This is a genomic window from Pseudomonas sp. ASL8 (assembly GCF_056680355.1).
The window spans coordinates 905,001-962,671 of the sequence record NZ_CM155278.1 but is presented as its reverse complement, the minus strand read 5'-3'; the positions used below and the strand labels follow the sequence as shown (position 1 = coordinate 962,671).

Annotated in this window: 49 protein-coding genes (2 of these 49 cut by a window edge); 23 read left to right on the top strand and 26 right to left on the bottom strand. The window is 59.5% G+C overall.

What is annotated here, in order from left to right; translation table 11 throughout:
* A protein-coding gene (locus AC1MEA_RS04415; protein WP_480916913.1) for an ATP-NAD kinase family protein crosses the window boundary here: on the bottom strand, nt 1-1,034 show its 5' portion. It extends 25 nt beyond the left edge of the window; 1,034 of the gene's 1,059 nt are visible here — the first part of the coding sequence; its start codon is at nt 1,032-1,034; its stop codon lies beyond the left edge, outside the window.
* Between the two features lie 279 nt (nt 1,035-1,313).
* Here AC1MEA_RS04415 and AC1MEA_RS04410 point away from each other — a divergent pair, with 279 nt between their 5' ends.
* Nucleotides 1,314-3,212, top strand: a complete 1,899-nt coding sequence (locus tag AC1MEA_RS04410) for a sigma-54-dependent Fis family transcriptional regulator (protein ID WP_480916911.1) — start codon at nt 1,314-1,316, stop codon at nt 3,210-3,212.
* 74 nt (nt 3,213-3,286) lie between these two features.
* On the opposite strand, the gene accC is transcribed toward AC1MEA_RS04410, so the two are convergent.
* The 6 genes from accC to AC1MEA_RS04380 form a co-directional block, all read right to left on the bottom strand.
* Nucleotides 3,287-4,630, bottom strand: a complete 1,344-nt coding sequence (gene accC, locus AC1MEA_RS04405; protein WP_219062522.1) for an acetyl-CoA carboxylase biotin carboxylase subunit — start codon at nt 4,628-4,630, stop codon at nt 3,287-3,289.
* 17 nt (nt 4,631-4,647) lie between these two features.
* On the bottom strand, nt 4,648-5,103 hold the full coding sequence (accB, locus tag AC1MEA_RS04400) for an acetyl-CoA carboxylase biotin carboxyl carrier protein (RefSeq protein ID WP_219062523.1): 456 nt from the start codon (nt 5,101-5,103) through the stop codon (nt 4,648-4,650).
* Nucleotides 5,104-5,127: 24 nt separating this feature from the next.
* Nucleotides 5,128-5,583: a type II 3-dehydroquinate dehydratase gene (aroQ, locus tag AC1MEA_RS04395; protein WP_219062524.1), complete on the bottom strand. Its 456-nt coding sequence runs from the start codon at nt 5,581-5,583 to the stop codon at nt 5,128-5,130.
* Nucleotides 5,584-5,709: 126 nt separating this feature from the next.
* Nucleotides 5,710-7,497: a protein-disulfide reductase DsbD gene (locus AC1MEA_RS04390; protein WP_480916908.1), complete on the bottom strand. Its 1,788-nt coding sequence runs from the start codon at nt 7,495-7,497 to the stop codon at nt 5,710-5,712.
* 98 nt (nt 7,498-7,595) lie between these two features.
* Entirely contained in the window at nt 7,596-9,557 is a 1,962-nt protein-coding gene (locus AC1MEA_RS04385; RefSeq protein ID WP_480916906.1) for a methyl-accepting chemotaxis protein, read from the bottom strand.
* A gap of 52 nt (nt 9,558-9,609) precedes the next feature.
* Nucleotides 9,610-11,277, bottom strand: a complete 1,668-nt coding sequence (locus AC1MEA_RS04380) for a GGDEF domain-containing response regulator (protein WP_480916904.1) — start codon at nt 11,275-11,277, stop codon at nt 9,610-9,612.
* Nucleotides 11,278-11,686: 409 nt separating this feature from the next.
* Between AC1MEA_RS04380 and AC1MEA_RS04375 the strand changes: the two genes are divergently transcribed.
* The 10 genes from AC1MEA_RS04375 to AC1MEA_RS04330 all read left to right on the top strand — a co-directional run bounded on the left by AC1MEA_RS04375 (nt 11,687) and on the right by AC1MEA_RS04330 (nt 21,713).
* The gene (locus tag AC1MEA_RS04375) at nt 11,687-12,847 is read left to right on the top strand and encodes a DUF2515 family protein (protein WP_480916902.1); all 1,161 of its coding nucleotides are present in this window, start codon (nt 11,687-11,689) and stop codon (nt 12,845-12,847) included.
* Nucleotides 12,844-13,497 (top strand): hypothetical protein, encoded by a 654-nt coding sequence (locus AC1MEA_RS04370; protein WP_480916900.1) that lies wholly within the window; start codon nt 12,844-12,846, stop codon nt 13,495-13,497. The genes AC1MEA_RS04375 and AC1MEA_RS04370 overlap by 4 nt, the downstream gene beginning before the upstream one ends.
* Before the next feature lie 59 nt (nt 13,498-13,556).
* Complete coding sequence (locus AC1MEA_RS04365; RefSeq protein ID WP_480916898.1) at nt 13,557-14,060, top strand: Hcp family type VI secretion system effector; 504 nt, start codon at nt 13,557-13,559, stop codon at nt 14,058-14,060.
* A complete protein-coding gene (locus AC1MEA_RS04360; protein WP_480916896.1) occupies nt 14,057-14,548 on the top strand; it encodes a hypothetical protein in 492 nt (163 codons plus the stop codon). Before AC1MEA_RS04365 ends, AC1MEA_RS04360 begins: the two co-directional genes overlap by 4 nt.
* A gap of 220 nt (nt 14,549-14,768) precedes the next feature.
* On the top strand, nt 14,769-15,842 hold the full coding sequence (locus AC1MEA_RS04355; protein ID WP_219062536.1) for a DUF2333 family protein: 1,074 nt from the start codon (nt 14,769-14,771) through the stop codon (nt 15,840-15,842).
* Nucleotides 15,843-15,845: 3 nt separating this feature from the next.
* Nucleotides 15,846-16,385 carry an NUDIX hydrolase gene (locus AC1MEA_RS04350; RefSeq protein WP_449633952.1) on the top strand — a complete coding sequence of 180 codons (540 nt, stop codon included), beginning with the start codon at nt 15,846-15,848 and terminating at the stop codon, nt 16,383-16,385.
* Nucleotides 16,386-16,576: 191 nt separating this feature from the next.
* Nucleotides 16,577-16,948, top strand: a complete 372-nt coding sequence (locus AC1MEA_RS04345; RefSeq protein ID WP_480916893.1) for a translation initiation factor Sui1 — start codon at nt 16,577-16,579, stop codon at nt 16,946-16,948.
* A 153-nt stretch (nt 16,949-17,101) separates the two neighbouring features.
* The gene (speA, locus tag AC1MEA_RS04340; RefSeq protein ID WP_480916891.1) at nt 17,102-19,015 is read left to right on the top strand and encodes an arginine decarboxylase; all 1,914 of its coding nucleotides are present in this window, start codon (nt 17,102-17,104) and stop codon (nt 19,013-19,015) included.
* 188 nt (nt 19,016-19,203) lie between these two features.
* On the top strand, nt 19,204-20,910 hold the full coding sequence (gene vgrG / locus AC1MEA_RS04335) for a type VI secretion system tip protein VgrG (RefSeq protein ID WP_480916889.1): 1,707 nt from the start codon (nt 19,204-19,206) through the stop codon (nt 20,908-20,910).
* Nucleotides 20,907-21,713, top strand: coding sequence for a DUF4123 domain-containing protein (locus AC1MEA_RS04330; RefSeq protein ID WP_480916887.1), 807 nt, complete (start codon nt 20,907-20,909; stop codon nt 21,711-21,713). Before vgrG ends, AC1MEA_RS04330 begins: the two co-directional genes overlap by 4 nt.
* A 31-nt stretch (nt 21,714-21,744) precedes the next feature.
* On the opposite strand, the gene AC1MEA_RS04325 is transcribed toward AC1MEA_RS04330, so the two are convergent.
* Nucleotides 21,745-23,094, bottom strand: a complete 1,350-nt coding sequence (locus AC1MEA_RS04325; protein WP_480916885.1) for an MATE family efflux transporter — start codon at nt 23,092-23,094, stop codon at nt 21,745-21,747.
* 193 nt (nt 23,095-23,287) lie between these two features.
* On the opposite strand from AC1MEA_RS04325, the gene AC1MEA_RS04320 reads away from it, so the two are divergent.
* Complete coding sequence (locus AC1MEA_RS04320) at nt 23,288-28,204, top strand: alpha-2-macroglobulin family protein (protein ID WP_480916883.1); 4,917 nt, start codon at nt 23,288-23,290, stop codon at nt 28,202-28,204.
* 118 nt (nt 28,205-28,322) lie between these two features.
* Here AC1MEA_RS04320 and AC1MEA_RS04315 read toward each other — a convergent pair whose 3' ends face one another.
* Nucleotides 28,323-28,616 carry a hypothetical protein gene (locus AC1MEA_RS04315; RefSeq protein ID WP_322177669.1) on the bottom strand — a complete coding sequence of 98 codons (294 nt, stop codon included), beginning with the start codon at nt 28,614-28,616 and terminating at the stop codon, nt 28,323-28,325.
* 95 nt (nt 28,617-28,711) lie between these two features.
* Here AC1MEA_RS04315 and pbpC point away from each other — a divergent pair, with 95 nt between their 5' ends.
* Nucleotides 28,712-31,042 carry a peptidoglycan glycosyltransferase PbpC gene (pbpC, locus tag AC1MEA_RS04310; protein ID WP_480916881.1) on the top strand — a complete coding sequence of 777 codons (2,331 nt, stop codon included), beginning with the start codon at nt 28,712-28,714 and terminating at the stop codon, nt 31,040-31,042.
* A gap of 65 nt (nt 31,043-31,107) precedes the next feature.
* Here pbpC and AC1MEA_RS04305 read toward each other — a convergent pair whose 3' ends face one another.
* From AC1MEA_RS04305 to AC1MEA_RS04280, 6 genes are all read right to left on the bottom strand, one after another.
* Entirely contained in the window at nt 31,108-31,659 is a 552-nt protein-coding gene (locus AC1MEA_RS04305; RefSeq protein WP_449633945.1) for a DUF4136 domain-containing protein, read from the bottom strand.
* Nucleotides 31,660-31,678: 19 nt separating this feature from the next.
* Nucleotides 31,679-32,308 (bottom strand): DUF4136 domain-containing protein, encoded by a 630-nt coding sequence (locus AC1MEA_RS04300; RefSeq protein WP_480916879.1) that lies wholly within the window; start codon nt 32,306-32,308, stop codon nt 31,679-31,681.
* Between the two features lie 37 nt (nt 32,309-32,345).
* A complete protein-coding gene (locus AC1MEA_RS04295) occupies nt 32,346-33,095 on the bottom strand; it encodes a methyltransferase domain-containing protein (protein ID WP_480916877.1) in 750 nt (249 codons plus the stop codon).
* On the bottom strand, nt 33,092-33,397 hold the full coding sequence (locus tag AC1MEA_RS04290; RefSeq protein WP_219062549.1) for a nucleotide pyrophosphohydrolase: 306 nt from the start codon (nt 33,395-33,397) through the stop codon (nt 33,092-33,094). Before AC1MEA_RS04290 ends, AC1MEA_RS04295 begins: the two co-directional genes overlap by 4 nt.
* 83 nt (nt 33,398-33,480) lie before the next feature.
* Nucleotides 33,481-34,332, bottom strand: a complete 852-nt coding sequence (locus tag AC1MEA_RS04285) for a MaoC family dehydratase (RefSeq protein ID WP_480916875.1) — start codon at nt 34,330-34,332, stop codon at nt 33,481-33,483.
* A 43-nt stretch (nt 34,333-34,375) separates the two neighbouring features.
* Nucleotides 34,376-35,737: a 3-oxoacyl-ACP reductase gene (locus tag AC1MEA_RS04280; RefSeq protein ID WP_480916874.1), complete on the bottom strand. Its 1,362-nt coding sequence runs from the start codon at nt 35,735-35,737 to the stop codon at nt 34,376-34,378.
* Between the two features lie 112 nt (nt 35,738-35,849).
* Between AC1MEA_RS04280 and AC1MEA_RS04275 the strand changes: the two genes are divergently transcribed.
* Complete coding sequence (locus AC1MEA_RS04275) at nt 35,850-37,127, top strand: acetyl-CoA C-acetyltransferase (RefSeq protein ID WP_480916872.1); 1,278 nt, start codon at nt 35,850-35,852, stop codon at nt 37,125-37,127.
* Between the two features lie 30 nt (nt 37,128-37,157).
* Here the strand turns inward: AC1MEA_RS04275 and AC1MEA_RS04270 are convergent, their stop codons facing one another.
* Nucleotides 37,158-38,186 carry a bile acid:sodium symporter family protein gene (locus AC1MEA_RS04270; protein ID WP_480916870.1) on the bottom strand — a complete coding sequence of 343 codons (1,029 nt, stop codon included), beginning with the start codon at nt 38,184-38,186 and terminating at the stop codon, nt 37,158-37,160.
* Nucleotides 38,187-38,315: 129 nt separating this feature from the next.
* On the opposite strand from AC1MEA_RS04270, the gene AC1MEA_RS04265 reads away from it, so the two are divergent.
* On the top strand, nt 38,316-39,122 hold the full coding sequence (locus AC1MEA_RS04265; RefSeq protein ID WP_480918095.1) for an AraC family transcriptional regulator: 807 nt from the start codon (nt 38,316-38,318) through the stop codon (nt 39,120-39,122).
* Nucleotides 39,123-39,388: 266 nt separating this feature from the next.
* Nucleotides 39,389-40,282, top strand: a complete 894-nt coding sequence (locus AC1MEA_RS04260) for a PA4780 family RIO1-like protein kinase (protein ID WP_322278070.1) — start codon at nt 39,389-39,391, stop codon at nt 40,280-40,282.
* A gap of 68 nt (nt 40,283-40,350) precedes the next feature.
* Here the strand turns inward: AC1MEA_RS04260 and cueR are convergent, their stop codons facing one another.
* The 3 genes from cueR to AC1MEA_RS04245 all read right to left on the bottom strand — a co-directional run bounded on the left by cueR (nt 40,351) and on the right by AC1MEA_RS04245 (nt 43,401).
* Nucleotides 40,351-40,752, bottom strand: a complete 402-nt coding sequence (gene cueR / locus AC1MEA_RS04255; protein WP_480916868.1) for a Cu(I)-responsive transcriptional regulator — start codon at nt 40,750-40,752, stop codon at nt 40,351-40,353.
* Nucleotides 40,753-40,761: 9 nt separating this feature from the next.
* Nucleotides 40,762-42,951, bottom strand: a complete 2,190-nt coding sequence (locus AC1MEA_RS04250; protein WP_480916866.1) for a heavy metal translocating P-type ATPase — start codon at nt 42,949-42,951, stop codon at nt 40,762-40,764.
* A gap of 66 nt (nt 42,952-43,017) precedes the next feature.
* Nucleotides 43,018-43,401 carry a hypothetical protein gene (locus tag AC1MEA_RS04245; RefSeq protein WP_449636595.1) on the bottom strand — a complete coding sequence of 128 codons (384 nt, stop codon included), beginning with the start codon at nt 43,399-43,401 and terminating at the stop codon, nt 43,018-43,020.
* 145 nt (nt 43,402-43,546) lie between these two features.
* Between AC1MEA_RS04245 and AC1MEA_RS04240 the strand changes: the two genes are divergently transcribed.
* A complete protein-coding gene (locus AC1MEA_RS04240) occupies nt 43,547-43,744 on the top strand; it encodes a heavy-metal-associated domain-containing protein (RefSeq protein ID WP_480916863.1) in 198 nt (65 codons plus the stop codon).
* A gap of 142 nt (nt 43,745-43,886) precedes the next feature.
* Entirely contained in the window at nt 43,887-45,092 is a 1,206-nt protein-coding gene (locus AC1MEA_RS04235; protein WP_480916861.1) for a multidrug effflux MFS transporter, read from the top strand.
* 29 nt (nt 45,093-45,121) lie between these two features.
* On the opposite strand, the gene AC1MEA_RS04230 is transcribed toward AC1MEA_RS04235, so the two are convergent.
* Together AC1MEA_RS04230 and AC1MEA_RS04225 are read right to left on the bottom strand one after the other, a co-directional pair.
* On the bottom strand, nt 45,122-45,301 hold the full coding sequence (locus AC1MEA_RS04230) for a hypothetical protein (RefSeq protein ID WP_219062561.1): 180 nt from the start codon (nt 45,299-45,301) through the stop codon (nt 45,122-45,124).
* Nucleotides 45,302-45,397: 96 nt separating this feature from the next.
* On the bottom strand, nt 45,398-46,411 hold the full coding sequence (locus AC1MEA_RS04225; protein WP_443692684.1) for a zinc-binding alcohol dehydrogenase family protein: 1,014 nt from the start codon (nt 46,409-46,411) through the stop codon (nt 45,398-45,400).
* A gap of 124 nt (nt 46,412-46,535) precedes the next feature.
* Here AC1MEA_RS04225 and AC1MEA_RS04220 point away from each other — a divergent pair, with 124 nt between their 5' ends.
* Nucleotides 46,536-47,453: a LysR family transcriptional regulator gene (locus AC1MEA_RS04220; protein WP_480916859.1), complete on the top strand. Its 918-nt coding sequence runs from the start codon at nt 46,536-46,538 to the stop codon at nt 47,451-47,453.
* 616 nt (nt 47,454-48,069) lie between these two features.
* Nucleotides 48,070-48,771: an ArsR/SmtB family transcription factor gene (locus AC1MEA_RS04215; RefSeq protein ID WP_449636599.1), complete on the top strand. Its 702-nt coding sequence runs from the start codon at nt 48,070-48,072 to the stop codon at nt 48,769-48,771.
* A gap of 50 nt (nt 48,772-48,821) precedes the next feature.
* Here AC1MEA_RS04215 and AC1MEA_RS04210 read toward each other — a convergent pair whose 3' ends face one another.
* The gene (locus AC1MEA_RS04210; protein WP_480916857.1) at nt 48,822-49,775 is read right to left on the bottom strand and encodes an adenosine deaminase; all 954 of its coding nucleotides are present in this window, start codon (nt 49,773-49,775) and stop codon (nt 48,822-48,824) included.
* Nucleotides 49,776-49,953: 178 nt separating this feature from the next.
* Between AC1MEA_RS04210 and AC1MEA_RS04205 the strand changes: the two genes are divergently transcribed.
* Entirely contained in the window at nt 49,954-51,042 is a 1,089-nt protein-coding gene (locus AC1MEA_RS04205; protein ID WP_480916855.1) for a calcium:cation antiporter, read from the top strand.
* A gap of 91 nt (nt 51,043-51,133) precedes the next feature.
* Here the strand turns inward: AC1MEA_RS04205 and AC1MEA_RS04200 are convergent, their stop codons facing one another.
* From AC1MEA_RS04200 to AC1MEA_RS04185, 4 genes are all read right to left on the bottom strand, one after another.
* Entirely contained in the window at nt 51,134-51,820 is a 687-nt protein-coding gene (locus AC1MEA_RS04200) for an SDR family oxidoreductase (protein WP_219062567.1), read from the bottom strand.
* Nucleotides 51,821-52,324: 504 nt separating this feature from the next.
* On the bottom strand, nt 52,325-52,918 hold the full coding sequence (locus AC1MEA_RS04195; RefSeq protein WP_480916853.1) for an IMPACT family protein: 594 nt from the start codon (nt 52,916-52,918) through the stop codon (nt 52,325-52,327).
* A gap of 53 nt (nt 52,919-52,971) precedes the next feature.
* Nucleotides 52,972-53,637 carry a TetR/AcrR family transcriptional regulator gene (locus tag AC1MEA_RS04190; protein ID WP_480916851.1) on the bottom strand — a complete coding sequence of 222 codons (666 nt, stop codon included), beginning with the start codon at nt 53,635-53,637 and terminating at the stop codon, nt 52,972-52,974.
* Nucleotides 53,638-53,819: 182 nt separating this feature from the next.
* Nucleotides 53,820-54,740: a LysR family transcriptional regulator gene (locus AC1MEA_RS04185; protein ID WP_219062570.1), complete on the bottom strand. Its 921-nt coding sequence runs from the start codon at nt 54,738-54,740 to the stop codon at nt 53,820-53,822.
* A gap of 125 nt (nt 54,741-54,865) precedes the next feature.
* Here AC1MEA_RS04185 and aptA point away from each other — a divergent pair, with 125 nt between their 5' ends.
* Entirely contained in the window at nt 54,866-56,212 is a 1,347-nt protein-coding gene (gene aptA / locus AC1MEA_RS04180) for an omega-aminotransferase AptA (protein ID WP_480916849.1), read from the top strand.
* Nucleotides 56,213-56,279: 67 nt separating this feature from the next.
* Nucleotides 56,280-57,671 carry the 5' portion of a CoA-acylating methylmalonate-semialdehyde dehydrogenase gene (locus tag AC1MEA_RS04175; protein ID WP_322177693.1) on the top strand. It continues 102 nt past the right edge of the window, so only the first 1,392 of its 1,494 coding nucleotides appear in the window; it begins with the start codon at nt 56,280-56,282; the stop codon falls past the right edge of the window.

Sequence of the window (57,671 nt, the reverse complement as noted above, 5' to 3'; positions counted from 1 at the left end):
TGCGGGTGCTCGCGACCTATCGCCAGCAGGCGATGGAGCGCGGCGTAGGCCAAAACGGCTTCGACATCGATGCTGATCGGGCCGTAAGGGTCGAGGGTGACGGTGGGGTGGTCGTGGGCGCTGAACTCGATTTCACGTTCGCCGTCCAGGGCCAGGGTGCCGCTGGCCCGGCTGAGTGAATAAGCCACTCCAGGTTGCATCGAGCCGCTGGCACTGATGGCGCAGCCCTGGAGCAAACCTGGCGCCAGCGGCACCAGCACGGCATTGTCGGCGTTAGGGTCCAGGCGGACCCAGGCGCCCAGCGGTGATTGGCGCGAGACTGGGCACCACAATCCGCAGAGTGCCGAAAGGCCAATGGCATGGGGCTCGGCAAACGTCACGAAGACTTCCGCCAAGTCTTCGGCGTGGCAGAGCGCACGGGCACCGATGAAGGGTTGCGACGAGACCGCGACATCGACCAACGCCCATTCACAAATGCCCCGAGCTTGCTCGCGAACCAGCAAACGTTTGTTGCGCCGCAGGCCGATCCCGGCAGGAATACGTCCGCTTGCGCAGAGCCCTCCGGCCAGCCCGGCACTGGTGGCTTCACGCGGTTCAGGGAAGGCGTTGTTGGTACCGGTCGAGAGTGTCAGCAGAGGAATGTCACCGACTTCGGCGGCAACTGCCTTGTGCGTTCCGTCGCCGCCCAACACAGCGATCAGTGCGACCCCTTGTTCGGCCATCATTCGTGCGGCCAGGCGTGTGTCTTCGACGGTCTGGCGCAGGGGCATGTCGAGAAAGGTCAGGCGTGGCCAGTGGCTTTCACGGGCGTTACGTCCTTGGCTGGCTTTGAGTACCGCAGCGGCAATGCCTGTCATGTCGGGCGCCAGCAGCACGTGCTGGATGCCGGTGGCGCCGAAAGCACCGAGCAGGCGCTGGACCACGGAGGCCTTCTCGGTACTCGAATAAACGCCGGCATTGGCCGTCAGGCGGCGCACATCGCGACCCGACGCCGGGTTGGCGATGATCCCCACGGTCAGCGCGGGTTCAGTCATGGCACACCTCTGATTATTGTTTGTCTGTGTCAGAGCAAGGCCGGTGCCAACCCGGTTGATAGGGCCGTAGATGGCCGGTTTAGAGCGCTTCGTGCAACAGCGTCGAGTGCTTGTCGGAGGGGCTGATCGAGACGCGTGGTTGCAGATGGTCGGGGGTTTGAGCGAGACGCTGAGACGCTCCGTCTCAACGACGGCCCGCTCGCAGGAAGGGTTGTCGTGTGCAGGCAAACGGCGCTTAATAACGCGCATAACAACAATACGCCCAGAGGTGGACAGGCCATGTTTGCCGCACACTCCAAAGCTCATGTGGACTGCGTCAGCCGCGTGCTGAGGCACGCCGGTCGCCTGCCACAAGCCCCCGTGCCGGATTTGATTCTCGATTCCTGGCGACGCTCGATGGACCAATACCATTTGGACCCTGCCTCGCAGCAAGGTCCGCGCATCCTTTCTCACACTGTCCTCAAGGAATGCCGCGAGCGTGCCGACCTGTTCTTGCGAATTGCCGGCGAGGAAGTCGCGAGGCTGCACGGACGGGTTCGCGAAGCCGATTATTGTGTGCTGCTGACCGATGCGCAGGGCCAGACCATCGACTATCGGGTCGAGTCGGGCATCCGCAACGATTGCCGCAAGGCCGGTTTATACCTGGGAACCTGCTGGTCGGAAGGCGAGGAAGGGACCTGCGGGGTCGCCGCTGTGCTCACGGGCAAGGCGCCGGTGACGGTTCATAAGCGTGATCACTTTCGGGCGGCCTTCATCGGGTTGACCTGCTCCGCCGCGCCGGTGTTCGATCCCCTAGGTGAACTGCTCGGCGTGCTGGACGTTTCGGCGCTGCAATCGCCGGATGATCGGCGCAGCCAGCATTTGATCCGACAGATGGTCGTGCAGAGTGCCCGCGTTATAGAAAATGCGTTCTTCATGCACAGCGCTCAGGGGCATTGGTTATTACGTGCACACAGCGCGCCGGGGTATGTCGACAGTCAGCCCGATTACCTGCTGGCGCTGGATAACGACGGCCGCTTGCTGGCCCTCAACAGCATGGCGCGACAGGCGTTGCGTCAGCGTTTTGGTCGTCTGCCAGAGCACATCAACGAGGTATTCGGCCCTGATGCTTTGCAGGCGGTAACGGATGAAACGCCGCAACTGCTGCGCTGGGGAGGCGATGACGGTGAATTGCATGTGCGACTCAGTGCGCCCCGCAGGCAGCACCCGATTCGAGCTGTGCCAACAGAGGAAAGCCCCGCCGCCCAACTCGATCCGCGCATTGCCCAGAGTTTGCAGTTGGCGGTCCGGGTCAAGGATTGCAACTTGCCGGTCCTGATTCAGGGTGAGACCGGCTCAGGCAAAGAGGTGTTTGCCCGGCAGTTGCATGACATCAGCGCCAGGCGCAGCGGGCCGTTTGTCGCCCTCAACTGTGCGGCTATTCCGGAAAGCCTGATCGAGAGCGAGTTGTTCGGCTACGTCGCCGGTGCGTTCACGGGAGCGTCGAGCAAGGGCATGCGCGGGCTGTTGCAGCAGGCTGACGGTGGCACGTTGTTCCTTGATGAGATCGGCGACATGCCCTTGAGTTTGCAGACCCGTCTGCTGCGGGTCATGGCCGAAGGCGAGGTCGCCCCCTTGGGCGGTGCGCGGCGGCAAACGGTGGATATTCAAGTGATCTGTGCAACACACCGCAACCTTGCGGCGATGGTGGCGGATGGCAGCTTTCGCGAGGATTTGTATTTCCGCCTCAGCGGCGCGCGATTCCAGTTGCCGCCTTTGCGCGAGCGCAGCGACCGTCTGGTGTTGCTCAATCGACTGTTCGAAGAAGAAGCGCGTTTGTGCGGCGGGCGGACGGGTTTGAGTACGTCGGCACTGGAATGCCTGCTCAGCTACGCGTGGCCGGGCAATGTCCGCCAATTGCGCTATGTCTTGCGTTACGCCTGTGCGGTGTCCGCAGGCATGACTGTCCAGTTGAGTGATCTGCCGGAAGATGTCCGTGGGGCATCCGGTACCGAGGGTTCGTTGACCCATTCGGTTGAGGAACGCGTCAGCCCGCAACGCCAGCTATTACTGGATGCGCTCATCCGTCATCGCTGGAAACCCGGTGACGCCGCCCGGTCGCTGGGGATATCGCGGGCGACGTTGTACCGGCGGGTGAATCTGCACGGCATTGAGATGCCGGGTAAAAGGCGCATTTAGGGCAAAAAAAAGACCCTTGCCGTGAGGCGAGGGTCTTTTTCAGGTGCTGCGAGTGGCTCGAGTAACGGAGACCGTTATTCGTTCGCCAATTTGTGTTCCAGGTAGTGGATGTTGACTCCGCCTTTGCAGAAGCCTTCATCACGAACCAGGTCACGGTGCAGCGGGATGTTGGTTTTGATTCCGTCTACCACAATCTCGTCCAGAGCATTGCGCATGCGCGCCATGGCTTCGTCACGGGTTGCGCCCCACGTGATCAGCTTGCCGATCAACGAGTCGTAGTTCGGCGGTACTTTGTAGCCACTGTAGAGGTGCGAGTCGACCCGTACGCCATTACCGCCTGGCGCATGGAAATGCTTGACCAGTCCAGGGCTCGGAATGAACGTTTTCGGGTCTTCGGCATTGATCCGGCACTCCAGTGCATGCCCGCGAATGACCACGTCATCCTGGGTATACGAGAGTTTGTTGCCGGCGGCGATGCTGAGCATCTCCTTGACGATGTCGATGCCAGTGACCATTTCCGATACTGGATGCTCTACTTGAACCCGAGTGTTCATCTCGATGAAGTAGAAGTGGCCGTCTTCGTAAAGGAACTCGAACGTGCCGGCACCACGGTAACCGATGTCGATGCAGGCCTTGACGCAGCGCGCTAGAACTTCCTGGCGTGCCTTTTCGTCGATGCCCGGTGCCGGTGCTTCTTCAAGCACCTTCTGGTGCCGACGTTGAAGCGAGCAATCACGGTCGCCCAAGTGGATCGCGTGACCCTGGCCGTCGGACAACACCTGAACTTCCACGTGACGTGGGTTGGTCAGGAATTTTTCCAGATAGACCATCGGGTTGCTGAACCAGGCTGCCGCTTCGGCACGGGTCTGCTTCGCCGCTTCGATCAGGTCTTCTTCGCGGTGCACTTCGCGCATACCACGACCACCGCCGCCGCCAGCGGCTTTGATGATCACGGGGTAACCGACTTCGCGACCGATGCGCAGCGCGGTTTCTTCGTCTTCAGGCAGTGGGCCGTCAGAACCTGGAACCGTTGGCACGCCAGCACGCTTCATGGCGTCCTTGGCAGAAACCTTGTCGCCCATCAGGCGGATGGTTTCGGCGGTAGGGCCAATAAAGGCGAAACCGGATTTCTCCACCTGTTCGGCGAAGTCGGCGTTTTCCGCAAGGAAGCCGTAACCCGGGTGAATCGCCGTGGCGCCGGTCAACTCGGCAGCCGAGATGATGGCCGGAACGTTCAGATACGACAGGTTGGCAGGTCCAGGGCCGATGCAGACGGTTTCGTCTGCCAGGCCCAGGTGCATCAACTCGCGGTCTGCCGTTGAGTGTACGGCGACGGTCTTGATGCCCAGTTCTTTACAGGCACGCAAGATGCGCAGGGCAATTTCGCCGCGGTTGGCGATCAGAACTTTTTCCAACATCGCAGGCTCTCCGTGGTTCAAACGATGGTGAACAGCGGCTGGTCGTACTCAACCGGCTGACCGTTTTCTACCAGGATGGACTCGATCACACCGCTGGTTTCAGCTTCGATGTGGTTCATCATTTTCATCGCTTCAACGATGCAAATGATGTCGCCCTTCTTCACGGTCTGGCCGATTTCGACAAAGGCTGGCGAAGTCGGAGCAGGCGTGCGGTAGAACGTACCGACCATCGGCGAACGAGCGATCGTGCCGTTGAGTTTCGGTGCGGCAGGTGCTTCTGCAACAACGGCAACGGGCGCGGCAGCAACAGGTGCAACCGGCGCAGCCATTGGAGCAGGTGCGTAGTACTGTTGAGCAGGGGTTTTGCTGTGACGGCTGATGCGTACGGACTCTTCACCTTCACGGATCTCGAGCTCGTCGATGCCGGATTCTTCCAGCAGTTCGATCAGTTTCTTAACTTTACGGATATCCATTAATCATCAACTCCCAAGGGTCGGTCAGGGGCGTATAGCTTGTTGTTCAAGCTGTTCCAGGGCGGCCTCCAGGGCCAGTCGGTAACCGCTGGCGCCAAGGCCGCAGATCACTCCCACCGCTACATCCGAGAAGTAAGAGTGATGGCGGAAAGGTTCGCGTTTGTGCACGTTAGAGAGATGCACTTCGATGAATGGGATGCTCACGGCCAGCAGCGCGTCACGTAATGCGACGCTGGTGTGCGTAAAAGCTGCTGGATTGATCACAATGAAGTCCACGCCTTCATCGCGTGCGGCGTGAATGCGATCGATCAGTTCGTACTCGGCATTACTTTGCAGGTACATCAGATGATGGCCACGGTCTCGGGCCTGTTTTTCCAGATCCTGATTGATCTGCGCCAAGGTCACTGCGCCGTAGAGGCCCGGTTCACGTGTGCCGAGCATGTTCAGGTTAGGTCCGTGGAGAACCAGTAAGGTCGCCATCTGTTGTTCCTTATTGTGTATGCGAGCATCGATGCGCAGCGACTATGCCGTAAACCCCTGCGGACTGTCCAGTTAACTGCAATAGCCAGCACGATGAGCGATGTTCGCGCGAAGTTTATGACTCGTTTATTGAATTTGGTCATTTGCCTTGGCGATGCGTGCCGCGAAGGCTGTCGCATTGATTTCGCCGATCACCCGAAGGTCCGCAAGCTCCGCGCCGTTTTTGCCGAAGAACAGCAGCGCAGGCGGGCCGAACAGCTTGTAGCGGTCGAGCAAGGCGCGTTGTTCTGCGTTGCTGTCGGTCATGTCAAAACGAATCAGGCGATAACCGGTGAGCTTGCTCGTCACGCGGGGATCGGGCAGCACGTCATGTTCGATGACTTTGCAGCTGATGCACCAGTCGGCGTACCAATCCAGCAGCAACGGTCGACCGGCATTTTTAGCGTCGCTCAGGGCGCGGTCGAGTTCGGCAGCGGTGCCGATGGTCTGCCATTGGCTGGTGGGTGCCACGGCTTCATTGGCCATCAATGCCGCTTGTGGTCGGCCCAGCGGACGCAAGGGATCGGTTTGGCCGCTCAGTGCGCCGTACCAGCAGGCCACGGCGTAGACCAGCAAAAACAGGCCAAGCAACTGATTAAGGCGCTGCGGACCGGACTTGTAGGTGAACTCCAGTGCGCCAAGAAACAGGGCGACGCCGGCCCCCAGCAAGCCCAGCAGGAGCAGGGTGATCTCACCCGGGATGACCCGGCTGAGCAAGCCGATGGCCACGGCCAGCAGCAAGACACCGATGATATTTTTTACCGAGATCAGCCACTCGCCGCTTTTAGGCAGCCATGCCGCGCCGCCCGTGGCGACCAACAGCAAGGGCGTGCCCATGCCGAGTCCCAGCGCAAACAGCTTCAAGGCCCCACCCAGGGCATCGCCGCTGGCACTGATATAGAGCAGCGCGCCTGCCAGGGGCGCCGAGACACACGGCGAAACCAGCAGGCTGGAGACCACGCCGAGGACCGCGGCGCCCCATAACGATCCGCCTTCAGTACGCCCCGCAACCCGGTGCAGGTGAAAGCTGATGAAGTGCGGCAGGCGCAGCTCGAACAGCCCAAACATGGCAGCAGCGAAAATCATGAAGAACAGCGAAAAAGGCACCAGCACCCAGGCTGATTGCAGGCGCGCCTGTAAATTCAGCTCGGCGCCGAACATGCCCATCAACGCCCCGAGCAGGGAAAAACAGATTGCCATCGGGAGTACATAGGCCAGCGACAAGCTGAACCCGCGCAGCCCGCCGACCTGTCCGCGCAGGACCACGCCGGACAGGATCGGCAGCATCGGCAGTACGCACGGGGTGAATGTCAGGCCGATACCCGCAAGGAAAAATAGCGCCAGTTCCTTCCAGCCCCAGGCGCCCTTGGTTGGCGGTGTGGCGGACAGGCCTGTACTCGCGGTCGCAACGTCGCCGATGTCCAGGCGCTCGGTTTCAGGGGGGTAGCACAACCCCTTGTCGGCACAGCCTTGATAGGTGACGGCCAGAGTGAACGGTCGGTTGTCGCCGGGTGTGCGTGGCAGGTCGACATCGAGAATGCCGTGATAGACCTCTACGTCGCCAAAGTACTCGTCGTGTTTTTGCTCGCCTTGAGGCAGTTGCGCGGTGCCCAGGCCGATATCGGCAGGCTCGGTGCGGAACTGAAAGCGATGGCGGTACAGGTAATAGCCTTCGCTGGCGACGAAACGCAATTTGATCGATTGCGGCGTGGTTTCTATCAGGCTCAGGCGAAAAGCTTCGCGGACCGGCAGGAAGTCAGCGCTGTTGTTCAGCGATGCAGCGCCCAGTGTGGTGCTGGGGCGATTGTCCAGGAGGCTGGCACCGGAGGCGGGCAGGGCGAGGATCAATAACATCAGGCAGAGCAGGCGGTGCATAGCGGTCTCGCATGTCGAAAGTCCGCGCATGATAGCGGACTGCTCCCGGTCTTGCATGACACAGACCTTGTAGGCGCTTGCTCCTACAAAGGGCGGATCTACACCCTGAACGCCTGGACGGCAGTGTTCAATCGCCCGCCAAGTTGTTGCAGGTGTTGGCTCTGGCTGCGGCCTTCGCCGATGCGCAGGAGGTTATCCCCGCCCAATTGGTGGATGCCTTCGCTGTGATCGCGAATTTCGCTGACGGCACCGCTTTGTTGGGCGGTAACGTCGGCGATGCGTTCTGCGGTGTTGGCGATGGTCTGGATTGCGCCGACGATTTCATCCAGCGCGCCATCGGCGGCTTGTGCCTGATTGGCGGTGGCTTTGGCGTGTTCGACTTGGGCGCGCATGCCTTCTACCGACTCGCTCGCCGCTTTTTGCAGGCTGGCAATCAGTACCTGAATCTCGCCCGTGGCCCCGGCTGTGCGCTGAGCCAGGGAGCGTACCTCTTCGGCGACCACCGCAAAACCCCGGCCCATTTCCCCGGCGCGGGCGGCCTCGATGGCGGCGTTGAGGGCCAGCAGATTGGTCTGGTCAGCGATAGAGCGGATCACGGTCAACACGCTGCCAATGGTGGCCGACTCCACGGCCAGGTGTTCGATGGCCTGAGCGTTGTGTTGCACTTCGCCCACCAGGGCGTGCAGCCCGGTCAGGCTCAGGCCGATCACCCGTTGACCCTGTTCTACGGCGCGACCGGCATCGCGGCTGGCCTCTGCGGCCTGGCTGGCGTCCCCGGCCACCTGTTGAATGGTGGCTTCCAGTTCGCCCAACGAGTCGCGAATCAGCGCGGTATCACTGGCCTGCCGTTCTGCGCCGCCATGCAGGCCGGTGCAGAGTTCGGCCAAGGCATGGCTGCTGCCTTCAACCTGCTCGGCGTTCAAGCGGATAGTGCCGACCAGGTCCACGAGGTAGGCCCGCAGGCGATTCAGCGATTCTTCGATGTCGCGCAATTCGCGGTTGGTCGCGCCCAGCTGGATGTCCTTGGCGAAATCCCCCTCGGCCCAGGTCGACAACGCGGGCGCAAGATTGGTCAGAACGCGGGACAGGCGACGTTGCAGGGTGTCGATCAACAGCGCGATCAACAGGATCAGGCCGATCATCAGGCCTTGCATCATCCGCACATCGCCCTGGATAAGTGCGTGCTGTCCGCGCACCTCCGGTTCCAGGCCAGTGATTGCTTTTTGCAGCGTGTCGATTTTGAGTTGAGCGCTGGCGCTGAGTTCTGCGCGGCGCTGAATCTGATCCCGGGTACGGTTCAGCTCGGCAGGGTAACGGTTAAGCAGGCTGCTCAATTCACGTTTGTAGCCTACGCCGCTGTCTTCGGCGACGGCTTTCTCGCTATTGCCCAGGCCCATCATGGCGGAGAAGTCTTCAGTGCTCGACTCGGCACTGGCTGTGACGCCGAGCAATGGCAAGGCATCCAGCGCCTGCGCCTGGGTGCTGATGGCGGCGACTTCGCGTTCGACATCGGCGGCCAGCTCACTGCGGCCGCTGCTGACCAGTTTGTCCCGGGCCAGGCTCAGGCGTGCCAAGTGCTGTGACGCGCTCAGCAGCGGGCCTTGATAGCTGGGCGCCGCAGGGTTGGTATTGCTGGAAGCATAGTGCGTGAGCTGCTCGATCGCGGCGCCCAGTTCGCGTTCGGCCTGTAACAGCAGGCCTTGCGGATCACCCGCCAGCTTGCCCGCCGCCAGCAGGTCGTTGCTGCTGAACTCGCGCAGTTGGGAGAGGCTGGGACGCAGGCTGTCGGCCATCTGTGGCGGCAGTGCATCGAGTTCATGCTGGAGCTTGTCGATGGCCTGAATAGCATCGCTTTGGCGCAGGGCATCGCCGCTGGAGAGGTAATCTTCAATGCTGCGCGCGACGTGATTCTGAAACGCTTGAGACAGGCTCAGGTAACGCTCCATGAGTTGATAGGGGCGTTCCAGTGCCCGCTGTGACCACCAAAGCGTTATTCCTAACGCGACACAAACGGTGACCAGCAGTAACGTATTGAGATTGGTAAGCAGCTTCAGGCGCATGAGGTCTCGACCCGACGACTATGGGTAAGCGCTTGAAGTTATTGCGTTTTGGTTACAGTGTTATGACCGAATCGGGCGATTCATGAATTAAAGTGGCACTTTGCCTCTGGCGGCCTGCGTGCACCTGATTACGTCCCGCATCTTTGGCCTGGTACAGCGCATCATCTGCCAGTGACGCCAGCATCAAGCTGTCGGCGCCTTCGTACAATTCCACAACGCCTGCACTGAAGGTGCACGACAAATCCACCGGTTGCGCCGGGTAATGAATCTCGGCAAAGCGCTGGCGGATCTCGTCCAGGACTCGGTGCGCGTTGTGCAGGTCGGTGTCCGGCATCACGATGGCAAACTCTTCGCCACCGTAACGGCCAATATAGTCGGTCTTGCGCAGACGTTGCTTGAGGAACAGCGCCAGGCTTTTGATCACCCGGTCGCCCATGGGATGGCCATGGCTGTCGTTGACGCGCTTGAAGTGATCGATATCGAGCATGGCAAAGCTCAGCGGCTTGCCTTCGCGGCGGGCGCGGAAGCTGCAGTCTTCAAGCAGTTGCAGGATATGCGTGTGGTTATACAGGCCGGTCAGACTGTCGCGAACCATCCGCGCCTTGAGGCTGCGCGCTCGTGCCGCGCGGTTGCGCACGGTGGTGATCAAATGACGTGGCTTGATCGGCTTGGTCAGGAAGTCATCGCCGCCTTCACTCATGGCGTCGAGTTGCTTGTCCAGATCGTCTTCGGCCGACAGGTAGATGATCGGTACGCTGACATAACGGTCGTTATGGCGGATCACCTTGGCCAGCTCGGTACCGGTGCAGCCCGGCATGTACATGTCGAGGATGATCAGGTCAGGCTGGAACTCCGCGAGTTCGGCCATGGTCTGGATCGGGTCGATCAACGTGCGGGTGATGATTCCGGCACTGTTAAGCAAGCGTTCGGTGTGAGTGGCCTGAGCGCGGGAGTCATCGATGATCAGCACTTTATAGGGCTCGTATTGCGCCACACAGGTGAGGACTTCGATTTTTTCCAGAAGGCTCGAGGCGTCGAGCGTGCCGGTGAGAAACTCCTGACCGCCAGCGCGTACGGCGGCCAGTCGGGTCGGGGTGTCAGTTTCGTTTTGGCTGAAAAATAACAGCGGCAGCTTTTGCTCCAGTCCGTCTTGCACCTTTGCCGCCAGTATCAGGCCTTCACCGGGGCCGCAGAAGTCGACGTCCATCACGATCGCTGCCGGGTAGCGCTCAGCCATGGTGGCGTGGAACGCGGCAATACTGTCCAGCGACAAAGCGCTCAGACCGAAGAATTCAAGTTGTTTGGCCAGTCGCTCTGCGCGCTCATGGTCCTGGAGCATCACGTAGATCGGTTTGCGCAGGGGCGGCAACGAGGTTTGGTCCAGGTGGTCACCGTGGCGCAGGCCTGTGCGTGACAAGCGTTGCATCAACAGGTTGAGTTCGGTGATCAGGCTGCTGCTCAGGCGTCCACGGTTGGCTTCGACCGCATCGAGTGCCCCGCTGATGCTGCGTGCCAGTTGTGCGTGCTCAGCCTGCTCAAAGCGCTCGGCGAAACGCAACAGGCGTAGATTGGAATCCGTGAGCTCCGCCATGTCGGCAGTTGACCATTCACTTTGCTGCAGGCGTTGCCAGACCTCAAGAATTTGACGTGCCTGATGAATTACCCGCTGGGCAAAATGATGCTTGAGACGATCACGACTCGGATCTTCTGGCTCGGTCATATCCTGGCTACTAGTGAGGGTGCAAACGTAGGTAGGCTGGTGGCGCTATGCTAGCACCTCTCGTCATCGTCCAACGTGCCGTAAGTCAATTAGCCCCGAAAGTATTGAGTCCTTTTATGACCATCCGTTTGCGTGGGTGGCACAGAATCACAGGGTTAAATTGGCGTTTTTTTGCAGATATTGCATCCGAAACAGACTATGAGCAGGCAAGCCTGCGGACAGCTGAGAATTGGACGCAACAGGGTGGCGAAAACACCGAGTTAGACAGGTAAGGAAATTCTGATTTTTTGGCTCAGCGCTCTGAATGATTTGTGAGCTATCGCTGTAAGAACATTCTGATTTTTTAGCTCAAGGCTTCTGGCAAGCCTGCGCCTGATAGGGTTTCGACATCCAATCAGGGGGCACCTCAATGACTCAGTGCTTTAAAGATCACGAATGCGACAAACAGGTCTTGAATCAAAACACCAAGCCCATCGCTGAGTGCGCGAGCCACGTCGTCGAACTGTACGGATGCAAAACCAGGGTCACCGAGGTGCCTGTCCTGACCTGTGAGGGTGTCTGGCGCGTTTTTCAGCGCGAGGCCGAAGAGGTTGTAGCCCCCGGCGGCACCCTGATTGCCGATCCCATCGAACGAAACCGCGCCATCAACGCCGCCTACGCCAGGCTGTGGCTGCACGAGCCGCGCTTCCAGTGGGCCGGGCTGGCGGCCTTTGCTTCCAAGCAAGTCGGTTGCGGGTTGTTGCATGCGGCGAGTGCTGTCGACGGCGTCCAGGCGGAGTACGACGCAGGGCAGAGATTGCTGGCCGGTAGTTCGGTCTCAAACTCTGGCATTCCGGGCGTGTACACCATCAGCGATATGGACAAACAGACGCTGCGCGATTACCTGCAAGCGAAGGACAGCAACCCCGTCCCATCCCCCGATATTCGCCGTGAGGGAGAGCCGTTATCCCTGATGCAGCAGCAGTTCCAGCACGTCTACGAAATGCTGGCGCTGGGCAACACCACGTTGTTCCTCGATATCTTTCCGTTGCATGCGTTTTATAAAAAGCGCGGGTTCACGGAATTGAAGACGTGCCTGGAATTGCGCACTAGCATTTATGGCCATCCTAAACTCCCGGTGCTGTGGCCGGTTGGCCAGAAAAAACTTTCTTTTGGAACCGCTCACCTGGAAATCCTGCAAGCCTTTGAGGCAATAGAGGCGGGGGATATTGCCAGGAGCGTGGAGCATTTTGCGTTGCACGAACAGCGGAACATCCTGCAACCGTCAATCTACGAGGACAGGCAACTGATCGCTCTGTTGCACGGCAACCACGCGTCCTATGTCACCGGTCTCCCTTCCGGCGTGGCCCAAGCCATCGAGTTGACCCTCGCCAGCCAATGTCAGCGGGTCGAGGATGGCCGCACCATCGGCTTCGGCAGCAACCCGTTGGCGGACCTGTCTGACATTGAACAGCGGATGGTCTTCGTGCTCAGAGCGGCGGCGCGCTTCGACGAGATGCTGCACGACGACAACCGCAGTGCGCTGGAACAGTCGATCAAGGACATCGCCGCTGGCGAGGGCGTGCGATGAGCGTGCAATCACGCGTCGGTGGCCGGCGTCGGCGACTGGGCGTTGTCCTGCTCGCCCTTTTGGCTGTGGCGCTGTTGCGCTGGGGTTTTCAGGCGCTAGCGGACGAACCGGAAATCGCCTTGGAGATGGGGGGGACTTACGAGGACCTGCGAGAGCGCTCTACGGCGAACTTTAGTCAGCTGATACCAGGGCATGTGTGGTTTGGCATACCCAAGACTGATGCGCGGCTACGGTTTATTGATCCGCAGTATGGGTTCGTGACCCCTCTGGCTCGTTTCTTCACCGTCGGATTTGATGGCAACCTAATTGACGGCATTCGCATGTCCCCGCAAATCGAGCCGCTGCTGCTTGATGACGTCCTGAAGGTTGTTCTGAACTTACAGGATCAATGGCGCCAGAGCGGCTGGATTCCCATCAGACAGAGGAGCGCCCCTCCTTTCGCGGATACCCCCGAATGGCGAGCCCAATTGCGTGACGTGAACAAGGGTGGAACAACCTATTGGCAGGCTGGCGACAAATACCAGGTTTTGCTGCGGGTGCATCTATTCAACGACTACAAACGCCCCGATGAAGAGCGCTACATGATCACCCTCAATCTCGGCAAACCATGGCTGCCCACCCATACCGAACCACCCGTGCTTGCACGCTGAGTGCTCGCCCCACGGCAGTCACCCGAATATGTTTTCTCGCAAAATAATGGAGCATCCGAATGCCAAATCCCGCCTACATGACCATTCACGGAACTCAGCAAGGCCTTATCACTGCCGGTGCGCTCAGCAAGGACTCGGTTGGTAACGCATGGCAGCTGGGCCATGAAGATCAGATTCTGGTGCAGGCATACGACCATGGAATCGTTATTCCTGGCGGAGTAACCGGTCGTCGTATGCACAAGCCGCTGATCATCACCAAGGCGGTCGATAAGTCCTCACCTTTGCTTTTTAATGCAGCAACCAGCGGTGAAGCGATCAAAACGTGCCGATTAGACTTGTATCGCCCCTCTGGCAATGGTGTCCAGGAACACTTTTACACTATTGAATTGAAAGGCGCGGTCATCGTCGCCGTCAATACGACCATGCCCCACTGTCAGAACTTGAGTACTGCCCATTTCACTCAATTGGAAACGGTGCACTTTGCCTATCAGTCCATTGTGTGTCGACACGAAATCGGCAAAACCAGTGGCTATGACGAATGGCAAGCAGGGTCTCAGCCGTGAAGTTGATCAGCGCGTTGTACCCGTCATTGTCGGAGTTGAAACATACCTATCCAGTTGACGAAGCGCTGGATATCGTCAAGCAGCATCTTGAAAGTGGTGCTGATATCGATGGGATGGAGTCGCTTCGTAACGTTCTGATGCTCCCGTTTGACAGCGAGGTGATGAAACAGGTCGAGAATGGCGAATGGTTGTTGGTGAGGGACGAGGCGTATTACTTTGATGGCGGGCAAATAGATAAGTCGGTGGGTGCGAAGTTGCTTGAGCATCGCGTGATGGAGTTGATGAATGCCCCTCCGCCCCAGGAAAAGCATCACCGCCGGATATTCCGCGTCACCGATAGCCAAACAGGAGAGCCGCTTATTAATCGGAGCTACATCGCCACCGTTGAAGGTGAGACGAGTAAGCGACGAACCGACGTTATTGGAATAGCCCATATACCCGCACCGCCAGCGGGCGCGAAGATTTCCCTGCACGTGCTGTTCGGCTAACCCACGTATGTATGTATTGATGTATCGGCGGTGCGTGACGGGTTTGCAAGTCGCACGCAGAGTCACGCGAAGGCCTCCGATCATTCGCAGGCAAGGCTGTTTGCCCACGGAATCCATGCTAGACCTGAGGGTACACGCCCAAAGGCAGGTGCCCACCCAAGGCACCTTGCTGTAAGGTTGTGGTCGAACCATTGAATTTCGTGATTGAAAGGATATAGCCATGCTGGACTGGAAGAACCGCGCGGGCCGCGCACAGGACCGTGTCGATGACTCAGCGGTTGGAACCCGCCCCCGAGGCTACTGGGGTGGTGTTTTTTTTAGCCGTGCTCTAGGTGTTCTGGTCGGACTGTATTTGCTGGTCACGCTAGTGATCGGCTGGTACTGGAGCCAGGAACCGGCGCTGTTTCCGGTTCAGCAAAACGCGCAGTTGGCCGCTGAGAGTCAGGGCAAGCAGATGGTGATCGGCTTCACCACCGTCGAAACCCTGAAGACGGTGGCATCGACGCTGCTCGATAAGAGCGGTGGCTATATTTCAAACGACCGCTTCCCGCCGGGGCTGTGGCTGGACAACATGCCGAGCTGGGAATATGGCGTTTTGGTCCAGGTGCGGGACATGAGCCGCGCCCTGCGTAAGGACTTTGCCCGTTCCCAATCCCAGTCGGCGGAAGACGGCGATTTGGCCCGCGCTGAACCGCGCTTCAACTTCGACAACAGAAGCTGGGTGTTGCCGTCGAGTGAATCCGAATACCGGGAGGGGATCAAATCGCTGACTCGCTATCAGGATCGCCTGTCCGACCCCAGTCAGAAAAGTGCGCTGTTCTATTCGCGCGCCGATAACCTGAACAACTGGTTGGGCGACGTCGCCACCCGACTGGGTTCGCTGTCGCAACGACTGTCTGCCAGTGTGGGCCGGGTCAAGCTCAACAGCAGCCTGAAGACCGAAACGGTCATGCCGGGCCAGGTGCCACAGGTCGATGAAGAAATCGTCGAGACGCCGTGGATGCAGATCGACAATGTGTTCTACGAAGCCCGGGGTCAGGCGTGGGCGTTGTCGCACCTGCTGCGCGCTATCGAAGTAGACTTTGCCGACGTGTTGGCGAAAAAGAACGCCACGGTCAGCGTGCGTCAGATCATTCGTGAGCTGGAAGCTTCTCAGGCAGCGGTCTGGAGCCCAATGATTCTCAATGGCAGCGGCTTCGGTGTGCTGGCTAACCACTCGTTGGTCATGGCCAACTACATTTCCCGGGCCAACGCTGCTGTGATCGACCTGCGCCAACTGCTTTCGCAGGGTTGATCGATGTCGTTTTCCTCACAGGAGGCCGCGCACCGCGCCGCCTCCGACGCCGAACAGATCGCCTGGGTCGATGAGCAGGACACACAGCTGGGTTCTATTGAGCGGGCTCAGTTACGCGAGCGCGGTCTGATTGGACGTGGCACCTATATATTGCTGTTCAACTCTGCCGGGGATTTGTGCGTGCATCGGCGCACCTTGAGCAAGGCTATTTATCCGGGGTATTGGGACGTGGCAGCTGGCGGCATGGTGCTGGCTGACGAAACGTACGCCGAATCGGCAGCCCGCGAACTGGAGGAAGAGTTGGGTGTCAGTGGTGTATCGCTGAGCGTGCATGAGCATTTCTTCTTTGATCAGCCGGGCAATCGCCTGTGGTGCGCGGTGTTCAGTGCCGTCTGGGACGGGCCGCTGACGTTGCAGCCTGAAGAGGTGCTGGAAGCGCGCTTCATTCCGGTTGCCGAGGCCTTGAGTGAAACGCTGCACAAGCCTTACTGCCCGGACTCCCTGGCGGCACTGAAGCGTTATTTGGGGCGGACAGGGTCTTAGGCGCAAAAGATCAAGAAATTGGCGCATATTTGCCCTTAGCATCTGCACTTTTTGCCGTTACACTGCGCGACCTTTTCAAGCTGGGCCATTATTGGCCCAGTAGCGCTGCCCCTGCCTGAGTGGGGCTTCGCGGTCGGTTACCCGCTACGCCGGAACCGACCCATCTTTGTCCTCAAACAAGAGGATTGCTGGTGGCCAAAAAAGCCGCATCCTTCGCCGCCTTGGGCGGTCTGGTATTTTCCACCGACGCAGGACGGCATTGCCCCGATTGTCGTCAGCCCGTGGATGCCTGTATCTGCAAACAAACCGTTATCCCCGATGGAGATGGCATCGCTCGTGTGCGTCGCGAAAGCAAAGGTCGTGGCGGTAAAACGGTGACGACTGTCACGGGGGTGTCGTTGGCCGAAGACCCGCTCAAAGAGCTGGCGACTGCGCTCAAACGGCGTTGCGGAACCGGTGGTGCGCTCAAGGACGGGGTGATCGAGATTCAGGGCGATCACGTCGAACTGCTGTTGGCGGAGCTGGTGAAGCTCGGGTTCAAAGCGAAGAAGTCCGGCGGTTAAGCCTCCACTTCTAAACTCTGTGCCGTGACACGGGTCTACTCTTCAACGCAGACGGGCGCCTGTCGACACAGTGCCAAATCGTCACTTGCATTCTTTACACTGCGCCAGCCCTGTTGCGGCTGACGCTATTTGACTTCTTTATAGGGGACTTCGATGTCCGTACGACGCACACGCAAAGACGATGGCAGCCAATGGACAGTTGCGGACAGCCGCAGTGTTTATGGGATTCGTCATTGGGGAGCCGGTTATTTTGCAATCAACGACGCCGGCCGCGTTGAAGTTCGCCCCAACGGTCCGAGCAGTGCGCCTATCGATCTGTATGAACAGGTCGACGAGCTGCGCAAAAGTGGTCTCTCTCTGCCGTTGCTGGTGCGCTTTCCCGACATCCTGCAAGACCGCGTTCGTCAGTTGACCGGCGCGTTCGACGCCAACATCGAACGCCTGGGCTACCAGAGCAAATACACCGCGCTGTACCCGATCAAGGTCAACCAACAAGAAGCTGTGGTGGAAAGCATCATCGCCACGCAGGACGTCTCCATTGGTCTGGAAGCCGGTTCCAAGCCGGAACTGATGGCCGTGCTGGCCCTGGCGCCCAAAGGCGGGACCATTGTTTGCAACGGCTATAAGGACCGCGAGTTCATCCGTCTGGCATTGATGGGGCAAAAGCTGGGTCACAACGTCTTCATCGTGATCGAGAAAGAATCCGAAGTGGCGCTGGTCATCGACGAGGCAGCGGATCTCAAGGTCGCGCCACAGATTGGCCTGCGTGTGCGTCTGTCGTCGCTGGCATCAAGCAAATGGGCTGATACCGGCGGTGAGAAATCCAAGTTCGGTTTGTCTGCAGCGCAGCTGTTGTCCGTGGTCGAGCGTTTCCGCGCGGCCGGTCTTGATCAGGGCGTGCGCCTGTTGCACTTCCACATGGGTTCGCAGATCGCCAACCTGGCTGACTATCAACACGGGTTCAAAGAGGCGATCCGCTACTACGGCGAACTGCGCAATCTGGGCTTGCCGGTCGACCATATCGACGTGGGCGGCGGCCTGGGTGTGGACTACGACGGTACTCACTCGCGCAATGCCAGCTCGATCAACTACGACATGGACGATTACGCCGGTGTCGTGGTCGGCATGCTCAAGGAGTTCTGCGACGAGCAGGCGCTACCACATCCGAACATCTTCTCCGAAAGCGGCCGCTCGCTGACGGCGCATCACGCGATGTTGGTGGTGCAGGTGACTGACGTCGAAAGGCACAACGACGAAATTCCGAAGATCGCTGACAAGGAAAGCCTGCCGGAAACCGTGCAATGGCTGGTAGACCTGCTCGGGCCGACCGACATCGAGATGGTCACCGAAACCTACTGGCGCGCCACGCACTACATGAGTGACATCGCCACGCAGTACGCCGATGGCAAGATCACGCTGGCGCAGAAAGCCTTGGCCGAGCAGTGCTACTTCGCGGTCTGTCGCCGCCTGCACAACTCGTTGAAGGCGCGTCAGCGTTCGCACCGTCAGGTGCTGGACGAACTCAATGACAAGCTCGCCGACAAGTACATCTGCAACTTCTCGGTGTTCCAGAGCCTGCCGGACACTTGGGCGATTGGCCAGGTATTGCCGATTCTGCCGCTGCACCGTCTCGACGAAGAGCCGAATCGCCGTGCGGTCCTGCAGGATTTGACCTGCGACTCCGACGGCAAGATCAAGCAGTACGTCGACGAACAGAGCATCGAGACCAGCTTGCCGGTTCATGCGCTCAATGAAGGCGAAGATTATCTGCTGGGGATTTTCCTGGTGGGCGCCTATCAGGAAATTCTCGGTGACATGCACAACCTGTTTGGTGACACCGACTCGGTAAACATCTATCAGAAACCGGACGGCAGCGTGTACCACGGGGGCATCGAGACTCACGACACCATCGAGGACATGCTGCGCTACGTGCACTTGTCTCCGGACGAGCTGATGACGCATTACCGCGACAAGGTTGCCAGCGCCAAGATCAGCCCGCGCGAACGTACCCAGTACCTGGACGCGTTGCGTTTGGGTCTGACGCGGTCGTCGTACTTGTCTTCCTGATCTAACTGCCTGATCGGCGGCTGAGCTGTACACGAACGGGCCCTGAATGTGGCCCGTTCGTGTGTCTGGCTATCTGTCTGCCTTGTCGTGTTTTTTTGTAGGCTCTTTCCTGTTCTGCGTTCCAGCCCTCTACTCGGAGGGTTCTCTCGGCGAGAATCCCCGGTCGTACCCAAGTAGAGGAGCCGCCGATGTTGGATCCAGTCACCGAGCCTTTTTTTCGTCTGGATATCCCGAACCTGTCCCACAGGCTCAACGTGCTGTCGTTTACCGGCACGGAAGCGATCAACCAGCCTTTTGCGTTTGAGCTGGAGGTGGTCAGCGAGTCCTCCGACCTGAACCTGCAAAGCCTGATGTACCGGTCAGCCTGGTTGAGCTTTGTCGACACTAAAACCGGGATCAACGGGCAGATCCATGGCGCAGACCAAAGCCGCCGGGGGCCGCATCTCGGCCACTACCGTTTAAGCCTTGGTCCTCGGCTCGCGTGCCTTGCCGGGCGTTCTAACCTGCGCATCTTTCAAGGCCTGTCAGCCCCGCAAATCATTGCCAGGGTGCTCAAGGAGCATGGCATTCGCGCCGATGCGCACCGTTTTGAACTCAACGGCACGTACCGTGAACGCATGTATTGCGCGCAGCACCACGAGTCGGATTTGCAGTTCGTCCAGCGTCTGTGTGAAGAAGAGGGCATCTATTACCATTTTCAGCATTCAAAGCGCTGCCATATGTTGGTGTTCGGGGATAGCCAGGGCGGCTTTCGACGTGCGCCGACCTGTCCTTTTCAGACGGAATCGGCGCAAATAAAGTCCCGCCAGGTCGTGTCCGAACGGCATGCCGTTACTCACTTTTCCGTCAGCGGCGCTGACGGCGGGCATGACAGTCGCCGCGCTCTGGAGCAGGCCGAGGGCGAAAGTACGTCGCCTTATCTGGGCGCTGGACTGCTATTGCCGTTGAGTGGGCATCCGCAAAAAGAGTGGAATCATCTCTGGCTCCTGACCGAGGTTCAGCACCGGGGTTATCAGCCGCAGGAACTCGATGAGCTGCTGGCCGCTGTCATCAGCTCCGACTCGCCGTACAGCAATCATTTCCAGGCGACGCCGTGGGAGGTCGGCTTTCGCCCTTCGCCTGCGGCGGTTCGGCCACCCATGCTGGGTGTGCAGCGCGCGCGGGTGGTGGGGCCCGTTGTCGATCAGGTCCACTGCGACTCGCTGGGCCGGGTCAATGTGCAGTTCGACTGGGGGCGTCAAGGCGAGGGCGCGCAATACGCCAGTTGTTGGGTGCCGGTGTCTTCGGTGCTGGTCGGCGAGGGCGATGACGAGAGCGCCCAACCGAGGGTCGGCATGGACGTGATGGTGAGCTTTATCCACGACGACCCTGATCAGCCGGAGATCACCGCGTACTTACAACGTCAGGATGCAGAGTGCTTTGACCGTGCAGCGCGTGCCCATCCCGAGTCTGTTTCTGAACCTGCCGGGTCAGACGCGAATGGGGTGCCGCGTGAGGACGAGCAGATTCTGCGGATGCGCCTCGATCAGCGAACGTTTGTCAGCGAAGGGCAAAAAATCGAATTGTCTGGCGGGATAACGCTGACGTTCGAAAAAGACAGCGAACTGTTGTTCCGCGTGGGGGGTAGCTCGGTTCATCTGGGGCGTGACGGTTTGAAGCTGAGCAGTGCGCAGATCATGTTCAACGTGGACCCTGCGCCGCAGTCTGCAGCCGACAAGCTCCGCGATGAAGCCGAGCTGCGCGCGCGCGCCAACGAACTGCTGGAGCTGTTGCAGGCCAGTCACCCTTTGATCCTCCTGTGTCAGCTGCCTTCGGGCGGAAGTTTTGCCCACTGCCAAAGGACGCCCTGCGCCTGTCGGGCGATGACGCTAATCGATGGGGAGGGCGCGCCATGAAAGAGTCCGATTTCAGCGGCTTTTACAGGCCTCACAATAAATGGCTATTGCTCGATACGCCGAGCGCGCCCGGCCTGGCCAGTCAGCTCAAAAAACGCTTCGCCCACACCCGCTGTCACGAACTGTTGGCGGACACGGAGATGCACCTGATCCGCAAGCAGGGCCCGCTGCTGGTGTACCTGAGCCCCGACGACCCCTTTAGCGTTGTCTGCCAGAAGGAGACAGCAGAATGGCCCGGCCTGACCATTTTTTGCTCGGCGCCCACCGACGAATTGTTGGCGCACCTGCGCCGCATGCTCACCGTCCGGTTCAGCGATCACTACAAAGGCTTGATCACCTATTACAACGCACAGACCGCCTCCTATTTTTTCGACTCGATGGACGTCCGGGAGTTGAGTCGCTGGTTGGGGCCGATAGACTCGATCAGTTGGGTCGGCGGCACTTGGGCAGACAAAGCCGACGACTATAAGGACCGGCTGTACCTGAACAATCCGAAGCTGGACGTTCCGCCGTTGACGGCCGAACCCCAACTCAGCGTCCAGCAAGAGAAAAAGCTGCAACAGTGCCTGCTGGAACGCCATGCGTATTTCTGGAGCCGTGCGACAGACAACAGTTACCGCAAAACCCTGCGCGATCTTCAGGAAGGCCTGCGCCTTGGCTTCAATGATCCGCTGGTTCTTGATGAATGGCTCGGGTTGAGGGCCAGGTTTCCGACAGCCCCGTTGCCCTCGAACCCCGCAGACGTGGGGCAGCAGGCACGCTTCGACAACGTGCGTACCTATTGGGAGGGCGGACGGTCGTAGTTTTACGGGCGCGGTCAGCTCAATGAGTGGGTCAATGTCCGGTGCTGGAAAACCAGCCATCGCTGCGGTTCAGGCGCCAGGCGAGTATGCCCAGCGTCGCGCCGCGCAGCAGCATGAACACCATGAACGTCAGCCACAGTCCATGATTGCCCAGGCCTTGGGCGAACCAGGCCATCGGCGCCACGAGCACCACGCTGAGCACCATGGCATTGCGCATCTCCCGCGCACGGGTCGCGCCGATGAACAGGCCATCGAGCAGGTAGCTCCAGACCGCAACCAGCGGCAGCGCAGCCAGATAGGGCAGGTAGATAAAAGCGGTCTCACGCACGGTCGGGATATCGGTCTGCATCTGGATAAACAGATGCCCGGCGAACATGAATACCACCGCGAACGCGACGCTGGCGAGCAGTGACCAACCGGCGGCAACTGTCAGCGAACGGCGCAGCGCGGCTCGGTCATGGGCGCCAATGGCGTGACCACACAAGGCTTCCACGGCATGGGCCAGCCCGTCCAGTGCATGAGCGGTGAGCAGCAGGCCGTTGAGCAGCAACGCGTTGGCGGCCACCGTGGCGTCACCCAGTCGCGCACCTTGTACCGTGATCAGGAAAAATACCGATTGCAGCGCCAGACTGCGAATGAAGATGTCACGGTTGACCGCCAACAGTGGCCGCCAGCTCTGCCACAAGGCGAGTACCGCCCACGCGACCTTGCCGGGGTAGGCACGCAGTGCTTGTTGGGTCAGCGCCAGGCCGAGCAGGGCGCCGGTCCATTCAGCCAGCACCGAGGCCCGCGCTGAACCGACCACGCCCCACTCCAGGCCCATCACGAACCACAGATTGAGGGCGATGTTCACCAGGTTGGTGGTCAACAGAATCGCCAGCGGGGCACGGGCGTTCTGGGTGCCGAGAAACCAGCCGACCAGCGCGTAACTGGCCAGTGCAGCGGGCAGGCCAAACAGGCGGGTGTGGAAAAAATCCAGGGTCAGTTGCTTGAGGTCGGCCGAGGGCTGCATCAGGCCCAGCGCCAGTTGGCTGAACGGTAAGGCGAAGAGGCCGAGCACCAGCGCCAGCAGCACGGACAGCAGCAACCCTTGCAACAGGATTTGCCGCAGCGCTGCTCCATCGCTGCGCCCTGCAGCCTGCGCGGCAAACCCCGTGGTGCCCATGCGCAGAAAACCCATGGCCCAGGCGAGGAAGGTGTACAGGCTGGCACCCACTGCGACTGCGCCCAGTTGATGGGCATGCGGCAGATGGCCAATCACCGCACTGTCGACCAATGCCACCAATGGCACGGAAATATTGGACAGAATCATCGGCCCCGCCAGCGCCCAGACCCGGCGATGGGTAGGGCGGTCGCGCCAATCGTTCAGCAGTGTCGACATGAAAGCTCCCTGGAAGGTAGGCAGTGTAGCAATCCGAGAGGTTTATGCGAATCAAACTCGTTCCCGACTCTGGCAGAAGGCTGAACTGGACCTTGTTTTGCTGCGCAACATCGCGGCAACACCTATAGGTGGGCTCCGGTGACGCGGTTGCTCTATAGTTCACCCTCTCACTACCGCTGCCGATGAGTGACCCATGCTTAACAAAGGATTGTTTCTGGCCTGTGTGCTGACGCTGCTAAGCGCCTGCGATTCGTCCACTTCACACAAGGCTGCGCCGGCCTCCGCACCCAATCCGGCCGCAGCGGTCGTTGAGTCGAGCAAGCCCAAACCCGCACTGGATCTTCCCGCCCTGAGCCAACGCTATGCGGGCCGTGAACTGACGGTGGTCGATGTCTCGGAAATACAGGTCGAGGGTGCCAGCACCCTGTCCGTGAGCTTTTCCGTGCCGCTGGACCCGGAGCAGAAGTTCGCTGAAAAGCTGCACCTGGTGGACACCAAAACCGGTAAGGTCGACGGCGCCTGGGAGCTCTCCGACAATTTGATGGAGCTGCGTCTGCGCCATCTTGAGCCTCAGCGCAAATTGGTCCTGACCCTCGATGCCGGTCTGCTCGGGGTGAACAAGGCCAAGCTCGCCGCGGAATACATCAGTCGCCTGGAAACCAGCGACCTGCAAGCCACCGTCGGTTTCGCCAGCCGTGGCAGCCTGTTGCCGACCCGGTTGGCCGAAGGTCTGCCGGTGATCGCGTTGAACGTCGCCAAGGTCGATGTTGAATTCTTCCGCATCAAGCCCGAATCCCTGCCTGCGTTTCTCAGCCAATGGGGCCGTAGCAGCACCCTGCAGGGTTATGAATCCAAAGACCTGTTGCCCATGGCCGATCTGGTCTATGGCGGCCGCTTCGATCTGAACCCGGCGCGCAATACACGGGAAACCCTGTTGCTGCCGATTGCCGGCCTCAAGCCGTTGCAACAGCCAGGCGTCTATCTGGCGGTCATGCGTGCCTCGGGCACTTACAACTATTCCCAGCCTGCGACCTTGTTCACCCTGAGTGACATCGGCCTGTCGGTGCATCGTTATCAGAATCGTCTGGACGTGTTCACCCAAGCGCTGGAGGGCGGCAAGGCCCTGAGCGGTATCGAGCTTGAACTGTATGACGCCGACGGTCGCGTGGTCGGCCAGGGCAAGACCGATAACGCCGGGCACGCCCAATTACCGTTGCCCGCCAAGGCCGAAGTGCTGCTGGCGCATCAAGGTGAACAGACCAGCCTGCTGCGCCTGAACAGCGCGGCGCTGGACCTGGCCGAATTCGACATCACGGGGCCTAAAGCCCACCCCCTGCAATTCTTCGTCTTCGGCCCGCGTGATCTGTATCGCCCCGGCGAAACCGTGTTGCTCAACGGCTTGCTGCGTGACAGCGACGGCAAGGACGTGAAGCCGCAACCGATTAGCGTCGAAGTGCGTCGACCGGATGAACAGGTCAGCCGCAAGTTCGTCTGGGAAGCTGATGCGACATCGCTCTATCAATATCAATTGCAACTCGCAGGTGAAGCGCCGACCGGGCGCTGGCAACTGGTCTTCGATTTGGGAGACGGCAAACCGCAGGTGTATGAGTTCCAGGTCGAGGACTTCCTGCCGGAGCGTCTGGCGCTGGAAATCAAGGGCAGCGACACAGCGCTCAGCCCGGCCGACAACGCTGATTTCAACATCAATGGCCGCTACCTGTACGGCGCCCCTGCATCGGGTAATCGCCTGACGGGTCAGTTGTATGTCCGGCCGTTGCGTGACGCAGTAAAAGCCTTGCCCGGTTACCAGTTTGGCTCGATCACCGAAGAGGAACTGAGTCAGGACCTGGACCTGGAAGAAAGCACCCTCGACGCCAATGGCGAGCTGGCCCTCGAGGTGGAGAGCAAGTGGGCGCAGGCCAAATCGCCGCTGCAACTGATACTCCAAGCCAGCCTGCAAGAGTCTGGCGGACGTCCGATTACCCGGCGTTTGGTGCAACCGGTATGGCCAGCAGACCGCCTGCCGGGGCTGCGAGCCCTGTTCGACGGTGATCAGACCGATGGCAGCGGCCCGGCCGAATTCGAGTTGCTGGTGGCTGACAGCGAAGGCCACAAACTGGCCGCCGATAACCTCAAGGTGCGGCTGGTGCGTGAGCGCCGCGACTACTACTGGAACTACTCGGAGAGCGATGGCTGGAGCTCTCGCTACAACGAGAAATTCCTGAACCTCGACGAAGAAACCCTGAGCATCAAACAAGGCGACACTGCCAAAATCAGCTTCCCGGTAGAGTGGGGTCCTTACCGCGTCGAGGTCGAAGACCCGGCCACCGGGATGATCAGCAGCCTGCGCTTCTGGGCCGGCTACCGCTGGCAGGACAACGCCGAAGGCGGCGCGGTGCGTCCGGATCAGGTCAAGTTGGCGCTGGACAAACCGGCTTACGCCGATGGCGATACGGTCAACGTCACCGTCACACCTCCGGCGGCAGGCAAGGGTTACTTGTTGGTCGAGTCCAGCGACGGACCGTTGTGGTGGCAGGAAATCGACGTGCCGGCCGAAGGCAAACGCTTCGATATTGCGCTGGATAAACAATGGACGCGGCATGATCTGTACATCAGCGCGCTGGTGATTCGACCGGGCGAACGCAAAGCCAATATCACACCGAAACGTGCGGTGGGCGTGCTTCATCTGCCGCTGGACCGATCACAACGCAAGCTGGCGCTGACGGTCTCGACACCCGAGAAAATGCGACCAAAACAACCGTTGACCGTCAAGCTGCAAGCAAAAAACGCTGACGGCAGCGTGCCCAAAGAGGTGCATGTGCTGGTGTCTGCCGTGGACGTAGGCATCCTTAATATCACCGAATACCCGACGCCGGACCCGTTCGCCAACCTGTTCGGGCGCAAGGCGTATGGCGCTGATCAACTGGACATCTACGGGCAACTGATCGAAGCAGGGCGGGGCCGTTTGGCGAGTCTGGCGTTCGGTGGCGATGCAGCGTTGGCCAAGGGCGGTAAACGTCCTGAAACCAGCGTGACCATCGTGGCGCTGCAAAGCGCGCCGGTGACCCTGAATGCGCAGGGCGAAGGCGAAATCAGTGTCGATATCCCCGACTTCAATGGTGAGCTACGGATCATGGCGCAGGCCTGGACGGGCGAGCGTTACGGCATGGCTGAAGCTAAAACTGTGGTCGCCGCATCGTTGATTGCCGAGCTGTCAGCCCCACGGTTTCTCGCGGGAGGCGATCAGACTCAACTGGCACTGGACCTGTCGAACTTGTCCGGCAAAGCACAAACGCTGAAGGTACAACTCAGTACTGAAGGGCAACTGAGCGTGATCAATGCCGCCAGCGCCGGTCAGAGCGTTGAATTGGCTCAAGGCCAGCGCATCACGCTACAGATTCCGGTGCGCGCCGAAGGTGGTTTTGGCCAAGGGAAAATCAAGGTGGTCGTTCAAGGGCTCGACTTGCCGGGGGAAAACCTGCCGGCGTTTAGTCGCGAGTGGACCTTGGGTGTACGCCCGGCCTACCCGGCGCTGCTCAAGCACTACCGTGCGGTGCTCAAGGATCAAGCCTGGAGCCTGCCCGAGGGCGCGCTTGAAGCCTTCGAACCGGCTGGGCGCGAAGCATTGCTGTCGGTGTCGAGTCGGCCGCCGCTGAACCTTGGCGAGCAGATACGGGCGCTGAAAGCCTACCCTTATGGTTGTCTGGAGCAGACTGCCAGCGGCCTGTACCCGTCACTGTATGCCGATGCTGCGAGCCTCAAACGCCTGGGCCTGGAAGGCGAGCCGGATGCCGATCGCAAGCGCAAGATCGAGCTGGGGATTGAGCGACTGCTGGGCATGCAACGCTACAACGGCAGCTTCGGCTTGTGGGGCGCTGATGGCGAAGAGGAATACTGGCTGACCGCGTACGTCACCGATTTCCTCCTGCGGGCCCGCGAACAAGGATTTGCCGTGCCGCCTGAGGCTTTGAAAAAAGCCAATGAACGGCTGCTGCGTTACGTGCAGGAGCGCAATCTGATCGAAGTCAATTACAGCGAAGATGCCGAACACACCCGCTTTGCCGTGCAGGCTTACGCCGGCTTGGTGCTGGCGCGCAGCCAACAGGCACCGTTGGGCGCTTTGCGCAGCCTGTTCGACAGGCGCACCGATGCGCGCTCGGGTTTGCCGCTGGTGCAGCTGTCGATAGCGCTGGAAAAAATGGGTGATAAACCTCGTGCCGAACAGGCGCTGGTCGCCGGTCTCGCGGCTACCCGAAAAGCCAATGACTGGCTCGCCGACTATGGCAGTCCGCTGCGCGATCAGGCGCTGATTTTCGCATTGCTCGAAGAGAACAATCTGGCGGCAGACAAGCGCGAAGAGCGGCTGTTTGAACTCTCCGATCAACTGGCGGCCACGCAATGGTTGTCGACTCAGGAGCGCAACTCGCTGTTCCTCGCCGGGCGTGGTGTGCTCGGCAAGCCGGAAGCCAACTGGGCTGCGCAATTGAGCAGCGGCAATCAAACGCGCGAGCTGAGCAACCATCAGCCGGGCCTCAAGCTTGAAGGCGCAACCCTGGCATCGCCGCTATCGTTGCAGAACACAGGCAGCACGACCCTGTATCAACAGCTGACTATTTCCGGCTATCCACAGCAGCCGCCGTTACCGGGGGGGGAGAACCTGAGCATTCGCCGCGAGTACCTGGGCATGAAGGGCCAGGCACTGAACCTTAATGCGCTGAAAAGTGGTGAGCTGGTGCTGGTCCATCTCGAGGTCAAGGCCAGGCAGCGGGTGCCCGATGCGCTGGTGGTGGACTTGCTGCCAGCCGGTCTGGAACTGGAGAACCAGAACCTGGCGCAAAGCGCGGCGAGCCTGGCAGACGCCAGCAGTGAGGTCAAAGAGTGGCGTGAGTCGATGCAGAACGCCGGCCTCAAACATCAGGAGTTCCGCGACGACCGTTATGTGGCGGCGCTGAATCTGGACGCCTTCAACACCACGCACCTGCTGTACCTGGCGCGGGCCGTGACCCCGGGCACCTACCGCGTGCCACCGCCGCAGGTTGAATCCATGTACCGGCCAAACTGGCAGGCATTGGGTGACGCGCCGACGCAGATGGTAGTGAAGGGGAAGTAGCGATCCAGAAGAGAACGAACCTGTAGGAGCAGGCTTGCCTGCGAATAGCGGTGTGTCAGGCACACCGCAGTTAGTCATTCGCAGGCAAGCCTGCTCCCACAGGGGTCATATGTGTCCGCTAGTGAATTATCCAGCTCAATAACCACAGGCCCAGAATCAGATAGATGATGCCGAACACGATCGAGGCGCGCATGAAGGCGCGGATGGCGGAGTACAACAGCATCAGGCCGATGATCAGCGCCAGGATGCTGATCAGCGAGGTATCCATCCCCAGCGTTCTGGACAGGCCTTCGACAAAATTGCCACCTGCATGAGCCAGCAGATTGAATAGCCCATCCAATCCATTCACGATAAATCGAATCACGGCGCCCAGCGCCTGGCCGAGCCATTCGAAAAAGCTTTCTACCTGCATGTCTGATTCCTGATGAGGCTGATAAAAGAACACCTGTGTTCGCTTGGGCTATCGGTCGGCTCGGCGAGTTCCCGAGATAATAGAGGCTCTTGCGTTTGAATCCCCGAAAACTTGCGCGCTGGACGATTGGCAGCCTGTTGCTGCTGATCGCCTTGCTGTGGCTGGCCGATCATCTCTGGCCGTTGCCGCTGCCCAAGGACGATCTGGCGCGTGTGGTCCTGGCCGAGGACGGTACGCCGCTGTGGCGGTTTGCCGATGCCAATGGCGTGTGGCGCTACCCGGTGACAACCAATCAGGTGTCGCCGTATTACCTTGATGCGTTGCTGACGTACGAGGACCGCTGGTTCTATCAACATCCTGGGGTGAACCCGCTGGCGTTGGTCCGGGCGACCTGGCAGAACCTCAGCGGCGCACGGGTGGTGTCGGGCGGCAGCACGTTGTCGATGCAAGTGGCGCGGCTGCTCGATCCGCATTCGCGAACCCTGCCCGGCAAGTTGCGCCAGTTGTGGCGCACAGCACAGCTGGAATGGCACTTGTCCAAGGATCAGATCCTCGGCTTGTACCTTAACCGGGCGCCTTTCGGTGGGACGTTGCAGGGCGTGGCGGCCGCCAGCTGGGCATATTTGGGCAAATCGCCCTTGCAGCTGACCCGTGCCGATGCGGCGTTGCTTGCGGTCTTGCCTCAGGCGCCGAGTCGTTTGCGCCCTGACCGCCACCCCAGGCGAGCGCAGGCGGCGCGGGACAAAGTGCTCACGCGGCTGGCCGAGTTTGAGGTCTGGCCACAATCAGCGGTCGATGAGGCGCTGGAAGAACCTCTGCTCCTGGCGCCGCGTCAGGAACCGAGCCTTGCGCCGCTGCTCGCCCGGCGCTTGAACCGCGCCGACAGCCCGCCGCTGATTCGCACCACTATCGACGCCACCTTGCAGCGGCGCCTGGAGGATTTGCTGCTCGGTTGGCGCGCGCGCTTGCCGGAGCACACGTCGGCGGCGATTCTGGTGGTCGAGGAAGAGACCATGGCGGTGCGCGCCTACCTCGGTTCGGTTGACATCAACGATGCCCGGCGCTTCGGCCATGTCGACATGATCAGCGCGCTGCGTTCCCCGGGCTCGACCCTCAAGCCCTTTCTGTATGGCATGACGCTGGACGCCGGGCTGATTCACTCCGAATCACTGCTGCAGGATGTGCCGCGTCGCTATGGCGATTATCGTCCGGGCAATTTTTCCTCTGGCTTCAGTGGCGCGGTCTCGGCCAGCAGTGCGTTAGCGATGTCGCTGAACCTGCCAGCGGTGCAATTGCTCGAAGCGTACGGCCCGAAACGCTTTGCCGCCGAGTTGCGCAACGGCGGTGTGCCGCTGACCCTGCCACCGTTGGCCGAGCCGAATCTGTCCTTGATTCTGGGGGGCGCGGGCAGTCGCCTGGAAGATCTGGTCAGCGGTTACAGTGCCTTTGCTCGCGGCGGGAAAAGCGCCAACCTGCGCCTGCAACCGCAAGACACATTGCGCGAACGACGGATGCTGTCGCCCGGCTCCGCGTGGATCGTGCGGCGTATTCTCAGCGGTCAGGCGCGGCCGGATATCGACCCCCACGCCGACCTGGTCCAGCGCCCTGTGCTGGCCTGGAAGACCGGCACCAGTTATGGCTTTCGCGATGCGTGGGCAATTGGTGTGGGGCCAAGGTTCCTGATCGGCATCTGGATCGGTCGCCCGGATGGCACGCCGGTACCGGGGCAATTCGGCCTGGCGTCGGCGGCACCCTTGATGCTCCAGGTGCATGACATGCTGATCAACCGCGACAGCCAACGCGGCATTGCCGCCCCCGTGCAACCGGTGCCGATGAACGTGGGTGTCGCGGCGATCTGCTGGCCATTGGGCCAGCCCATGAGTAAAAGCGATCCGAACTGCCGACGTCAGCGTTTCGCCTGGACACTGGACACCACCACGCCGCCAACCTTGCAGGCCGCCGATCAACCGCTCGGCCTGGGGTTGTTGGAGAAAGTCTGGGTCAACGGCAAAGGCCTGCGGGTTGCTGCCAATTGCCCCGACGCACAGCCTCGGGACATAGCATTGTGGCCTGCGCCGCTGGAGCCCTGGCTGCCGCGCCTGGAGCGCCGTGACGCCCGTCTGCCGCCGAGCGATCCCGAGTGCCCACCCCAAGCCTCAAGCCTGGCAGCACCTTTGTCGGTGGTCGGTGTGCGAGAGGGGGATCAACTGCGCCTGCCGACGGGCAGCAAGGACTCGCTGCGGCTCACCCTGTCGGCGTTGGGTGGCAGCGGTCGGCGCTGGTGGTTTATCGATGGTGTGCCCATGGCCGACACGGCTGACCAGGACAGCTTCAACCCGACCCTGAGCCGATTGGGACGCTATCAACTCAGCGTCCTCGATGAAGGCGGGCACACCGCGCGGGTTGAATTCAGCGTGGTGGATTGAATCGATCCCCTGTGCTTGATCCGCATTGTTGTAGCGACCTCACAGGGCCGGTCTGAAGGATCTGCTCAGCGCGGCGGATACTGCGCCAGCACCTTGGCCACGGTCTGCCGGATCGCTGTATCGCGGGCCGCCGGGTTGTTCGTGCCGGTGTCCACGATCTGTTCGGTACTGCCGCGCCACACCAGCTTGCCGTCCTTGCCATCGAGCAAATCGATTTGCAGGGTGCTGACCTTGTAGTCGACGCTGCGGGTTTCGCTCATGCCTCCCCATCCGCCCCAGCCATTACCCCATGGACCGGCGCCATAGTTGGTACTAATCATCTGCTGACGGTTCTCGACGATCAGGTAGGTTTGCACCTGGACATCAGCTTTGCCCCCTGTCTGTGCCATGCGCAGCCCGCGTTGATCGAGTTGCTCAGCCACCGCCTGACGGATGCGTTGTTCGGTCAGGTCGCTTTTTATCCGAGGGTCATCTGGGCGGTATTGAACCCCTGGCTCTTTCCAGCCCCAGGTTCGATAGGCGCCAAAGTCCCTTGAGGCATCGAAGTCGCGGTTGACCGGGGTTGCACAGGCACCGAGCAGCAACGCGAGAGACAGTACAGCCAAGGGGCGAAACATGATGGTTCTCCGGTAACGATTACGAGGGAGGGTACGCCTTCAGGGCTTGCTGCACCGCCTGACGCAAGGCCTTGCCACGGGCGGACTGGTCGCCGCCACTGGCCGTTTCGGCGCTCGCACTCCACACAGGTTGACCACTTTGGCCGTCGAACAGGCTGATGCGCACCACGATCACTTGCTCTTGATACGTACGCACGATGGGGACCGTTGCATACGCGCCATAACCGCCGCCGTGATAGCCGTCGTAATGGCTATAACCCATTCCACCCCCGTAGTAAGGATTGTAGGCGTCCTCACGGTATTGCCGCAGGCGTGTTTCCAGGCGCACATCGGCGCTCACGCGCACGTCTGCCGGTTGATTGTTCATCGCCGGGCGTAAGCCGCGCTGATCCAGGCCATTGCCGATAGCTTCAGCCAGTTGCGCCGAATCCGCCCATGTCGAACCTGTCGGAAGCTGGCCGTTGACCCAGGCCCAGTTGCGATAACGCCCATAATCGCGGGTCGGTGCCGGGTAGGCGCTCAGGTCCAGCGTATTGGCCGCTTGCGCCGGTGCCGGTGGTATAGGGTTGGCGCTGGCGACATAGGGATTGCTGCTCTGACAGGCGCTGAGGCCCAGGCAGAGCAGGATTAAAGCGAGGCGGCACGTCATGATGGTCTCCGCAATGAGCCTCTTGGCGATGAACAACTTACCGTGGCTTGCACATCCAGTGCAGATAGCGCCCCAAGCCGGCAAAGGCAGGGTGGCGACGGTGGGCCAGTTCCATTTCCAGCAAATCCGCGAGCTGGACCCTGGCCTGAAATTCAGGCGGCATGTAGTCGTGGAAAACCCGTACGCCACTTTGGGTTTCGACCTGCCACAGAGGTTCAAGTTGCGCCGCTAATTCGCGCGGATCAAGGGGTTGTTGCGGGGTCAGGCTTTGCTTTTCTCCCGCCATGTCATTTTTGCGCATTTTGCGGAAATGACCTTTGAGCAGATTGCGATAAATCAAGGCGTCGCGGTTATAAAACGCCAGCGACAGCCAGCCGTCTTTCTGGGTCAACTGGTGCAGGACTGGCAGGATCGCGTGGGGTTCTGCGAGCCACTCCAGCACGGCGTGACAGATCACCAGGTCATAAGGTTCGGTCAGTTGGCCGAGCAATTGTTGCCAGGAGGCCTGAATGAAAGTCGCGCTTTGCCCTGCATCGGCAAAGCGTTGGCGTGCGCTGTCGAGCATGGGTTCGGCCGGTTCGGCCAGCGTTACCTGATGCCCGCGTTCGGCCAGCCACAACGACATATGGCCCAACCCGGCGCCGATGTCCAACACCCGCAGAGGTCGGGCAGGTAGCACCTCGATAAGGTCAGCCTGCAGAACGGCCAGACGGATGGCGCCTTTGGCGCCGCCATAGATTTTTTCGGCAAAACGGGTCGCCAGCAGATCGAAATGACGGTCGCTCATTTGCTGAAACGCCGTTCGCTGTCGGCCAGTTTATTGCGCACCACTTGATCCATATCCAGCCCCAACTCGCTGCACATCAGCAGCAGATACAAGACAATGTCGCCCACTTCCTGCCCGGCATGCGCCAGTTGTTCAGCCGGCAGTTGCCGCGACTGGTCTTCGCTGAGCCATTGGAAAATTTCGACCAGCTCGGCCATTTCCACACTGGCAGCCATGGCCAGGTTTTTCGGGCTGTGGAATGGACGCCAGTCATTCTGGTCGCGGATCTGGTGCAGGCGTTGGGTGAGTTCGTCGAGGTTCATGGGGCTCTCCTGAAGGCGTGTAGCTTCAAGGGGATGACGGCCGGAAGCAAGTGCTTCGAACGGCTGGAGCCTCTGTGTGTGGCTTAGGCCACCGGCTGCCAACTCCCAAGCATGTGCACCAGGTTATTCGCCCCTGTCAGCCGCAGTTGCCCGCTGGAACCTGGCGCACTGGCCGATAGCACCACTTCGCTTGGTAGACGTACAGGTTTCTGAAATTGCACATCAATCTCGATATTCGACGCGGGCAGATGATCCAGGGCAGCGAGGGTCCGGGCCTCGAGCCACAGGCCATGGGCGATGGCCTTGGGGAAACCGAATATTTTGGCGCTGGCGGCACTCAGGTGGATCGGGTTGTAGTCGCCAGAGACTTTGGCGTACTGCCGTCCGATATCGGCCGGTGCCTGCCAGCGTTCCACTTCTATCAGCGGTAACGGTGCGGGTTCGTAGTCGCCCGCCGGTTCGCCAGGCAGTTGCACGCTACGGCAGAGCATGGTGCTGTCTTCCTCCCACAGAGGGCCGAGGGCGTCTTCAATCTGGGTGATCAGGTTGAAGGTCGTGCCTTTGGCATGGGGCTGCAGGTTCACGACGTGTACGCTGATCCTGACCTGACTGACACCCCCCAGCGGGCGCAAGATGCTGATGCGATTGCCCAGGTGAATCAAGCCCATCAGCGGGAAAGGGAAGTCCCTGGACGTCATCAGTTGCATTTGCAGCGAGAAAGCCAGCACATGTGGGTAGGTCGGCGGTAGCAGGCTGGAGTGAGTGAATCCACAGACCTTGCGATAGGCTTCCACCTGCTGGGAATTAACCGATACCCAGCAGCGCAGACCTTGATCAGGCAACTGCGTGCTTGTGATTTTGCGCCGTAAAGCGGCCTGCATGAACAGGCCTGGCAATGCCGGCGGTGTGGTCAGATAGCTCCACTCATGATCCATTGATGATCCCCCTGCTCTAGCACTAAAAAGCATACAACGAAGATCAGGCGCCGATAAGGCTCTGACCACATACCCGCAGGACCTGACCACTGAACGCACCCGTTCCCGGCTGACTCAGCCAGGCCACGGCTTCCGCGACGTCTTGCGGTAAACCACCCTGGCCCAGCGAACTCATGCGCCGGCCTGCTTCACGCAGGGCGAAGGGCAGGTCGGCGGTCATTTTGGTTTCGATGAAGCCCGGCGCCACGGCGTTGATGCTGATGCCGCGCTCATGCAACGACGGCGCCCAGGCCTTGGCCAATCCGATCAACCCAGCCTTGCTGGCGGCGTAGTTGGTTTGCCCACGGTTGCCTGCAATGCCACTGATGGACGCCAGCAGAATGACCCGTCCGTTGTCGTGCAGGGTGCCACTGTCGAACAGGGCTTTGGTCAGCACTTGGGGGGCGATGAGGTTGACACTCAGCACCGCATCCCACAGTTCCGGCGTCATGTTCGCCAGGGTTTTGTCGCGGGTGATGCCGGCGTTGTGCACGACAATGTCGATGCCGTTGTGCCCGCTGAGGCCTTGAATGAGCTGGGCAGCGGCGTCGGTTGCGCAGATATCCAGCGCCAGACTTTGCCCGCCCAGACGCGCAGCCAGTGCTTCGATATCGGCCTTGGCTTGCGGCACATCCACCAACACCACTTCAGCACCGTCGCGGGCCAGGGTTTCAGCAATCGCGGCCCCAATCCCGCGCGCAGCCCCGGTGACCAGCGCCCTGCGCCCGGACAGCGGACGACTCCAGTCCTGGACGTGGATCGAGCAGGGCCTCAGCCGCACAACCTGGCCGGAGATGTAGGCGCTTTTCGGCGACAGGAAGAACCGCAGCGCGCCTTCCAGTTGATCTTCTGCGCCGTCATCGATGTGCAGCAATTGCACGGTGCCGCCGTTGCGCATCTCTTTGGCGAGGGAGCGGCTGAAGCCTTCTATGGCCTGCTGAGTACTGGCGGCCAGTGGATCGCTCAAGGATTCGGGGGCTCTGCCCAGAATCAGCACATGGGCGCTGTGGTCAAAGCTTGTCAGGATGGGCTGGAAAAACTCGCGCAGTTGCGTGAGCTGGTCGGCGTGGACAAGGGGGCTGGCGTCAAACACCACCGCTTTGAGCTTGGGCCCTTGCTCCGCCACCCAGGCGGTCGCCCCCGGTTGATCGCTGCCAAAGCTGTACAGCGAATCGGTCAGGCGCTGGGCAAAAATCCTGACGTGATCAGCCAGCGGACCGGCACTGATCAACAGCGTCCCTTCGATGGGACGCAGGCGCCCGGCTTGCCAGCGTTCCAGGTGGACCGGCACCGGCAGGCCAACCGCGCCGACCAGCCGACGGCCAATGTCCGAGTTGGCGAAGTCGATATAGCGATCTGAAGACATGGAACGCTCTCCTTGAGCCGGGGTTCAAAGTAGTTGACCACAGCAAGACAGCGTTCGTTCTAATCGGGCCTACGCTGTTTTTTAGCGATTTTGTCCTAAAAGGGAGCTATTTATGAATCTGCCACGCAGGGTCGCCATTGTCGGCGGCAACCGTATTCCCTTCGCTCGTTCCAATAGCGCCTACGCCACGGCGAGTAATCAGGAGATGCTGACTGCCGCGCTGGAAGGATTGATCGAGCGGTTCAACCTGCATGGCGTGCGCATGGGCGAGGTGGCAGCAGGTGCGGTGCTCAAGCATTCACGGGACTTCAACTTGACCCGCGAATGCGTGTTGGGCTCGCGCTTGTCCCCGCAGACGCCGGCCTATGACATTCAACAAGCCTGCGGCACGGGCCTGGAAGCGGCGCTGTTGGTCGCGAACAAAATCGCTCTGGGGCAGATCGAGTGCGGGATTGCCGGCGGCGTAGACACCACGTCCGACGTACCGATTGGGATCAATGACGACTTGCGCCACATCCTGTTGCAATTCAATCGCAGCAAAACCGTGGCGGAGAAACTCAAGGCCCTGTTGCAGCTGCGCCCGCATAACCTCAAACCTGAACTGCCGCGCAATGGTGAACCGCGCACAGGCCTGTCCATGGGCGAGCATTGTGAGCGGATGGCGCAGACCTGGAACATTCCTCGGGAGGCTCAGGATCAGTTGGCGCTGGAAAGTCACCTGAAGATGGCGGCCGCCTATGCCGAAGGCTGGCAGGATGACTTGCTTACGCCCTATCTGGGGTTGAACCGCGACCAGAATCTGCGCCCGGACCTGACCTTGGCCAAACTGGCCAGTCTCATGCCGGTATTCGAGCGCAGCGCCAAAGGTACGCTGACCGCAGGCAACTCCACACCGCTGACCGACGGTGCTTCGTTGGTGTTGTTGGCCAGTGAAGAATGGGCCAAAGAGCGCGGGCTGCCGGTATTGGCGTATCTGCGTGATGGCGAAGCGGCTGCGGTGGATTTCGTCAACGGTGCCGAAGGGTTGCTGATGGCGCCGGCTTACGCCGTTCCGCGCTTGCTGGCACGTAACAATTTGAGCTTGCAGGATTTCGATTATTACGAGATTCACGAAGCCTTCGCCGCACAGGTGCTGTGTACCCTCAAGGCGTGGGAAGACGCCGATTACTGCAAAACCCGCCTGGGCCTCGACGCGCCGCTGGGGTCGATTGATCGCAGCAAACTTAATGTCAAAGGCAGCTCATTGGCGGCCGGCCACCCCTTCGCCGCGACCGGCGCACGCATCGTTGCCAACCTGGCGAAGTTGTTGGCAGTGGCCGGGCAAGGACGAGGGCTGATCTCCATCTGCGCGGCGGGCGGGCAGGGGGTCACGGCGATTATTGAGCGGTGATTGCGCGCTGTTCGCGAAGAGCGCCGAACGTTAAGCCGCTCGGGCTTCTTCCCGCGCAGCCTGCGACAGCTGTTTATGGTTGCGACTCGCGTAGTTTTCCGCGATCACCGAACAGACGATCAACTGCATTGGGTGATAAATCATGATCGGCAACAGGATCAGGCCCAGCCCAGGGTTGGCGCCGAAGATCAGTGCCGCCATCGGTGCGCCTGCGGCCAGGGACTTTTTACTCGCGCAAAACACCGCTGCCACTTCATCGGCGTGATTGAAGTTCAGGGCGCGAGTCGTGCGCGTGGTCATGAACAGAATGACCGCCAGTAAGACGCCGCTGCCAATAAAGGCGCTGAGAATCACCGTATCGCCTTGTTGTTGCCACATGCCGGACACCATCGAATTACAAAACGCGGCGTAGACCAACAACAGGATCACGACTTTGTCGACGATGTTGGTGTAGCGCTTGTGCCGGGCGAAAAACTTACCGAGGAACGGACGCACCAGTTGCCCCAGCACCAGTGGCAACAGAAGCATTGCGCTCAAGTCGAGCAGGGTCGAACCCAGATCAATCCCGCCAGCGCCCGTGCCGACCACCAGGCTCACGAGCCAGGGGGTCATGAAAATCCCGAACACACTGGACATGCTGGCATTCAGAATGGCCGCAGGAACGTTGCCCCCTGCGCTGCCGGTCAATGCAACCGAGGAGGAAATGGTCGAGGGCAGGGCGCACAGGTAGAAGAAGCCAAGCATCAACAAGGCTGGCATGTGTGAGCCGAATAGCTGGTTGCAGATCAACCAGATCAGGGGGAAGACCACGAACGTGAAGGCCTGCACCATGATGTGCAGTTTCCAGTTTTTCAGGCCGTGGCTGATTTGTTCGCTGGACAGGTTCACCCCGTGCAGGAAGAACACCAGAAACACCCCGATGTTGATCACATATTCAGCATGCATCCCGCCGCTGGCACTGCCGAAGCCCGGGAAGAAATACGCGAGCAACGTGGCGATCAGCATGCCGCAAAGGAACCAGTCCGTAACGACGCGTTTGAGGTGCTTGAAGGCATGCATAAATAGGTCGGCCTGATGTTGTGGAGACGTTATGGAAAGAGGGGCGCGTTATAAAAGAGTTTTGTAAAAAAGGATGACCGAAGGCTAACCTGCGCGCGATGATGCCGTCTTGCGACATAAGGCCAATCGATAGCGACTAACGGACAACTTATGGGCTTTCGTCAGGGTAACGAGCGTCAGATACCTCTACTCAGCGCTTTGCCGCGCCCGGTCTATGCGCGGGCGGAAAGCCTGGGGGCGGGTTCCTGGACGCCGCCTCATCGTCATGACTGGGTGCAGTTCTCTTATGCAATCAGCGGCGTATTAGGCGTGCACACCGCGGAGGGCAGTTTTTTCGCGCCACCGCAGTGGGGCGTGTGGATTCCCGCCGGGGTCGAGCATGACGTGGCTACGTCGATGCGGGCGGAGATGCGCAGCCTGTATGTGCGCAAGGACGATTGCCGTTGGGCGGCGGAGCGTTGTCGTGTTCTGGAAGTCACGCCGCTGGCCCGCGAGCTGATCAAGACGTTTTGCTTGCTGCCGCCAAGTTATCCACAGGGTGACAGCAGCGAGGCGCGGCTGGTGCAGGTGCTGCTCGATCAACTGGCCCATCTGCCGGAAGTCGGTTTCTCTCTGCCGCTGCCGCGTCATCCGCGTTTGCTTGGGCTGTGCAACGAATTGATCGAAAACCCCAGTCAGTCGATCACCCTGCAGGGATGGGCCGAGCGCCTGGGCATGTCGGAAAAAACCGTGATGCGTTTGTTTCAGCGCGAAACCGGCTTGAGTTTTCGTGGCTGGCGTCAGCGCGCGCGATTGTTATCCTCGCTCAGCGCACTGGAAGAGGGCGAAAGCGTGACTAACACGGCCCTGTCCTGTGGGTACGATTCGACCTCAGCGTTCATCGCCGCGTTTAAAAGCCTGTTTGGCTTCACCCCGGGTGAACTGTTCAAGCCTTGATGCCTGCGGTCCGGTGTTTTTTGCAGGTCCGTCCTGGGGAATTTATGTTATCTGTAACGCCAATGGATAAAACTGCTTACAGCTTGCGTGGTCCCATCTGACTGGGCTCGGTTATGCTCTGCCCGGCATGGAAGCTGCTAAATAATTGAAGCCTTTCGTAAATCTCTGAAGGTCAAAGGTCGGCATCTACTACTCGCTGTGAGAGGATTGCCGTATAACGAGCAACAATCGCGTGTTTGGCAACGAAGGACCCACAATAAAAGCTGATGAAGACTCCAAAACGCATTGAACCCCTGATCGAGGACGGTCTGGTCGACGAGGTGCTGCGCCCACTCATGAGTGGTAAAGAGGCAGCTGTTTATGTGGTGCGCTGTGGCAACGAGCTGCGGTGCGCCAAGGTTTACAAGGAGGCGAATAAACGAAGTTTCCGGCAGGCCGCGGAGTATCAGGAGGGTCGCAAGGTTCGCAACAGCCGGCAGGCCCGAGCGATGGCCAAGGGCTCGAAGTTCGGTCGTAAAGAGACTGAAGATGCCTGGCAGAATGCTGAAGTAGCCGCGCTGTTTCGTTTGGCCAGCGCGGGTGTGCGAGTGCCCAAGCCGTACGACTTCCTTGAAGGCGTGCTGTTGATGGAACTGATCGCCGACGAGTTTGGCGACGCGGCCCCTCGCTTGAACGATGTGGTGATGGAACCGGATCAGGCGCGGGAGTATCACGAGTTCCTGATCAGGCAGATCGTGCTGATGCTGTGTACCGGTCTGGTGCACGGTGACTTGTCCGAGTTCAACGTGCTGTTGACCCCGGGTGGGCCGGTGATTATCGATTTGCCGCAGGCTGTCGATGCCGCTGGCAACAACCATGCGTTCAGCATGCTGGAGCGCGATGTCGGCAACATGGCTTCTTATTTCGGACGCTTTGCCCCGGAATTGAAGGCGACCCGGTACGCGAAAGAGATGTGGGCGCTTTATGAAGCCGGCATCTTGCACCCGGGCAGTCCGCTGACCGGTGAGTTCGATGAGCCTGAAGACCTGGCCGATGTCGGTGGGGTTCTGCGGGAAATCGAGGCGGCCCGTCTGGACGAGGATCACCGTCAGGCTGTCCGCGCCGCAGATGACGCGCCACCGAGCAAAACCGAAGAGCCGCCTCCACCCTGGATGCAGTGATCCGCTAAATAAAAAATCCGGCTCAGGCCGGATTTTTTATTGGGCAGTCGGAATGCCTGCGGCCAGGATCAGTCGCAGCACGCACCAGACGCCAGGTCCTTGAGAATCGGACAGTCCGGGCGATGGTCGCCCTGGCAGTGCTCGACCAGCTCTTGCAAGGTATCGCGCAGGCTGGCCAGTTCGCTGATCTTCTGATCCAGCGCCGTGATGTGTTCACGCGCCAGGGCTTTGACATCGCTACTGGCACGCTGGCGGTCTTGCCACAGAGTCAGCAGTTTGGCCACTTCTTCCAGTGAGAAACCCAGGTCCCGCGAACGCTTGATGAAGGCCAGCGTGTGCAGATCTTCCGGCCCGTACAGTCGATAACCGCTGTCACTGCGGTGCGCGGCCTTGAGCAGGCCAATGGACTCGTAATAACGAATCATCTTGGCGCTCAGACCACTGTTTTTGGCGGCTTGACCAATATTCATCATGGCTCCTCAATCGATATCCTTCGGCTTCCAGGTTTTCAGCAGCAGCGCATTGCTCACCACACTGACACTCGACAGCGCCATCGCAGCGCCCGCCAACACTGGGTTGAGGAAGCCGAATGCGGCCAAGGGAATGCCGATCAGGTTGTAGACGAAGGCCCAGAACAGGTTCTGGCGAATCTTCGCATAGGTTTTGCGGCTGATCTCCAGCGCCGCCGGGATCAAGCGTGGGTCGCCGCGCATCAGGGTAATCCCGGCCGCATGCATAGCCACATCGGTTCCGCCGCCCATGGCGATGCCGATGTCTGCCGCCGCCAATGCCGGCGCGTCGTTGATGCCGTCACCGACCATCGCCACCACCCCGGTTTTTTTCAGCTCGACAATGGTCGCCGCTTTGTCGGCGGGCAGGACTTCTGCGTGCACATCGCTGATACCCAATGCCTCGGCCACTACGCGGGCGCTGCCGCGATTGTCGCCGGTGAGCAAGTGGCTGCTGATATGACGTGCAGTGAGTTGTTGGACCGCTTCCAGAGCGCCGGGCTTGAGCGTGTCTCCGAAGGCCAGCAGCCCCAGCACCGAGGGCTGCGCGCCGCGCTCGATCAGCCAGGACAACGTGCGACCTTCTGCCTCCCATGCTTGCGCGGATTGGGCCAGGGTTCCCATGGTCAGGCCGCTTTCTTCCAGCAGACGGCGATTGCCCAGCGCCAGATCCCGACCTTGCACGGTCCCGGCAATGCCTCGCCCCGGCAGCGCCTGGCTGGCGGCGACCGCCTCGATGTTCAACTCGCGGGCCGTGCAGGCATCCAGTACGGCCTTGGCCAAGGGGTGCTCGCTGCCTTGTTGCAACGCGCCGGCCGATTGCAGCAGGACGTCTTCGTTGCCATCGACAGCGCTCAAGTGGGCGATGCGTGGTGTGCCGGAGGTCAGCGTGCCGGTCTTGTCGAAGACCATGGCTGTGACTTCATGGGCGCGCTCCAGTGCTTCCGCGTCCTTGATCAAAATGCCGTAACGCGCCGCCACGCCGGTGCCGGCCATGATCGCCGTTGGCGTCGCCAGCCCCAGCGCGCAAGGGCAGGCAATCACTAACACCGCCACGGCATTGATCAGGGCCGTTTCCAGCGGCGCACCGGCCAGCAGCCATCCCGCCAGGGTGAAGACGGCGATCACCAGCACTGTCGGGACGAACACCTGACTGACTTTATCCACAAGCTTCTGAATAGGGGCTTTGCCCGCCTGAGCATCCTCAACCAGACGAATGATCCGCGCCAACACGGTTTCCGCGCCCAACGCCCGGGTCTTGACCAGCAAGCGGCCTTCGCCATTGATCGCGCCACCGGTCACCTTGTCACCGGGCTGCTTGGGCACGGGCAGGCTCTCACCACTGATCAAGGCTTCGTCGGCGTGACTCTGGCCATCAATCACTTCGCCATCCACCGGGAAGCGCTCGCCGGGCTTGACCACCACCAGATCGTTGAGGCGCAAAGCGCTGATGGCCACGTCCCGTTCTTGTCCATCGATCAGTTGAATAGCACGTTCGGGGCGCAGGGCCTCAAGCGCGCGAATGGCGCTGGCGGTCTGCCGTTTGGCGCGGCTTTCCAGGTATTTGCCCAGCAGTACCAGCGCGATAACCACCGCCGAGGCTTCGAAATACAGATGCGGCATGCTGCCCGGCGCGGTGTTCGCCCATTGATAAAGGCTCAGGCCATAGCCCGCACTGGTGCCCAGAGCGACCAGCAAATCCATGTTGCCGGCACCGGCCCTGACAGCTTTCCAGGCGGCGATGTAAAACCGTGCACCGAGAATGAATTGCACGGGCGTTGCCAGGGCAAACTGCACCCAGGCCGGTAGCATCCAGTGCACACCGAATGGCGCCAGCAGCATGGGCAGAACCAGCGGCAGCGCGAGGGCAATCGCCAGCAGCAATGCCCAGCGCTCCCGGGTCAGTCGTTGTTGTTGGTTGTCGGCATTGGCGCGAGTGTCTTCCAGCAGGCTTGCGCCATAACCGGCCTGGGTGACGGCCGCAATCAGCACGGCAGGGTCGATTGGCCCTGACGATTCGACGTGCGCACGTTCGCTGGCGAGATTGACGCTGACGGTTTTGACGCCGGCAACTTTGCTTAATGCGCGCTCGACCCGTCCGGCACAACTGGCGCAGGTCATTCCGGTTATGGGCAATTCGAGCGTGTTGGACATAGGCATGGGTAACTTCCCTGAAGGCTATGCCTCAAGGATTAACCTTGCCACACGGGTAAGGTCAAGCCCCGATCAATATTCCAGCGCGGCCCGCTTCAGGTATAGGCCATTGGGGCCCATGGCGATCCGGTATTTGCTGACTTCGCCGGCCTTTATTTCAATGACCATGCTCGGGGGGACATCCATGCCTGGCGCGCACCCTGAGACCTGACCGGGCAGGAGACGCAGGCGAATAGAGGTTTTGCCTGGCGCCAGGTTGAAGGACGTTGACGCTTCCTGAAACAAACGCCCGACCAATTGATCCTGAAGATACAGACCGATCTCGCATGAGGTGTTCACCTCCAGTCGCTCCCGGGAAATGATCAGGACGCCGTAGTCTTGCGAGTCGGCGTTGGCGAAGGGTACTGTCGCCCATAGGCCGAGGATGCTCATTAGGCTCAATACTGACCAGCGCATCGCTGATACTCCTGCTTTTAATACGGTTATGACGCAGCTTGGCCGAGCCGCGAGACGAATACCAGCCCGGCAGAAAAAACAGGGCCTTGACCTTGCCATGATGGAAAGGTTGAACATGCCTGCAACCTTACCGAGGAGCAACAACATGCAACGATTCAATGTTCAGGGTATGACCTGTGCCCACTGTGTTCGGGCAATCACCCAAGCGCTGCAGAGCAGCGACCCGGCAGCTGATGTTCAGGTCGATCTGGCCAGCGGCGAAGTGCGGGTTGAAAGCATACTCACGGCGGAGGTCATTATCAGTCTGATCAGTGCTGAAGGGTATGCGGTGCAGGTGATTTAAACGTTGCGCCGGGTGAGGGTGTCCCGGCTTTACGTCGGCCCGATCAACTGAAAAATCTTGAAGTAATTTTCCCATCAAGACGCGCGAAGGATTCAGGACGGTTAGACTAGCTAATTGCGCTGGACACAGTTTTGGATGCCTGATGAACCTGAGAATAATCCTGATTCTTGGCGCTTTGAGCGCTTTTGGGCCGCTGGCCATTGATTTTTATCTGCCTGGTTTTCCGGCGATTGCCTTGGCGTTTGGCACCGACGAAAAACATGTGCAACTGACCTTGGCGTCTTATTTCCTGGGCTTGTCCATCGGCCAATTGGCCTATGGTCCGGTCGCGGATCGCTTTGGTCGGCGCGTGCCGCTGCTGGTGGGTGTCGGGTTGTTTACCTTGGCATCACTGGCGTGCGCTTTTGCGCCCACCCTCGAGTGGCTGATTGCTGCGCGCTTCGTTCAGGCGTTGGGCGGATGCGCCGGGATGGTGTTGTCACGGGCCATTGTCAGCGATAAGTGCGACGCCGTGCAGTCGGCGAAAGTCTTCTCGCAATTGATGTTGGTCATGGGCCTGGCGCCGATTCTCGCACCCATGCTGGGCGGCCTGTTGGTCAACCTGTATGGCTGGCAATCGATCTTTCTGGTGCTGACGGCATTCAGTGCAGTGTGCTCGCTGGCGGTTGCGCTGGGCTTGCCGGAAAGCATGCCTGCGGCCCATCCACGCCATCCATTGGCCGGTGCGTTGGGGCAATATCGGCGGTTGTTGGCTGATCGGATATTTCTCGGTCACGCCTTGACCGGTGGCATCGCGATTGCGGGTATGTTCGCCTATATCGCGGGCTCGCCATTCGTATTCATCAAGTTGTATGGCGTGCCGCCCGAGCACTATGGCTGGCTGTTCGGTGCGAACGCGGCGGGTTTCATTCTGGTGGCGCAGGTCAATGCGCGGATGTTGGGCAAGCTCGGGCCGGCGCTTTTGTTGTCTCGCGCAGTCTGGGTTTATCTGGCGGCAGCGCTGGTTTTGCTCGGTATTGCCGGGCTGCACACTCAGGCGCTTTGGCCGTTATTGATCCCGTTGTTCATTTGCATTGCCAGCCTGGGCTGCATCATCCCCAATGCTTCGGCCTGTGCCATGAACGGCCAGTGGGCGAGGGCGGGGAGTGCGTCGGCGTTACTCGGGTGCCTGCAGTTCAGTGTCGCCGCAGGAGCATCCGCCCTGGTGGGCGTGCTGCACGACGGCAGCGCAGTCCCCATGGCAATGGTGATCAGTTTGTGCGGGATTTTCGCGGTGAGTGCCGCGGTATTAACCAGCCGTTTGCAGCGCACGCGTGATGCGAGTGAGGCTCAAACGGCTCAGGTCTGAGGCTGCCCGAGTTGCAGGCCAGCCCTGGCTCAGCCGGTGGCTTGCTGGCGACTTTCGGGTAGTTTGTGCGGAGCCCGTAGGCGGGATTCAAGCGTGTTGACGAAGGCGCGTGCTTCGGCTTCAGAGCGAAAACTCACGACGTGCTGATCCATGCGGACCTGCCACGGACCCCCTTGGGATTTTGCTGATTCACGTACCAGGACTTTCATTGCTGACTTCCTCCTGTTGGTAAGGCTGCAATTGTAGACCTGGATCAGGCGAAGATAATGATCCAGGTCAAACCTCAGACTGACGGTCTTAAGTGATCAAAAACCTTCGAGAACGATCTTGCCTTTGGCCTTGCCGCTTTCCAGAAACGCATGCGCGCGACGCAGGTTGGCGGCGTTGATGGTGCCGAAGTGCTCACCAAAAGTGGTTTTCAGCGTGCCGGCATCGATCAGCTCCGCGACGCGGTTGAGCAGTTTGTGCTGCTCGATCATGTCGGCGGTTTCGAACAGCGACCGGGTATACATGAACTCCCAGTGCAGTGACAGACTCTTGCGTTTCAGCTTGCTGACGTCGAGTGACTTGGGGTCGTCGATCAAGGCCAGTCGACCTTGCGGCGCAAGGGCTTCGACCAGCTGATCCAGATGCTGGTCGGTCTGTGTCAGGCTGGCCACGTGAGTCACCTGTGGCAGACCCGCGCGGGTCAGTTCTTCGTTCAGCGGTTTGCTGTGATCCAGCACATGATGCGCGCCCAACTGGCGAACCCAGGCCTCGGTTTCAGGTCGTGAGGCGGTGCCGATAACGTTCAACCCCGTGAGCTGTCGGGCCAACTGAGTGAGCATCGACCCCACGCCTCCGGCAGCACCGACAATCATCAGACGCTGTCCGGTGTCAGTGGCGCCTTCAGCAATCTGCAGGCGCTCGAAGAGCAGCTCCCACGCAGTGATCGCCGTCAGCGGCAAGGCTGCGGCATGGGCGAAGCTCAAGGATTTTGGCATGTGCCCGACAATTCGCTCATCGACCACGTGCCGCTCGCTGTTGGCACCAGCGCGGGCGATGGAGCCTGCATAGAACACCTTGTCGCCCGGCTGAAACAGCGTCACTTCGCTGCCAACCGCTTTGACGATACCGGCCACGTCCCAACCTAGCACCTTGGCGTCGCCGCCTTCGGGTTGGACGTTCTGGCGAACCTTGGTATCGACCGGGTTGACGGAGATGGCTTTGACTTCCACCAGTAAGTCCCGAGGGCCGGCAACCGGCTCGGCCAGCTCGATGTCCTGCAATGACAGGGGGTCACTGATCGGCAGGGACTGGTAATACGCGATGGCTTTCATGGGGCGCTCCTGAGAAATAAGCCTGAATAAATGGCATGGAGGGATGATTGGCTATTTCTCTTAAAGATAAAACCCGCTAAAACTGCAGGCTCTTTCAATTTATTTTTGATAATGCGAGCAAGTGATGCTGCGTTTTGATGATCTGCAACTGTTTGTCCGGGCCACCGATCTGGGCAGCCTGTCTGCTGCTGCACGGGTCATGGACATGTCGGCGGCGGTCGCCAGCGCTGCGCTCAAACGTATCGAACAGCAACTGGGCGCGCGTCTGTTGGCACGTTCGACTCGTAGCTTGCGTCTGACGGCCGAGGGTGAGGGTTTCCTCGAATACGCCCGCGCGGCCCTGAGCAGTCTGGAAGAGGGGCAGCGTTTTCTGGCCAGCAGCCAGGATCAGGTCAGTGGCGTCTTGCAGCTGTCGGCGCCCTCGGATTTTGGCCGTAACGTGTTATTGCCCTGGCTCGACGAATTCCAGCGCCAACATCCGTTGCTCACGGTCCGCCTGCTGCTGGGCGACAGGATTGCCGATCTATTTCGTCAGCCAGTAGACATCGCTCTGCGTTATGGAGAACCGGAAGATTCTAGCCTGATCGCGTTACCCATCGTCCCGGATAACCGTCGCGTGCTATGCGCCGCCCCGTCGTATCTGGCCCGTCATGGTGAACCGCAACATGTGGAACAGCTGGCACAGCACAATTGCCTGCTGTTCATGCTAGGCAATCGCGTGCATGACCATTGGCGTTTCCATGACGGCAAACGTGAAATGAGTTTGACCGTGCACGGGGATCGTTTTAGCGACGATGCCGACGTCGTGCGCCTGTGGGCGTTGGCCGGTGTTGGGGTTGCCTATAAATCCTGGCTGGATGTTGCGGCCGATGTACATGCCGGACGCTTGAAGCTATTGATGCCGGAGCTGCAAGGGGAACTGGCCCCGCTCAATGTGCTCTGTGCACACCGGGCGCAACTGAGTAAACCGGTCAATTTATTGTGCGAGATGCTCAGGTCGCGCTGTTCTGAATTGGCGCAAGGACATCCTGACAGCAAGTGACGTCAGGTCCATGTTGCGGTGGCTTACAGTTGCAATGGAATTGTCTGACAGTTGATACGCAGGCGTTCTACAGAAAAATAATTATCAAGTATTTTAAGTGCAAACAACGCTGTTTTAAGGTCGTATTTTTTTGCCTGTTTTGTGTGTTTTTTCCGTAGGCATTTCCCTCGCGATGCACGCCAGACTTTTCCTACGATGACTGAGAGTGTCCGGCCAGCGCCGCTTTCACGGCAGCCGGGTAAATCGAGACGGGTTTTCGTTGGCCTGGGTGATGTCTGACTTTGCCTATAGCGTGTCGGCCAATCCTCTGCAGTGGTTTTAATCCCATTTCGTAACAGGGCGCTGGGCTTATACTTGGCGCCAGCGGTCAGGTCCGCATAAGTCGTCAAGCCAGGTCTGAGGTGCAGGACGCTGCCAGGCAAGGCGTTATCAATGCAGATGTGAGTGGGGCGTCTGAGTCAGAAACGGTTGTGGCATGTAAGCGCTGCGAGATGACGTTCTGGGCGTACGAGGTCAAATACAGCCCTGGTTTTGACGGCTTAGCGTCTTGGCTGAACCCGATTTGCTGTTCACTATGTCAGTGCAATAGACGAATGTTTCAACAGGGAGTGAATACATGGAATATGCACCTTGCATTAGCCAGATTGCCGCGCTGCTGGCTGACCCCAAGCGCAGTGCAATGATTTGGGCGTTGATGGATGGTACCGCCCGCCCCGCGGACGAGCTGGCTTTGATGGCTGGTCTATCCACTTCTTCGGCAGGTGCGCATCTGGCGCGACTGACTACCGGCGGGCTATTGAAGCAGGAGGCGCGCGGCAGAAAGCGTTTCTTCCGACTGGCTGCGCCTGAAGTCGGCACTGCAGTCGAGGCGCTGGCCAATGCGTCGATGGTCAGCACCGACCACATCAGCAAAAGTGTGTCGCAACCCGTTCCACCCACACTGCTCTCGCCGCTACGTCGTGCCCGGATTTGCTCCGACCATCTTGGGGGAGAGTTGGCGGCAGAGCTGTATCAGCGTCTGCTAGGTGCAGGCTGGATCGAACAACATGAGCAGCGCATCGAAGTCACCAGCAAAGGTGTCGCTCAATTTGCCGAGCGCGGCATCTATGTTCCTGCGCTGGCCCATCGAAAGCGCCAGACCGTTTGCGCTTGCCCCGACTGGAGCGAGCGCAAGCCGCATTTAGGCGGCGCATTGGGTGCAGGGTTACTGCAATTGTTCATACAGCTGGGCTGGTTGCGCACGAGCGATGAGTCCACCGCCTTGCAGGTCTCGACCAACGGGCAGCGTGAGATCAGCAGAATAGCCTCAGCTGCCTGATGGCCCCATCGTTCCCACGCGTTTATTGCGCGGGAACGATTACCCTTGCATCAAGGTTTGACCAACCGTGCATCCAGGCTGTTTTGCGCCAGGCGTCGGGCCTGATCCTGGGTCATCCCCAGATGCTTGTGCAGCGCGTAAAAATTCTCGGTCACATAACCACCGAAATACGCGGGGTCGTCTGAGTTGACCGTGACTTTCACGCCGCGCTCAAGCATGTCGAGAATGTTGTGGTGGGCCATGTCGTCGAAGACGCAGAGCTTGGTGTTGGACAGCGGGCAAACCGTCAGCGGGATCTGTTCATCAATGATGCGCTGCATCAGCCGCTCATCTTCGATAGCGCGGACGCCATGATCGATACGCTGAATCTTCAACAGGTCAAGCGCTTGCCAGATGTATTCGGGTGGGCCTTCTTCGCCTGCATGAGCGACCGTCAAAAAGCCTTCGTTACGGGCGCGGTCGAACACGCGCTGGAACTTGCTCGGAGGATGGCCCATCTCTGAGCTGTCGAGACCCACGGCAATAAATGCATCGCGAAATGGCAGCGCTTGATCGAGGGTCTTTTCAGCTTCTGCTTCGCTCAAATGGCGCAGGAAGCTGAGAATCAACCCGCTGGAGATGCCGAGTATTTCCTGGCCATCTTTCAATGCAGTGGCGATACCGTTGATCACCACTTCAAAGGGGATGCCCCGATCGGTATGGGTTTGCGGGTCGAAGAAGGGTTCGGTGTGAATGATGTTCTGCGCCTTGCAGCGTTGCAGATAGGCCCAGGTCAGGTCGTAAAAATCCTGCTCGGTGCGCAGTACATCCGCACCCCGGTAATACAGGTCGAGAAACTCCTGCAAATTGTTGAAGGCATAGGCCCGACGCAATGTTTCGACATCGGCCCAAGGCAAGACGATCTTGTTGCGATCAGCCAGTGCAAAGAGCAGTTCGGGTTCCAGCGAGCCTTCCAGGTGCAGGTGCAGTTCTGCCTTGGGCAATGCGTTGAGCCATTCGTACATGTGCTTTTCTCATCAGGTGCAGATAGTCGGCATTCTACAGAGGGATGTCCGCTTTGAGATCGCTTCCTTTACGTGGCGTGGCTGATTCGCCGGTTGACGCCACGGCGTAACGTTTTTGCTGTTACCGTTAGTCGCGAAACATTTACTGACAATGACACTTTTGACCCAAGGCATTCCAATGCTGACTTATTTCAGAGATGAAAAGTTTCTACTGCTGGCTGTCCTCGGTGCGCTGATTGCGTTCCCCTTTGAACATGCGTTACTGAATCACGGTCAGGGTGTTGCGCTGGCGGGCGGGATTGCACTGGTGGTGGCGATTGTCTGCGCGTCGATGCGCGTGGCCCACCATGCCGAACTGTTGGCGCATAAATTCGGCGATCCCTATGGCACGATGATCCTGACGCTGTCGGCCGTCTTGGTCGAGGTCGTGATTCTGGCGATCATGATGAGCAACGAGCCTTCACCGACACTGGTGCGCGACACGATTTATTCAGCGGTGATGCTCGATATCAACGGCATTCTGGGGCTGGCGGCGCTGATGGGCGGGCTCAAGCATGGCGAGCAGTCCTACAACGATGATTCGGCTCGCACGTACAGTGTGATGATCCTCACCGCGATGGGCGTTTCCATGGTGGTGCCGGAGTTCATTCCCGAAGGTGACTGGAAGGTTTATTCGGCGTTCACGATTGGCGCGATGGTGGTGCTGTACGCCTTGTTTCTGCGCATGCAGGTGGGGCCGCACAGTTACTTTTTCAGCTACAGCTACCCTGAAAAAATGCGCAAGAACTTGCCTGCCGAAGAGGGTCCATCGATCAATTTGGTGCGCTCGATCGGCACGCTTGTTTTTGGCGTAGTGGTGATCGGTGCGCTGGCTGAAGTGATGTCGAAAACCGTCGACCTTGGCCTGGAAGGGACAGGCGCACCGCCGGTCATGACGGCAATTCTAGTGGCGGCGATTTCCGCTGCACCCGAGATTCTGACGGCCTTGCGCGCGGCCTTGGCCAACCGCATGCAGTCCGTCGTAAACATCGCGTTGGGCGCCTCGTTGTCAACGGTGATCCTGACCGTCCCCGTCATGGAGGCGATGGCGCTGTACAGCGGTCAGCCGTTCCAGATGGCGATGACCCCGGTGCAAAGCGTGATGATCTTCATCACGCTTTTGGTCAGCGCGATCAACCTGAATGATGGCGAAACCAATGCCATCGAAGGCATGACTCACTTTGTGCTGTTCGCGACCTTTATCATGCTGTCGTTGTTGGGACTTTGAGCCCGACAGCACGACATGTTCACTGCTGATCCAGGGTCGCCGCGCTTCAGGTAGAAGCAGCGGCGAGGCCGAAGTTCATCAGGCCAGTTAATTACCAGGGAATCGTTTCGCCCTTGTAGTTGATGAAGTAATGACCACCCTTGCCGGCATAGGCATCAATCTGTTCGACCAAACCACGGGTGCTGGTCTCTACATCGATATAAGCATTTTCGCCGCCCATGTCGGTTTTCACCCAGCCCGGATGCAGGGACAGGACTGTCGGCTTCGGGTCAGCCAATTGTGTGACGAAGGAATTGGTCATGGAGTTCAGCGCGGCCTTGCTGGCTTTGTACAACGCCATGTCGTTGCCTTCGGGGCACATAACACTGCCCAGCACCGAACTCATAAACGCCAGGACCCCGGTGTCGGGACGAATCTGCTGGACCATTCGTTCGGCCAGACGAATGGGGGCAATGGCGTTGGTCATGAACAGCTGGCCGAGTTCATCGGCGGTAGCTTGCGCGGCGCTCTGGTGCTTTGGTCCGCTGACGCCAGCGTTGACAAACAGCAGATCAAAAACCTGCCCCTTCAGTTTCTCGGTGAAGGCATTCAACGATGACAGCTCATTGATATCCAACACTTCGACCTGCACCTCGGGGATCGTTTGTGGCCCACCGGCTTTGTGCAGGTCGCGCACCGTGGCGGTCACTTGCCAGCCTTGTTCGGAGAGGCGCTGCACCAGGCCAAGGCCAAGGCCACGGGAGGCGCCAATGATTAACGCGGTTTTGGTATGCGGCATGGATCGAGCTCCTTGTTCACAAAAAGTGGTTCAGGGACGAAATAGCCCAGAGGGAAATGGCAGCCTCAAGGACTTAATGGACAACGTTGACCCAAGCTGTGTTGCAACTCAAGGCGTAACTCGTTTAGTTCGGCGATACGGGCGTCGGTGACTTTGAGTTTGTCTTCCTGCAGTTGAACAAAAAATGACCAGCTGAGCGCGCGCCATGATCTGTCTACGCCTGAGACAGGCTTGCACGGCTTATCCACAGGTTGCTCCACAGTTATTGTGCGCAAGCCAAAAGTGCGGGAATAAAGAGTGACCGGGAAGTGCCCAACTGCGATAAGTGACGATAACACTCTGTTTTAAGGAGGTTTTATTTCAGTAATGGGCAGTTTGAGCAAAAAACAACCAGTCGTCGCAACGCCATGCGCAGCAAGGCCCGCAGAGGTGTGTACTCAGCTTATCCACAGCCGGGTGCACAGTAGATGTGGGCAATTAACCGGGGAGTGCGCACGCGCGGATTCAGTCGTCCTGGTGCCGCTGCAAGATAATTCGTCCGCGACTCAGATCTGCCAGTTGTCGCTGCAAAATGTCGATGTGCTCCGGGCCCAGGGCGATGTGCAATTCGACGCCATTGGCGGTGAACGTTTCGTTCTCCAGCAGCCCATGCAGTTCGGCCAGACGCACCTTGACCAGCGCCAGTTCGCTGAAACTGCACGTACAGCTCAATTGCACCCGATGGATCAAGGGCAGGCGCTCGGCCTGGTGCAGGCATTTATTGGCGCCACCGCCGTACGCGCGAGCGAGGCCGCCAGTGCCCAATTGGATACCGCCATACCAGCGGATCACCAACACTACGACTTGATCGCAATCCTGCGCTTCGATCGCTGCCAGAATGGGCCGGCCGGCCGTACCTCCGGGCTCTCCATCGTCGTTGCTGCGGTATTGATCGGCCAGTTTCCAGGCCCAGCAATTGTGCGTGGCATTCAGATCGCTGTGCTGCTCGATGAACGCCTGGGCCTGGGCAGCGCTGGTGATGGGGGCGGCGAGGGTAATAAAGCGGCTTTTGCGAATCTCTTCCCGGTATTCGCAAGGGCCAGCAAGGGTAAAAGGCATGCGTATGTTCCAGCTATCGACGACGTGAACCACTGTTTTCGGTAGCGGACCGCTCAAACAGCCGGAGGCGTCAGCCCACAACCTTTGAGGATGATGCGGATCAAATTGTCGCTGGCGGTTTCCATGTCCTGCTTGGTCAAGCGGGCGCGACCGGTAACCCGACAAATCTGCGTGGCGAAGTCAGCGTAGTGCTGGGTGCTGCCCCAGAGCAGGAAGATCAGATGCACGGGGTCGACGGGGTCCATTTTTCCGGCATCGATCCAGGCTTGAAACACGGCTGCCCGGCCCTGAAACCAGGCGCGGTAGTCCTGACTGAAATGCTCATTAAGGCATTCGCCTCCGCTGATGATTTCCATGGCGAAGATCCGTGATGCTTGTGGCTGGCGTCGGGAAAATTCCATCTTGGCGCGAATGTAATGGCTCAGCGCCTGAGCGGGATCGTCGTCGACGCACAACGCGTTGAACGTGCTGTCCCACTGGTCGAGGATGTTGCTCAACACCGCAATGTACAACCCCAACTTGTTGGTGAAGTAGTAGTGCAGGTTGGCTTTGGGCAAGCCTGCATTCTGCGCGATGGTGTTCATGCTGGTGCCTTTGAAGCCGTGACGGGCGAACTCGTCCTCTGCGGCTTTGATGATTGCCTCTTCGTTCTTCTGACGAATGCGGCTGGCAGGTTTAGCGACGGCTTGGGCGCTATGGGCTGGGACTTCAAAGGTCATGGGCGGTTCCGAACGGATCATGGGCTGCAAGCGGAGAACAGATAACGCACCCGCGACGATCAGACAAGAGCCAGTAGCGCAAATTAATGCTCCAAGGCTTCAGTTTCGGCTTCATGTTGGCTTGCGCGAGTGGTTTCTTTAGTGAGTTGGTTGCACACCACGGCGCAGGCTCCGAAAAAGCTTCAGCGCGTGGCGGCCAGGCTTTCAAGGAAGCTTTCCAGCACCAGATGAGGGCGACGCCCCTTGCGAGTGACCGAGGCCAGACTCAAGTCATAAAAACGGGCTGTCGGTTTCAGCGCGCGCAGTCGACCTTGCTGAACCCAAAGGCTGGCGTAGTGATCCGGCAGGTAGCCGATATAGCGCCCGGTGAGAATCAAAAAGGCCATGCCCTCACGATCCGAGGCGCTGGCGGTGCAATTGAGTGCCTGGTAATGCGCCTGAATGTCCGCAGGCAAGCGAAAGGTCGGGGCGATAGCGTCCTGAGCATTCAGTCGTTCGTCGTTCAGCGCGGCGTCATCCATATAGAAGAGCGGATGGCCGACAGCGCAATAGAGCAGGGAGCGTTCGCTGTACAACGGCTGATATTCCAGCCCGGACAGGGCGCTGGCCTGCGGCACGACGCCCACGTGCAAGCGCCCGTCGAGTACGCCTTGTTCCACTTCATGTGGCGCGATCATGCGGATCTGAATATGTACGTCCGGGCCGCGCTCCTTCAACTGGGCCAGGGCATGGGTGATGCGCATGTGCGGCAGGGTGACGAGGTTGTCGGTCAGGCCGATGTTCAGCTCGCCGCGCAAATGCTGATGCAGGCCGTTGACCTCGGTGCGAAAGCTTTCTACTGCACTTAATAGCTGCAAAGACGATTGATAGACCTCTCGACCTTCTTCGGTCAGGGAAAACCCCGCGCGTCCACGCTGGCACAGGCGCAAGCCGAGTCGTTGTTCAAGATCGCTCATCTGTTGGCTGATCGCCGAACGACCAATGCCCAGCGCGCTTTCGGCCGCCGAGAAGCCGCCGGACTCGACTACGCTTCGAAAGATACGCAACAAACGAATATCAAAGTCGCTGACTTGGGCCAATGGATCGGGTCGACGGATGCTCATAGTTTAGTGATCGTCTAACTGAAGATTATAAATGTTGGGTTTTTCAGACTTTATCCCCGTGGCAACTTAGCTGCAACCACACAGCTCAATAAGCTGCCCCATCGCCCCGTGAGGTATTTTCATCCATGAATCTTCCTGAATCCGCCGAGAGTTCTCTGGCCAGCCAATTGAAGCTCGACGCTCATTGGATGCCATACACCGCAAACCGTAATTTCCAGCGTGATCCCCGGCTGATCGTGGCGGCGCAAGGCAGTTACCTGACGGATGATAAGGGCCGCAAGATTTATGACGCATTGTCCGGCCTATGGACGTGCGGCGCGGGGCATTCGCGCAAGGAAATTCAGGAGGCGGTCTCGCGTCAGCTGGGCACTCTGGATTATTCGCCGGCGTTCCAATACGGCCACCCTTTGTCCTTCCAGCTGGCTGAGAAAATCACTGACCTGACGCCGGGCAATCTGAATCACGTCTTTTTCACTGACTCGGGTTCCGAATGCGCGGATACCGCGGTGAAAATGGTGCGCGCCTACTGGCGCCTGAAAGGTCAGGCCACCAAAACCAAAATGATCGGCCGTGCCCGTGGTTATCACGGGGTCAACATTGGGGGCACCAGCCTGGGCGGTGTGAACGGCAACCGTAAAATGTTCGGCCAGTTGATGGACGTCGATCATTTGCCTCATACCTTGCTGACCAGCAATGCCTATTCACGCGGCGAGCCTGAGTTGGGTGGGATTGCGCTGGCCGATGAGATGCTCAAACTGATCGAACTGCACGATGCGTCCAACATTGCGGCAGTGATCGTCGAGCCGATGGCGGGCTCTGCCGGTGTGATCGTTCCACCGAAGGGTTATCTGAAGCGCCTGCGTGAAATCTGCGATCAGCACAACATTCTGTTGATCTTCGACGAAGTCATCACTGGCTTCGGTCGCACCGGCTCGATGTTCGGCGCCGACAGCTTTGGTGTGACGCCTGACCTGATGTGTATCGCCAAGCAAATCACTAACGGCGCGATCCCGATGGGTGCAGTGATTGCCAGCAGCGAGATTTATCACACGTTCATGAACCAGCCGACGCCCGAGTATGCGGTCGAGTTTCCACACGGCTATACCTACTCCGCGCACCCGGTCGCCTGTGCGGCGGGGCTTGCCTCGCTGGAATTGTTGCAGCGGGAGAATCTGGTTCAGCAAGTCGCCGAGGTTTCGCCCCATTTCGAAAGCGCGTTGCACGGCCTCAAAGGCTCGAAAAACATTGTGGATATCCGTAACTACGGCCTAGCGGGCGCGATCCAGATCGCGCCCCGTGATGGCGATGCCATCGTGCGTCCTTTCGAAGCGGGCATGAAACTGTGGAAGGCGGGCTTCTACGTGCGCTTCGGCGGCGACACCCTGCAGTTCGGGCCAACCTTCAACAGCAAGCCGCAGGACCTGGATCGCTTGTTCGATGCTGTCGGCGAAGTGCTGAATCAGATCGACTGATTCGCTATGGGTTTAAACAGCAGGCGCGGCCGAGATCGCGCCTGACCGTATTTTTTGGAGTCCTGTCATGAGCAACATCCAGCACCTGATCAATGGCGAGTTCGTTACCGATACCGGCCGTACTGCCGATGTGTTCAATCCATCGACCGGTCAGGCCGTTCATAAAGTCCCCTTGGCCAGCCGCGAAACCGTTCAACAAGCGATCGATGCTGCCAAGGCTGCGTTCCCCGCCTGGCGCAATACGCCTGCGGCCAAGCGTGCGCAAGTGATGTTCCGCTTCAAGCAATTGCTGGAGCAGAACGAAGCGCGTATCGCGCAGTTGATCAGCGAAGAACACGGCAAGACCCTGGAAGACGCCGCCGGTGAGTTGAAGCGCGGGATCGAGAACGTCGAATACGCGTGTGCCGCGCCAGAGATCCTCAAGGGTGAGTACAGCCGCAACGTAGGGCCAAACATTGACGCATGGTCCGACTTTCAACCGCTGGGTGTGGTGGCGGGCATCACGCCGTTCAACTTCCCGGCCATGGTCCCGCTGTGGATGTATCCACTGGCAATCGTGTGCGGCAACTGCTTCATCCTCAAACCGTCGGAGCGTGATCCAAGTTCGACCCTGTTGATTGCTCAACTGCTGAATGAGGCGGGGCTGCCCAACGGCGTGCTTAACGTCGTGCACGGCGACAAAACAGCGGTGGATGCGTTGATTGAAGCGCCTGAAGTCAAAGCGTTGAGTTTTGTCGGTTCAACACCTATCGCTGAATACATCTATAGAGAAGCGACTTCCCGCGGCAAGCGTGTCCAGGCATTGGGCGGCGCGAAGAATCATGCGGTGCTGATGCCCGACGCGGATCTGGACAATGCGGTCAGTGCGTTGATGGGCGCTGCGTATGGTTCTTGTGGCGAGCGTTGCATGGCGATATCGGTTGCTGTCTGCGTCGGTGATCAGGTCGCCGATGCATTGGTGGCCAAACTGGTCCCGCAGATCAAGGCGTTGAAGATCGGTGCCGGGACTACCTGTGGCCTGGATATGGGGCCGTTAGTCACGGGACAACATCGCGACAAGGTCTGCAGCTATATAGAAGACGGCGTGAGCTCGGGTGCTGAGCTGGTGATCGATGGTCGCGGTCTGAGCGTTGCGGGCAATGAGGAGGGGTTCTTCCTGGGTGGCTGCCTGTTTGATCGGGTCACGCCGGAGATGCGTATCTATAAAGAAGAGATCTTTGGTCCGGTGTTGTGCATCGTTCGGGTCGATAGCCTGGAACAGGCCATGCAACTGATCAACGATCACGAGTATGGCAATGGCACCTGCATCTTCACCCGTGACGGTGAAGTCGCGCGTTTGTTCTGCGACGAGATTGAAGTCGGCATGGTCGGGGTCAACGTGCCGCTGCCGGTACCGGTGGCCTATCACAGCTTCGGCGGCTGGAAGCGTTCGCTGTTTGGCGACCTGCATGCTTATGGC

Bases quoted from the DNA above. Each gene is read 5' to 3' on its own strand.
- AC1MEA_RS04410 (WP_480916911.1), top strand. From the start codon at position 1,314: ATGTTTGCCGCACACTCCAAAGCTCATGTGGACTGCGTCAGCCGCGTG.
- accC (WP_219062522.1), bottom strand. From the start codon at position 4,630: ATGTTGGAAAAAGTTCTGATCGCCAACCGCGGCGAAATTGCCCTGCGC.
- accB (WP_219062523.1), bottom strand. From the start codon at position 5,103: ATGGATATCCGTAAAGTTAAGAAACTGATCGAACTGCTGGAAGAATCC.
- aroQ (WP_219062524.1), bottom strand. From the start codon at position 5,583: ATGGCGACCTTACTGGTTCTCCACGGACCTAACCTGAACATGCTCGGC.
- AC1MEA_RS04390 (WP_480916908.1), bottom strand. From the start codon at position 7,497: ATGCACCGCCTGCTCTGCCTGATGTTATTGATCCTCGCCCTGCCCGCC.
- AC1MEA_RS04385 (WP_480916906.1), bottom strand. From the start codon at position 9,557: ATGCGCCTGAAGCTGCTTACCAATCTCAATACGTTACTGCTGGTCACC.
- AC1MEA_RS04380 (WP_480916904.1), bottom strand. From the start codon at position 11,277: ATGACCGAGCCAGAAGATCCGAGTCGTGATCGTCTCAAGCATCATTTT.
- AC1MEA_RS04375 (WP_480916902.1), top strand. From the start codon at position 11,687: ATGACTCAGTGCTTTAAAGATCACGAATGCGACAAACAGGTCTTGAAT.
- AC1MEA_RS04370 (WP_480916900.1), top strand. From the start codon at position 12,844: ATGAGCGTGCAATCACGCGTCGGTGGCCGGCGTCGGCGACTGGGCGTT.
- AC1MEA_RS04365 (WP_480916898.1), top strand. From the start codon at position 13,557: ATGCCAAATCCCGCCTACATGACCATTCACGGAACTCAGCAAGGCCTT.
- AC1MEA_RS04355 (WP_219062536.1), top strand. From the start codon at position 14,769: ATGCTGGACTGGAAGAACCGCGCGGGCCGCGCACAGGACCGTGTCGAT.
- AC1MEA_RS04350 (WP_449633952.1), top strand. From the start codon at position 15,846: ATGTCGTTTTCCTCACAGGAGGCCGCGCACCGCGCCGCCTCCGACGCC.
- speA (WP_480916891.1), top strand. From the start codon at position 17,102: ATGTCCGTACGACGCACACGCAAAGACGATGGCAGCCAATGGACAGTT.
- vgrG (WP_480916889.1), top strand. From the start codon at position 19,204: ATGTTGGATCCAGTCACCGAGCCTTTTTTTCGTCTGGATATCCCGAAC.
- AC1MEA_RS04330 (WP_480916887.1), top strand. From the start codon at position 20,907: ATGAAAGAGTCCGATTTCAGCGGCTTTTACAGGCCTCACAATAAATGG.
- AC1MEA_RS04325 (WP_480916885.1), bottom strand. From the start codon at position 23,094: ATGTCGACACTGCTGAACGATTGGCGCGACCGCCCTACCCATCGCCGG.
- AC1MEA_RS04320 (WP_480916883.1), top strand. From the start codon at position 23,288: ATGCTTAACAAAGGATTGTTTCTGGCCTGTGTGCTGACGCTGCTAAGC.
- AC1MEA_RS04315 (WP_322177669.1), bottom strand. From the start codon at position 28,616: ATGCAGGTAGAAAGCTTTTTCGAATGGCTCGGCCAGGCGCTGGGCGCC.
- AC1MEA_RS04305 (WP_449633945.1), bottom strand. From the start codon at position 31,659: ATGTTTCGCCCCTTGGCTGTACTGTCTCTCGCGTTGCTGCTCGGTGCC.
- AC1MEA_RS04300 (WP_480916879.1), bottom strand. From the start codon at position 32,308: ATGACGTGCCGCCTCGCTTTAATCCTGCTCTGCCTGGGCCTCAGCGCC.
- AC1MEA_RS04295 (WP_480916877.1), bottom strand. From the start codon at position 33,095: ATGAGCGACCGTCATTTCGATCTGCTGGCGACCCGTTTTGCCGAAAAA.
- AC1MEA_RS04290 (WP_219062549.1), bottom strand. From the start codon at position 33,397: ATGAACCTCGACGAACTCACCCAACGCCTGCACCAGATCCGCGACCAG.
- AC1MEA_RS04285 (WP_480916875.1), bottom strand. From the start codon at position 34,332: ATGGATCATGAGTGGAGCTATCTGACCACACCGCCGGCATTGCCAGGC.
- AC1MEA_RS04280 (WP_480916874.1), bottom strand. From the start codon at position 35,737: ATGTCTTCAGATCGCTATATCGACTTCGCCAACTCGGACATTGGCCGT.
- AC1MEA_RS04275 (WP_480916872.1), top strand. From the start codon at position 35,850: ATGAATCTGCCACGCAGGGTCGCCATTGTCGGCGGCAACCGTATTCCC.
- AC1MEA_RS04270 (WP_480916870.1), bottom strand. From the start codon at position 38,186: ATGCATGCCTTCAAGCACCTCAAACGCGTCGTTACGGACTGGTTCCTT.
- AC1MEA_RS04260 (WP_322278070.1), top strand. From the start codon at position 39,389: ATGAAGACTCCAAAACGCATTGAACCCCTGATCGAGGACGGTCTGGTC.
- cueR (WP_480916868.1), bottom strand. From the start codon at position 40,752: ATGAATATTGGTCAAGCCGCCAAAAACAGTGGTCTGAGCGCCAAGATG.
- AC1MEA_RS04250 (WP_480916866.1), bottom strand. From the start codon at position 42,951: ATGCCTATGTCCAACACGCTCGAATTGCCCATAACCGGAATGACCTGC.
- AC1MEA_RS04245 (WP_449636595.1), bottom strand. From the start codon at position 43,401: ATGCGCTGGTCAGTATTGAGCCTAATGAGCATCCTCGGCCTATGGGCG.
- AC1MEA_RS04240 (WP_480916863.1), top strand. From the start codon at position 43,547: ATGCAACGATTCAATGTTCAGGGTATGACCTGTGCCCACTGTGTTCGG.
- AC1MEA_RS04235 (WP_480916861.1), top strand. From the start codon at position 43,887: ATGAACCTGAGAATAATCCTGATTCTTGGCGCTTTGAGCGCTTTTGGG.
- AC1MEA_RS04230 (WP_219062561.1), bottom strand. From the start codon at position 45,301: ATGAAAGTCCTGGTACGTGAATCAGCAAAATCCCAAGGGGGTCCGTGG.
- AC1MEA_RS04225 (WP_443692684.1), bottom strand. From the start codon at position 46,411: ATGAAAGCCATCGCGTATTACCAGTCCCTGCCGATCAGTGACCCCCTG.
- AC1MEA_RS04220 (WP_480916859.1), top strand. From the start codon at position 46,536: ATGCTGCGTTTTGATGATCTGCAACTGTTTGTCCGGGCCACCGATCTG.
- AC1MEA_RS04215 (WP_449636599.1), top strand. From the start codon at position 48,070: ATGGAATATGCACCTTGCATTAGCCAGATTGCCGCGCTGCTGGCTGAC.
- AC1MEA_RS04210 (WP_480916857.1), bottom strand. From the start codon at position 49,775: ATGTACGAATGGCTCAACGCATTGCCCAAGGCAGAACTGCACCTGCAC.
- AC1MEA_RS04205 (WP_480916855.1), top strand. From the start codon at position 49,954: ATGCTGACTTATTTCAGAGATGAAAAGTTTCTACTGCTGGCTGTCCTC.
- AC1MEA_RS04200 (WP_219062567.1), bottom strand. From the start codon at position 51,820: ATGCCGCATACCAAAACCGCGTTAATCATTGGCGCCTCCCGTGGCCTT.
- AC1MEA_RS04195 (WP_480916853.1), bottom strand. From the start codon at position 52,918: ATGCCTTTTACCCTTGCTGGCCCTTGCGAATACCGGGAAGAGATTCGC.
- AC1MEA_RS04190 (WP_480916851.1), bottom strand. From the start codon at position 53,637: ATGACCTTTGAAGTCCCAGCCCATAGCGCCCAAGCCGTCGCTAAACCT.
- AC1MEA_RS04185 (WP_219062570.1), bottom strand. From the start codon at position 54,740: ATGAGCATCCGTCGACCCGATCCATTGGCCCAAGTCAGCGACTTTGAT.
- aptA (WP_480916849.1), top strand. From the start codon at position 54,866: ATGAATCTTCCTGAATCCGCCGAGAGTTCTCTGGCCAGCCAATTGAAG.